Raw genomic sequence first — 57,671 nt, 5'->3', positions numbered from 1 at the left:
CCGACGTGGTCGTCGACGTGCAGAACGGAGTGCCGTTCCTGTCGACCGCGGCGCTACCGCACCACCCCGTGGTGAATCTGGTGCACCACGTCCACCGCGAGCAGTGGCCGGTCGCGTTCAACCCGACGGTCGCGAAGATCGGCTGGCAGCTGGAATCGGCGCTCGCGCCCTTTGCCTACCGACGGGCGCAGTACGTCGCGGTGTCCGAGACGACCCGCCGGGAGTTGGTGGCGCTGGGCGTCGACGGCGACCGCGTCGCGATCATTCCCAACGGCACCGACCTGACGAATCAGGATGCTCGGCCGGCCGACCATCCCGTGGTGACCGTGCTGGGCCGGTTGGTGCCGCACAAGCGCGTCGAGATCGCGATTCGAGCGGTGGCCGCGTTACGGAACAAGATCCCGGGAATCGAACTGCGGGTCGTCGGCTCCGGATACTGGCTCGGTGAACTGCGCGATCTGAGCCGCGACTTGGGCATCGCCGACCAGGTCGTGTTCACCGGCCACGTCTCGGAGTGGGAGAAGCGGCGGATCCTCAGCGAGAGTTGGGTGCTCGCCCTGCCGAGCATCAAGGAGGGGTGGGGACTGGTGGTCGTCGAGGCCGCGACGCACCACACCCCGAGCATCGCCTACCGATCGGCGGGCGGTGTCGCAGATTCGATCCAGGAGGGCCGCACCGGCCTGCTCGTCGACGACGGACAGGAACCCTTCACCGGGGCGCTCGAGGCGCTCCTGGCCGACGAGAAGCTGCGTCACACTCTGGGCGACGAAGCCGCCCGGTTCGCGGCGCAGTTCACCTGGCCGCAGGCCGTGCAGAAGTGGGAGAACCTGCTGCAGGAGGTCATCGACTGCTACCACTCGTGACCCCCGGTTGCGCGGGTCGCATCGGACAACGCGAAGCAGCGCCACCCGCGGGGTGGCGCTGCTTCGAACGAAAGTTCGGTCGGTCAGTTACCGTCGTAGACCGCGACGGACTGGCTCTGCTTCGCCTTGGGCACCTCGGCGGACGTGGCGCTGTTCACTCCGGCGAACACAGCGAGTCCGGCCAGAGCCGCACCGACAACGAAGGTGGCGATGGTTTCGATCATGCGCCCAACCCTACCGCAGCGTAACTTTCTTGTCACAACCCCGGCTCGGGCGTTTCGCGCCGCGAGCGGTCCCGCCGGCCGACGACGGCGGCGACGCCCGCACCGACGAAACCGGCCAGGCTGACCAGCCACCCGAACCGGTGCGCCCACGGTGACGGCGGCGCGGCCGGCGGCTGTGTCGAGACCTCGACCACGGTGATGTTCGGACCGTCCACCAGCACCCGACCTGCCGCTTTGCCGGGCTCGGTCGCCGCGCCACCCGACCGATGTTCCACCGCGATGTAGCGCACACCGGCGGCCCGCAATGCGTCCTGCGGGGTGCGGCCGGCCGCGATGGCTCGGGAGACCTGGGCGGCGGTGGGGTCTTCGCCCGGGATGACCTGATCGCGCAGCGGCAGGGCGTCGTTGAAGATCACGGGTTGATCGACCATGCGCGCAAGCACCGCGAGCGAGACCCGGCCGTCGTTCCACGAGTACCGCCGGTACTGGCTCCACGGCAACAGGCCGACGGCGCCCGCGGGCGCATCGGACAGCAGTGTCGCGGCGGCACGGACGTCGTCCGGCACCTGCGAGGTGCGGATCGCTCCCTGTTGGCCCCACGCGGTCGACGGGATCAGCAACACCGGAAGAACAAGGAGCGCGGCCACCGGTCGGCGCACCGACCGCACCTGACGCAGTCGCTCGAGCAGGACACCGAGACCCACCGCCGCGACGACGACCCAGGCCGCGAGCAACTTCTGCGAGTCGCGCAGCAGTCCGCCGCCGGGAGCCGTGGTGACGACGAACTCCCAGATCGCGCCCACCCCGGGTATCGCCGGCGCGAACGCGACCAGCAGCGCCACCACAGCCGAGGCGAGCAGGGCGTCGGGCACCCGGTCAGGTGTGGCGCTCCCCCACCCGGGTCGGAGCACGAACGGCACGGCGGCAATGCCGGCGAGCAGGAACGCTGCAGCCAAGAGCGCCAGCACGAGCGAACTGCGCTCGGGCGGCAGCACCGCCTGGTTCCAGATGCCACCACCACCGAGCAGCGAGCCGAACACCCCGAGAGGAGAGTCGGACCGGGCGGCGAACGCACGCGCGCCCTCCGCGGACGAGATCGGCTTCGCGAACACCGAAGGCAGCCACCAGGCCGCACCGAGCACCACGGTGCCGACCGCCCCCGCGACCAGAGCACGCCATGCCGGGCGCGGCCACAGCAGCACGGGAACCATCGCGGCCAGCACCATGATCAGCGAGTTCGAACCGCCGATCGCACACCACCCGCAGACGACGAAGACCGACCGCGCTCCCCCGCTACGGCGCGCCCGAACCGCAGCACGCAACGCCCACGGGACGGCGGCGTACCCCAACAGCACCGTCCACTGACCGAGCGCGAACCGCTCCGCGACGAACGGATTCCATTGGGCCGCAAGCACCGACAGGCAGACGGCGGGGAGGCCGACGGTGGGGCGCAGTTCGCGCAGGAGCGCAGCGCACCCCAGCGCCGGTAGGAACAGGACGGCGAAAAGCACGACCTTCTGGGCGCTGCCGGCTCCGAGAACATGACCGAGCATGACTATGAAGGCATCGCTGGGCACCACCCTGGGTGCCGGTGCGAACCACCCGAGCACCGTGGGGGTGAACCGCGGATCTGGCGACCAGCCCAGGTCGTACCGCTGCACCAGGCCCGGCGCCAGGGCCGAACCGAGCAGGACGACGGTCGACACGACCGCGACAACGACGGTGATCGCGTGGGCGCGCAGGCCGCGTCGGCTCGCCGGATCCCGCTGGGCGTTCCGCCCGATCCCGGCAGGGCGGTTCACCTTGTCACTCCTGTGCCGCGACGACACCGGCCGACACGTCGGTGACACAGGCCGACGTTCCTTGCGGCAGCCGCACCGTCACCCGGGTGGGTGCGGGAGAGGCGAGCACCACCACCCCGAGACCGTTGACGGTGGTGGTCGTCGATGCGGGCGGCGCGCCGTCGACCTCGACGGTCACCGGCTGCGGTTGGCCCGACATCAGCCCGACCCGCACCGACACCGGTGTACCGACTGCCGGGATTTGCACCGTCACCGGCTGTTGCGGCGTGAGCAGCCAACCGCAGTCGGGTCGGTCTCCCTTCGCCACCCACGACCCTGTGGGCACCCCGACCGGTCGCAGCTGTCCGATGGGATCGACCATCCGCAGGTTCGCGCCAGACCGCACCCAGCGGGCCTTGATGCCCATCGCCTCCGCGACGTCCTGGGTGCTCCCGAGCATCACCGCCACCGGCGGCGCGGGAGTCACGAGCAGCGGTTCGGTCTCGGCGGCGAGCGACGTCCGCAGACCGTTGACGTAGTTGCGGCTGTAGCGGTTGTCCAGCCGGTCGGTCATCGTCGAGACGGTCACCCAACTGCTGGCGACGATTCCGGCGAGCAGCACGAGCACCAGTGGTGCCTGCCACGCCGGAGTCACCGCACCGACCGGCGCCGCGTCGTCGGCCCCCTTGAGCACCGAGGCCTCGGGGCGTTGCTCTCCGCCGAGACGCAACGGCAGATAGGCCCACGCGACGGCAACGGCCGCCATTGGCACGAGGTCGGCGAGATACCGCGAGTCGCGCACGGTCAGACCACCGAAACCGCGGAACGCCGCGACCATCGCCAAGGCGATCGCGAGCACGACCGCCAGCCAGATCCATGCGGCGCCGGCGCGACGTCCGCGCTGGAGGAAGGAGCAACCAATGATGCCGACCCACATGACGGCGCAGACGGCCAGCGCGACATTGCTCGGGTTGGCGTTGAGGGTGGTCACCGCACCCGTCGCCGTCCAGGGTCCACCGAGTAGCCCCGGCAGGAAAAGTCGCAGGACGCTGTGTTGAACGGCGTCGGTCACTCCGGCCGACTGATCGGCAAGGTCGGCGCTGACCTTGCTGTCGTTGGTCAGCACCAGGTAGAGGGCGAGGTAGGCGAACGACAACACGACCGGAGCGGCGAACCAGCGCCACTGTGCGATCACGGCGCGCAGTCGCTCGATGGGTCCGCCGGACGCCGCCAGCAAGGCGAACAGCACGACCGCGGGTCCGACCAGGAGCGCCTTCTCCCAGAAGAACAGGCCGAACAGCAGCGCGACGGCTCCCATGACGCACCACAGGGTGCGGCCGCTGCGGCGCCACATGGCGTAGCTGCAGAGCGCGGCGAGCAGGCTGATCTGCTGCGGCCAGAGCTGCAATCCGTAGGCGAACCAGGTGTATCCGACGAGGGTCAAGGGCGTGAACAACGCCGCCGCCAGCACGACGAGAGTCGCGATGTGGGCACCGAACAGCAGGCGGAGGGTGATCGCCAGCAGCGCGGCCGCGACCAGACTCATGAACACCACGATCGACGCAGCCAGCACGTGCGAACTACCGGTGGCCGCGACGACCCACGACATCAGGAACGATCCGGGCATCACGTGGCCGTTGTAGCTCTGGAACAGCATGTCGGCCGACAGGCCGTGCTGCATGTCGGCCAGGTAGCGGAAGTCGTCCTGCCAGAAGTAGGCGTCGTACGCCGCCCACCCACGCCACAGCGTCTGGACACAGATGAGCACGATCGCCACCTGGGTCCAGCCGTCCGGTCGGATCTGCCGAACTCGGGTCATCGCTGCGCACCTGTTTCTGGATCGTCGGGGAGCTCGGGTTCTGGTTCGGGTTGCTGTTCCTGCCGCTTGCGCGCCCGTGACCCAGACCACGACCATCGCGCGCCAGGCCCTTGCACTCGCGACCAGTGCGGACGGCGCAACGTGCCGGTTGCGGAGGCCGATCGCAGCACCAGCCCGACCAACAGCCCGAGTACGAGGGCGGTCGCCCCGTCGGCGATTTCGGCGGCAGACGCGAAGTCGGCGGACGCGGCGAGGATCGCGGCGAGCACGGTCACCGCGACGGCGGCCGTCCGAGCGATCGACCGCCATCGCCAGGGCGTCACCAGTGCGACCACAACGCCGACGGCGGTGAAGGCCCCGCCGAACAGCGCGGCGAGAACGACCACGACGGCGACCCACCAGATCGCCGGGGCGCCGACCGGCTCCTCGGACGCGGACGCGTGATCGGGCGCTGAACCCGAACCCGCGCCGGAGAGTCCGGCGAGCAGACCGCGGACACCGACTCGTTCACGCACCATCGCCACCAGCAGCACCATCGCCGCGACCAGCACGGCGAGCGCCGCGAGTGCGCCGACCAGCAGGCTCGCCTGGTAGGGCTTCGCGGGTGTGAACGACATGGTGATCTGCCGTGCCGCGCTCCCCGCGGGGACGACCCACCCTTGCTGCCAGCCGTTGACCAGCACCGACGTGAGGGTGCGACCACCCATCGTCGCGGTCCAGCCGGCGTTGAAGTTCTCCGGCACCGCGAGCACGGTCACCGGTCCACCGGCCACGGTGACGCTGCGGTCCTGCTCGGTCCAGCGGTTCTCGGTGACGGTCAGCCGTTGCTGGGCGGTCTGCCGGTCGCCGGGTGCCGACACCTGCAGGCTCACCGGGGTGAACCCGTCGATCCGATCGATCGAGATCGTCTGGCGTCCGCTCTTGAGGTCGGGCACGAGCCCGCAGCTACGCACCTGCATCGGCGCACCGGAGCGCAGTTGACCGATGGTTCCGACGATCTCGGTCTCCACCGCTGCCGAGCCGAGGTGGATCGGCGGGCCGAGACCGCACAGCAGACCGGTCGTGGTGGAGTCGGCCGGGCGGTAGTAGAGGTCGCGCAGAGCATCGACCTGCACCTCCGCGATCTGCGGCAACGCCACACCCTTGGTGAAGTAGACCCGCAGGCTGGTGCCCTTGGGACTGCCGGTCAGCCGGTAGGTGCCGTCGGCCGACACCGTGAACGCGGCCGGGCGGCCGTCGACCGTCACGCCGGCCACGGGTGCCGGTGTCGCGCCCGGACCGACGCCGACCTTGAACGTGCTGAGGGTGCGCGAAGGACCCCACGAAAGGTCGAGCCACGGCTCGACGGTGCCGTTCTGCGGCGGGATCCAAGTCGTTGCGGTCGACCCGTCCGCCGCCTGGGTCGGGCTGTTGCGGACGTCGGTCACGTAGCTCCCGCTGGCCCGCACCGCCACGGCGTCCTTCAACGGCAGCAACAGGTTGTCGACCGCCTCTCCCCCGGTCGGCACGACCTGCGCGTCGACCGTGACGGGTCGACCACGCACCACCTCGACATCACGCGAGATGCCGGTGCTCTCGTCCGGACCGACGTACGTCAGCGGGTTGCACCCGACGCCGAGCGCACCCACGGTGCACACCGTGCGGCCCGGGTTGTCGGTGAACACCAGGCTGTCGCCGGCGTCAACGAGGGTCGGCACCTGGATGCTGCGTTGCGGCGACAGGCCGGCGATGCGCAGGTCGGACAGACCGACCTGACCTGCACCCGAGGCCGTGACCACTTCCACCTTCACTTGCTTCGTCGGGCGTTGGAGCACCGTGGAGCCCGCGCCGGTGGCATCGAGTCGGACGGTCTTGGTCTCGGAGTCGGCGACGAGCCGCACCACCTTGACGTCGGCGACCGACTCGCGGAACTTCAGGTCGACCTTGCCGGGCGTGCGCGCGGCGTCGAGATCGACCGCTATCCACTGCTGTCGCGGGTCGGTGCCGCCCGCCGAGACCCAGGCGGTGTCGGGGCGTCCGTCGACCGCGGCCCACGCGCCGAGGTCGGGCCGTACGGGGCCGAGCGACCCGGCGGAGTCGGCGGTCGAGCTGACCCGCACCGAACTCACCCCGGAGTAGACCGCCGTCGCCTGCTGCGTGCCGCTCATCGGTCCGTAGTCGTGTTGTGCTCGGGTAGAACCGAATTCGTCGTCCTCGGTCATCACCGACGACCGCGATTCGTGCACCCGCGCGAACGAACGTTCCTGGCGCGACCACCCCTCGGTCACCAATCGGGCCGGCGCGGTATCGGTCACGTGCGCACGGGTGTCACCCGGCGCGTTCGACACCGTCACCTCGTCACCACGGATCGCGCCGCTCTCGTAGGCCCGCACCAGGTTGTCCGCTTCGCCGTAGAACACACGGGTCTGCGACATCGGTACGGCCAGTGGCGAACCGCTCGCTCCGCGCAGGCTGTACAACTCCACCATCGGGTAGCCACCCTGGCCGACCCCGAAGGCTTTGACCTTGCTCAGACCGGGCATCCCGGCGATGGCCTGATGCACCCGGTCAGGGTCGGGCACGTTGTTCTCCGCGGCGATGTCGTTGCGCACGAGGATGTTGGTGAAGCCGGCGGAAGCGAGCGCTTGGACGAGCCCGGTCGACCCACGCCCGGCCCAGAAGGCGTTCTCGACCTCGTCGAGGAACCGGATGCCGCCGTTGGACACCAGCGGCACCTTCGAGCGCGAAGCCCAGTTCACACCGGGGAAGGTCTGGATGAGTTCGTCGACCGTTCGGCCCCACGTCTGGTCGCCGATGTCGGCACCGGGCACGACAAGCGTGCGGGCGCCCGCGGGAAGCTTCTGGAGGGTCTCGGACATCTGCAGCCACGGCTGCGGGATGTCCTTCCACCCCTTCGCGCTGCGCATCTGCCCCGCCGCGGCCGGCACCAACGAGCTCGCCACCAGCACGAACGCCACAGCGGCAGGGATGCCGGACGCGAGGTGACGCAGATCGGGGTGCTGATCCCACCCCAACAACCGTCGGACGCGGGGTGCGGCCACCGTGATCGTGCTCGTCAGACCCACGGCCACCGCGAATCTGACGAGCGGGTCGACCTTGTGGATGTTGCGGAACGGCGCGCCGCCGCCGTCGAGGAAGGACAGGAACGTCGACTGCAACGGCGACCCCGACACACCGCCGTGACCGAGGGTGAGGAACGCGAGCGCCCCGAACGCGGCGACGGCCAACGGCAGCCGCAGCGGCGTGCGGCGCAAGGTAAGACCGACGAGGCCGCAGATGCCGACGGCCGCGCTCGCGACGAGGAAGACCGGTTCGTGGCTGAGCCGGAAGGCGGTGTACCAGTCGGAGTCGACCGGATCGAGGTAACTCAGCCAGTGGGTGGTGCCCTGCACCGATTGGAGGAAGCCGACCGGTGCCGTGGTGTTGCGCGCCGACTCCACATAGTCGAGGAAGGGTGGCGCGTAGGTGCCGAGCACCAGCAGCGGACCGATCCACCAGATGCAGACGAGGATGATCAGTCCCGACCAGGCGGCCGTGCGGCGCCACCTGCTGCGCCACGACCCACCGGACATCAGCACCAGCAGGCCCGGCAGGAGCAGCACGAGCATGACCTCGGTCGCGTTGACGCCGCCCATGAACGGCACGGTCGCTGCCGAGAGCACGACGGCCCGCCGCCACCCGAGCCGTCCCTGGTGGGCCAACACCAGCGGCAGCACCGTCCAGGGCAGCACCGCCCCCGGGAGTGTCTGCCCACTCAGCACACCGACGGTGCCCAGCACCCGGGGCGCGAAGGCGTACGACGACGCCGCGACGATGGCCACCACCGGGGTGGAGCCGCCGAGCGCGCGCAAGACCAAGCGCATTCCTTCGAACGCGATCACGAGGATCAACAGCGACCACAGTCGCTGCCACAGCCACATCGGCGCACCGATCAGATCGCCGAGCAGGTAATACGGCCCGGTCGGGAACAGATAGCCGTAGGCCTGGTTCTGCAGCGACCCCATGTTGATGTCGGGCGTCCAGACGGTCAGCGTCTGCCGCATGAACGAGCCGGGGTCCTGTGTGAGGTCGAGCTTCGTGTCGAACGTGGTGACGCCGGGCGACTGGGCGAGGCAGATGAAGGTGATGGCCACCAGCACCAGTGCATGCAACCAACGGCCGAGGTGCGGGTAAGAGTCGCTGCTGTCGTCGGTGGTGCGGGAAACGTCAGGAGAGCCGATACTTGCCGATCGTGGCAAAACGCTCTCCTTCGGTGACGACGGGGGTGAGCTCCTGTGGCTCCGGACGAAGGCTCAGGCTATCCGTTCACGAAGGCCGCGGCGGGAACCTGGTCCCGGAAGCTACTGGCAGGTAATATTGCCTGGGACGTTCCCGAGCGAGCAAGAGAAGAGCATGACCGACTCGACCACCAAGACATTCGAAGACGCGTGGCAGCTCGCGGAAGGCATCAAGGGTTGGATGACCCGCGGCCAGGCGGAGATGCTCTGGAATGCGGCTTCCGCACTCGGCCCCGGCCAGTCGATTCTCGAGATCGGCAGCCACTGCGGCCGCTCGACCGTGATCCTCGGTACGGCCGCGCAGAACGTCGGCGCGACGGTCACCGCCGTCGACCCCTTCGTGGAGGGCCGCCTGTTCGGTGGTCCCTCGACCCGTTCCATCTTCGAGGGCAACATCGAGCGCGCCGGACTGAACGACGTCGTCACGCTGCGCGCCGAGTACTCCACTCAGCTGCGCCCGCAGTGGGACGAGCAGATCGACCTGCTCTACATCGACGGCAAGCACGACTACTGGACGGTGACCGACGACCTGCGGTGGGCCGAGCATGTGCCCACCGGCGGGAACGTGCTCATCCACGACTGCTTCTCCTCGATCGGCGTGACCAGCGCGATCCTCGCGCACGTCGCGCCGGGGCATTCGCTGCGTTACCTCGACCGCAGCACCTCACTCGCGCGATTCGAGGTCGGCACACCCGACGCCGCCGACCGACGACGCATCCTGGCGCAGCTGCCGTGGTGGGCGCGCAACGTCGGCATCAAGGTGCTGCTACGTGCCCGGCTGAACGGCGTCGCCGAGAAGTTCGGTCACACGGGCACCGCGGACCCGTTCTGAGTCGGTTGCTCAGTCGGTTGCTCAGCCGGTTGCTCAGTCGGTTGCTCAGTCGGTTGCTCAGCCAGTTGCTCGGTCGGTCAGCGGGCTCGTTGCTGAGCGGACACCGACTCGATCGCCTGCACGAAGGTCTCGGTCAGCCGCTCGGCGGCGGCCGAGCTGAAGTCACGGCGAGCCACCCGGACGGTGAGCGTGGCCTTGCCGTCGACCGTCAACGATCCGACCGCCACACCACACGGTCCATTGACTGCCGGGTAGAGCCAGAGCCGCTCGATCCGCTGCGAACCTTCGATGATGCCGAGGTTCGACACCAACACGGTGCTTCCGAGCCGTCCGGCGAGCGCCTTCGCGACCAGCGGGCCGATGCCCCCGGCGCTCGTCGTCGGGGAGTCGGGTTCCGGTGTGGCAGCACGCAATTGGTTCCGTACCGTGACCGGGTCGGTGAAGTCCGATCCGACCAGGCGCAGCAATACGGTGTCGCGGTCGGGCGCCGGAGCGTCACCCGACCGACGCGATGCGCCGACAGCGACCGCCACTGGGTTGCGCCGTCCACCGGTCGCCCCCCACTGCTCCAACGCACGGCACGACGCCGCGATGAGCCGCGAACTGTCGATACCCTTGGGCAGGTTCCGCGCGACCAACCATTCACCCGCGCGACTCTTGTCCGGGTCGACGGCGCGGAAGCGTCTGGGCGGGCGCACCAACGCCGACCCGACGTGCTTGACGGCGTTGCCCAGGAACGACGAGCGGTCGGCCGACGAGGGGTCGACGCCCCGAACGCCCGATCGCAGGTCTTCACCGGTCAGTGCGCCCATGAGGGCGAGCAGCCCGAGCCCGTCGACCACCCCGTGATGAGCCGCGACCGCCACGAACCGTCCGTCAGCCGTCGACGCCCCTCGCACCAGCGGTTCGGTCTCGACGTACAGCCGCGTGCCCATGGTGTGCAGTTGCGCCTGCCATGCGTCTTCGTCGACGACGTCCCAGCTCGGCGGCGGGCCGCAGTCGGGCGACTTCGCGACCAGGGCGGCGAGCCCGGCACGATAGTCGTCCGGGGAGCCGGGTGCGTGCAACTCGGCGACCAACATGATGCTCCACGCCACGCTCGGGTCGCCGTACAAACCGACAACGTCGAAGGCCTTGCGGTGCGCCTCGCTGCGCGCTGTGCTTGGGCTGGACTGCATCCTGGAATTGTAGGGACCGATGAAACCCGCCAGTAACCCCGCCGCAGACACGTCGACCAGCGCGCAGACCACGACCACAGGAGGCTCCGCCGCCGTCGTGGCGCTCGCGATGACGCTCGGCAATGTGTGCGCGTACGGCTTCGTGGTGCTCGCCGCCCGATCGATGATTCCGGCGTCCTACGGGCAGGTCGGGGCGTTGCTCGGCCTGCTGCTGGTCGTCGACGTGGTCGCGGTCGGTCTCCAGGCCAACGCGGCGCGCGAGGCGGCGACCCACACCGGACGCGGTCAGACCCGCCGGTCGCTGCGCCGGGGACTCATTGCGCTGGCCGCTCTGGTCGTGCTCGGCACGGCCATCAGCCCGGTCGTCGCCCGGGTGCTCGATCTCGACGGACCGCTGCCGGTCGTGCTGACGACGTTGGCAGCCGGCTTCCTGGCGGTGAGCGGCTCGGCCGTCGGCATCCTGCAGGGCCGCGAGCGCTGGACCTCGTTCGCCGCCGTCCAGTTGAGCTCCGGGATCAGCCGGTTGGTGGTGGGCGGCGGCGCCATCCTGATCTGGCCGACCCCGACCGGCGCCCTGTTCGGAGTGGCCGCCGGCGCGGCGGTGCCGATGACGATCGCCTGGCTGACGGTGACCAACAGGGTGCTCGCCGACGACCGGGAGGCCCCCGCGCCGTCCGAGGAGCCGAGCACCAGATCGTCGGCCCTGCACGACAGCCACATGCTGCTGGCGCTGCTCGTGCTGTCGAACTGCGACGTGCTGCTCGTGCGCCACGTGCTCGAAGGGCACGACAGCGGCCTGTACGCAGCCGGACTGATCGTCACCAAGGCCGTGCTGTTCCTGCCGCAATTCGTCATCGCGGTCGCGTTCCCGTCGATGGTGCGCAGCGATTCGGCACAGGTCGTGCTGAAGGCAGCCGGAGTCGTCGTCGGCCTGGGACTCCTGATCGCCGGTGGTGTGCTGTTGCTGCCCGGGCTGGCGTTGACGGTCGTCGGCGGGCCGAAGTACGAGGAGGTCGCCGGCTCGCTCTGGGCGTTCAGCCTGCTCGGCACCGTGCTGTCGTTGATCAACGTCATGGTGTTCCGGCTGATCGCGCACCGCCGCTACGCCGCCGTTGCGCCCCTCTGGGTGGGCGCGGCCTGCCTCGCCGCCGCAGTGCTCACGACCTCGTCGGTGTCGCAGGTGCTGACGGTCACGATCGCCACCGACACCGCCGTGCTGCTCGTGCTCGGCTGGTTGACCCTGCGCTCCCGGGCGACCACCTGAGTCGGACGGCGCGTCAGTGCGCCGCCTCGTGCCACGACCGTCCGACCCCGATGCTCACATCGAGCGGCACGTCCATCGCGACCGCCGAGCCCATCTGGTCGCGCACCAACGCCTCAACCTGGTCACGCTCCCCCGGTGCGATCTCGAGCACGAGTTCGTCGTGCACCTGCAGCAGCATCCGTGACTTCAACCCGGCGTCGTCGAGCGCGCGCTGCACACCCAGCATCGCCATCTTCATCACGTCGGCGGCAGACCCCTGGATCGGCGCGTTGAGCGCCATCCGCTCGGCCATCTCGCGGCGCTGACGGTTGTCGGATGTCAGGTCGGGCAGGTAGCGGCGGCGACCGAGCATGGTCTCGGTGTAGCCGACGAGCCGCGCATCCTCGACGACCGACCGCAGGTAGTCGCGCACTCCGCCGAACCGCTTGAAGTACTCGTCCATCAGCTCCTTCGCCTCGCCGGTGCTGATCGTCAACTGCTTCGACAGACCGAACGCCGACAGGCCGTAAGCGAGTCCGTAGCTCATCGCCTTGACCTTCGACCTCATCTCGAGGGTGACGTCTTCGGGTTGCACGCCGAAGACCCGCGCGCCGACGAACCGGTGCAGGTCTTCGCCGGTGCGGAACGCCTCGATCAACCCGTTGTCGCCGGACAGGTGCGCCATGATCCGCATCTCGATCTGGGAGTAGTCGGCCGACATCAGCGACTCGTAGCCGTCGCCCACCACGAACACCTCGCGGACGCGGCGTCCGGCCTCGGTGCGGATCGGGATGTTCTGCAGGTTGGGGTCGACCGATGACAACCGCCCGGTGGCGGCGACCGTCTGCTGGTAGGTCGTGTGGATGCGTCCGTCGTCGGCCACCGACTTCATCAGCCCCTCGACGGTGGCCCGCAGCCGTGACCAGTCGCGGTGGCGAAGGAGCGCCTCGAGGAAGGGGTGCTCGGTCTTGGCGTAGAGGTCGTTGAGTGCGTCGGCGTCGGTGGTGTAGCCGGTCTTGGTCTTCTTCGTCTTCGGCATGTCGAGCTGGTCGAACAGCACCACCTGCAACTGCTTGGGCGAGCCGAGGTTGATCTGCTCGCCACCGATCGCGTCGTAGGCGTCCTGCTGCGCGGCCCGCACCCCGTCGGCGTACTCCGACTCCAGGCCCTCCATGGCGTCGGTGTCGACGGCGATGCCGACCCGCTCCATCTGGGCGAGCACCCCGGTGAGCGGTAGTTCGAGGTCGCGCATCAGCTCGGCGCCGCCGGTGGCCTGCAGCTGGGTGTCGAGTGCACCGGCCAGCTCGGCGACTGCCGCGGCGCGCACCATCGCCTCCTGCGCCTCGGTGTCGGTGCCGCCGAAGTCGAGCATCCCCTGCGCGGCCGGCTCGGAGTCGGCCCGCAGCTCGCGCTTGAGGTAGCGCAGCACCAGGTCGGCGAGGTCGTAGGAGCGCTGGTCGGGACGCACCAGGTAGGCGGCCAGCGCGGTGTCGGACACGATGCCCTCGATCGGCAGCCCACTGGTAGCCAGGGCCTGCGCCTGCGGCTTCGCGTCGTGCAGCACCTTGGGTCGGGAGGCGTCGGCGAGCCAGTCGCGCAGCGCCCGTTCGCCGGGCTCGTCGAGGCTCGACAGTTCGACGTAGGCAGCGCGGTGCTCGGCACTGATCGCGACCGCTTCGGCCTCGCCGCGTCCGCGGGCCCAGCGCCCGATCACCTCCACCCCGACCGGAGCCGTGCCGGCGAGGTGCTCGCCGACCCACGCAGCGACGTCCGCAGGTTTGAGCACTTCCCCGTCGACCTCGACGCCTTCGTCGGCCTCCTCGGTGACGGCCTCGAGCGTCGCGAAGAGCCGGTCGCGCAGCACCTTGAACTCCAGACCGTCGAAGACGGTGTGCACCTCCTGGCGGTCCCACACCTGCCGCTCGAGATCGTCGGGGGTCTTCGGCAGCGCGAGGTCGCGAATCAGCTGGTTGAGCCGCCGGTTGCGCAACACACCGTCGAGGTGGGCCCGGAACGACTCCCCCGCCTTGCCCTTGATCTGGTCGGCGTTGGCGACGACACCGGTGAGGTCGCCGTAGAGGCCGATCCACTTCGCGGCCGTCTTGGGGCCGACGCCCGGCACGCCGGGCAGGTTGTCGGACGACTCGCCGACGAGCGCCGCGAGGTCGCTGTAGCGCTCGGGCGGCACGCCGTACTTCTCCTCGACGGCCGTCGGCGTCATACGGGCCAGCTCGGACACCCCGCGCACCGGGTAGAGCACGGTGACCTTGTCGGAGACCAGCTGCAGGGCGTCGCGGTCGCCGGAGCAGATGAGCACCTCGTCGAATCCGCCGTCGACGGCCTGTGTGGTGAGGGTCGCGATCACGTCGTCGGCCTCGTAGCCCTCGACCTCGACGTAGGTGATGCGCAACGCGTCGAGCACCTCGCGCAGCAACGACACCTGCCCCTTGAACTCGTCGGGCGTGGCCGAGCGTCCGGCCTTGTACTCGGCGTACTCCTGGGTGCGGAAGGTCTGCCGCGACACGTCGAACGCGACGCCGACGTGGGTGGGTTCCTCGTCGCGCAGCACGTTGATGAGCATCGAGGTGAAGCCGTAGACGGCGTTCGTGTGCTGCCCGGTGGTGGTCGAGAAGTTCTCAGCGGGCAGCGCGAAGAACGCGCGGTAGGCCATGGAATGTCCGTCGAGGAGGAGCAGTCGCTTCACGCATGGCAGCCTATGCCCCATGACCGACAACACCACTTCGCCCAGCGACCGCCCGACCGACAGCTCCGCCTCGGCCACCGATCCCGCCATGCTCGAGACGTTCAACCGGATGAACCGCGGGACGTTGGGCGACCGGATGGGTATCGAGTTCCTGGAGGTGTCGGCCGAACGGGTCGTCGCCCGGATGCCCGTCGAGGGCAACACGCAGCCGTACGGTCTGCTGCACGGCGGGGCGAGCGTGGTGCTTGCCGAGACCGTGGGTTCGGTGGGTGCGGCCCTCGTCGCCGGCGAAGGACGCGCGGCCATGGGCCTCGACATCAACGCCACCCACCACCGCGGTGTGCGCAGCGGGTTCGTCACCGCCACCGCGACCGTGCTGTCGGCCGGACGCTCGGTCGCCTCCTACGACGTCGCGATCGTCGACGACGAAGGCAGGCGCGTGTGCACGAGCCGCATCACCTGCGTGCTGCGGGACGCCCCGACGAAGGCGAAGTAGGACGTCCGGGCCACGCGCGGGCGGGACGGGTCAGCCGGCCTCGCCCGCCGCGGCGTGCCTGGTGCGGGCGCGGCCACGGATCGAACGGCGCAACCGCACGACGGACTGACCGCCGGCCCGTTCGGCCGCGAGTTCGGGTTCGAGGTGGCGGCGCAGGGTGGCCACCGACGTCGACCGCAGCGTGGTGGTGCTCGCGAAGCCGAGCCGGGCGAAGAACCGGTTTAGTTCGCGTTGCGGGGCCGGCACCGCGGCGGTGATCACGCCGACGCCGATGCTCTCGGCGGTCAGCGGCACGACGGCCAGCAGCGCCCGGGCGACGCCGCGGCGCCGCAGGTCGGGCTGAACGTACATCTGGTCGATCAACACCGACGGCTCGTCGGTCATCGCACCCAACGGGCTGCGCGCCAGCACCAAGAAGCCGGCCGGCTCAGTTCCGTTGAACGCCAGGAAGATTCGCACGTCAGGGTGCTCGACCGCGCTGCGCACCCGACCGTCGCGCACCATCCGACCGGCCCAGTCACGGGTCTGACCCGTCGCGATCCGCGACTCCACCCACAGCTGTTCGAGCGTTCCGAGGTCGTCGGAATCCGCCCGCACAACACGCACTGTCGTCCGCGCCATCAGGGTCCTGTTCGGTCAGTGAGGGTTGAAGTACGAGCCGAAGCGTACGCCTGTTCAACTCCGTGCGGAATGGGGATGCGCAGGAAAGCAGAATCCGCGTGAGTTTGTGGCCTTCGCCGCGCGGACGAAGACCACAAACTCACGCGGATTCCGAGGGGGCTTGTCGGCTAATCGGCTCCGAGGTAGGCCGCCTTCACCGCGGGGTCGGCGGCCAGTTCGGCACCGGTGCCTTCGCGGGTGATGTTGCCGGTCTCCAGCACGTAGGCGCGGTGTGCGATGCGCAGCGCCTGGTTGGCGTTCTGCTCGACGACCAGCACCGTGGTGCCCTGGCTGTTGACCTGCTTGATGATGTTGAAGATCTGCTTGATGTACTGCGGGGCGAGACCCATCGAGGGCTCGTCGAGCAGCAGCAGCTTCGGACGAGCCATGAGCGCGCGGCCGATCGCGAGCATCTGCTGCTCGCCACCGGACATCGTGCCACCGGCCTGCTTCTCCCGCTCTTTGAGCCGGGGGAACAGCGAGAACACCCGGTCGAGGTCCTCGTCGTACTCCGCTTGGTTCTTCTTGCGGGCGAACGCACCCATGTCGAGGTTCTCCAGCACGGTCATCGCCGGGAAGATGCCTCGCCCCTCGGGCGTCAGCGACACCCCGAGGCCGACCCGATTATGCCCGGGGACCTTCGTAACGTCCTTGCCGTCGAAGGTAATCGAGCCGCCCGATGAGTGCAGCAGGCCGGCGATGGCCCGCATGGTGGTGGTCTTGCCGGCGCCATTGGCACCGATCAACGAGACGATCTCCCCTTCCTCCACTGAGATCGAGATGCCGTGCAGCGCCTGGATCCGGCCGTAATGCACCTTGACATCGTTGAGCTCAAGCAACGCCATCTTCGTCGTCCTCCACTCCCAGGTACGCCGCGATGACGGCCGGGTTGGCCTGGATCGCCTTCGGCACGTCGTCGGCGATCTTCTTGCCGAACTCCAACACCACGATGCGGTCACAGACTCCCATGACCAGCTTCATGTCGTGCTCGATCAGCAACACGGTGTAACCCTCATCGCGGATGGTCCGAATCAGGCCCATCAGCTCTTGCTTCTCCGCTGGGTTGAAGCCAGCCGCCGGTTCATCCAGGCAGAGCAGCTTCGGCTCGGTAGCCAGTGCGCGGGCGATCTCCAAACGACGCTGGTAGCCGTACGGGAGGTTGCGGCTCAACTCCCCCGCCTTGTCGGCAATGCCGACAAACTCCAGCAACGCCATGCCGTGTTCGATCGCGCTCCTCTCCTCACGGATGTGTCGCGGCGAACGGACGAGCGCACCGAACACACTGGTGGTGTGCCGGGCGTCGAGACCGACGACCACGTTCTCCAGGGCGGTCATCTCACCGAAGAGGCGGATGTTCTGGAAGGTGCGGGCGAAACCGGCGCGGGTGATGGCGTTCTTCTTCAATCCCAGCAGCGACTTGCCCTCGAGGGTGACCGATCCGGCGGTCGGTTTGTAGACACCCGTCATCGCGTTGAAGCAGGTGGTCTTGCCGGCCCCATTGGGACCGATCAGGCCGAGAATCTCACCGCGCTTGATGTCGAAGCTGACATCATCCAACGCGGTCAGCCCGCCGAAGGTGACCGTGAGGTTGTTGATCTCGACCAACTTGTCGCCGACTGCGACGGAGATATCGCGGTCGAGTTCGACAATCTGGGCTGCTTGGGAGTCCGACGGAGGTGGCGCATCGGGCACCTCTTCAAACGGCACCGCCGGGCCGGCGGCGTTGTCGTTCTTGTCCGTGACTGAGTTGATGCTGTCATCACTCATGACGTGACTCCTTTCGCTGTGTCGTCGCCGGACCGGTCGCGGCGCAGTCGAGCCGCTACCCGCTGCACCTTCCTGCCATACGCCAGCAGGTGGTTGCGGGAACCGAACAGACCCTGCGGGCGGAAGATCATCAGCACGACCAGGACCACTCCGAAGACGAGATACTTCTCGGCAGCCAGCGAGGCGAACCGGTATGGCACGTACGCCACGATTGCGCCACCGAGCACGGCACCGAACTTATTGCCGGAGCCACCCATCACAACGGCGGCGATGAACAACATCGAGGTGGCGACGTCGAACTTTTGGTTGTTCACGAAGCCCACCTGTCCGGCGAACAACGCCCCGGACAGACCACCGATTGCGGCACCGATGCAGAACGCCCAGAGCTTGAACTTAAAGGTCGGTACACCCATCACCTCAGCGGCGTCCTCATCTTCGCGAATCGCGATCCACGCCCGACCGACGCGCGAACGCTCGAGGTTTCCCAGCAGCAGCATGAGCAGGATGATCACGGTCAGGAACAGCCAATACCACGGTTTGCCGTTGAAGTTGGTGAACAGGTCGAGACCGTTTGCGTCCTTTCCGGGAGGTGCACCAATGTTCTGGAAACCGGAGTTGCCGTTCAGCGCAGGCACGATGTCGGCGAGCAGTCGAATGATCTCGCCGAACCCCAGGGTGACAATCGCGAGGTAGTCGCCGCGCAACCGCAGGGTCGGGATACCAAGGATGACGCCGAAGAAGGCGGTCACCATCATCGCCAGCGGGAGCGTGGCGAGGTAGGGGATGTGCACCATCGACGAGTCGGTGCTCGTCCACAACGCGGCCACGTAGGAACCGATCGCGAAGAAGCCGACGTAGCCGAGGTCGAGCAGACCGGCTTGACCCACGACGACATTCAAGCCGAGCGCGACGAGCGCGAAACGGGCCATGTCGCACAACGCGAGGGGGAAGTTGAATCCTGGCTCGGTCGTGATGATCGGCGGATTAATGACCGGCAGTGCATACAGCAACACCACGAGGACGCCCAGAATCAGCCACTGCTGCCAGCGCGCCAACGAGTTCCAGCGCTTGCTGATCCCGGCAAGTCGGCCGGTGCGTGTCCCGTCGGCTTGTTCATCGGCGATCGCCTGGCTGGCGGCCGCGTCTTGCATCGGAGTGGTCATCGGGGTCCTCGCACAGTCTCGGAGGGACAAAGGAGCACACTTGCGAAGGGCTGCGAGAGCGTAGGGCGGCAGCGGGTGCTCATGCTCTCACCTTCGCCAGGTTCGATCCGAGGATGCCGTCAGGACGGACCATCAACACGGCGACCAGGATGACGAAGCAGACGATGTCGATCCACTGCGAGCTGCCCAGCAGGTAGGACCCGTAGTTTCCGATGACACCCAGCAGCAGACCACCCAATAGCGCTCCGCGCACGTTACCGATGCCACCGAGCACCGCGGCGGTGAAAGCCTTGATGCCAAGGATGAATCCGCCGTTATAGACCGCGCCGGAAGGCACCTTCATGATGTAGAAGAACGCCGCGACGCCTGCCAGGCAACCCCCAAGCACAAAGGTGACCATGATGATCCGCTCGCGGTTGACGCCCATCAGGGTGGCGGTGTCTGGGTCTTGGGCGACGGCGCGGATGCCGCGCCCGATGCGGGTACGGCGGATCAGGGCATCGATGCCCACCATCATCAGTACCGCGGCGATCACGATGATCAACTGGCTGGGGTACACGGTCAGCCGGCCGACCGTGAACAGCGCCTTGTCGTTGAACATCGTGACCCGCGGCTCAGCGACGGCGCCGCGCCACCAGAAGATGGCGTACTGAATGACGAACGACATGCCGATCGCGGTGATCAGGAAGACCAACCGGGGTGCGTTGCGCGCCCGCAACGGCTTGTAGGCCAGGCGTTCGACACCGAGCGCAATCACACCGGAGGTGAGCGCGGCCGCGACCATCGCCACGAGGAGCGCGCCGATCACGGCCACGATGTTCATCGTCGGTGCACTAGGCCCGAAGCCGAAGGCCACGAGGGTGAACACCGCGGCGTACGCACCGGAGATGAACACCTCCGAGTGCGCGAAGTTGATGAGGTTGAGCACGCCGTAAACGAGGGTGTAGCCAAGGGCAACAAGTGCGTAGATCGCACCGTAAGTCAGCCCGTCGACGGTGAGCGGAAGGATGTTGCGGATCAGGTCGCCGAGGTGGAAACCGATCCAGCCGGAGTTGTCGGCTGCTGCCAGGGCAAGTGTGTGGATCACGAGACCTCACTCAAGACGGCCCGGGCGGTTCCCTGCCGATGGTGCGACGGGGAAACGCCCGGGCGATGGTCGATGGGTCGGACGCTCAGAGCTTGCCGATTGAGACAATCTGGCCGTTGTCGACCTTGTAGCCGTAGACCGCAGCGTCGGTTAGTTCGCCCTTGTCGTTCCACTTGTACTGCTTGGCCAGGCCCTTGAAGTCCGCGCCCTTGACGTAGGACAGCAGCTTCGAGCGGCTGGTGTTGCCCTTGCTGACACCGTCGAGCAGCACGTTCGTGGCGTCGTACGCCTCAACGGAGTAGGTGCCCGGGGCCGAATTGGCGACCGTCTTGTACGCGGTCGCGAAGTCCTTGAGGGTGTCGCCCGGGATGCACGGGCAGGTGAAGTAGGCGTTGGTGGAAGCGCTACCGGCTTGCTTGATGAACTCCGGGTCCTTGACACCGTCGGGGCCGATGAACGCGCCCTTGTAGCCCTTGGCGACCAGCTGCGAGTCGAAGGGAGCACCCTCGGCGTAGTAGCCGGAGTAGAAGACGGCATCGGCCTTCGAGTCGAGCACCTTCTGGACCGTTGCGGAGAAGTCCTTCTGGTTGGTGGTGACCTTGTCGCTGCCGGTCACCATGCCGCCGAGCGCCTTGGTCGCCGTTGCCGCGAGGCCGACGCCGTAGTCGGAGTCATCCTGCACGACGAAGACCTTCTTGAAGCCCTGCTTGTCGGCGAGCGCCTTGACCGCCGGGCCCTGCACGTTGTCGTTGCCCAAGCCGCGGAAGAACGTCTTCCATCCATTGGTGGTCAGGCTCGGGTTCGTGGCCGACGCGGTGATGTGCACCAGACCGGCCTGCTCGAAGATCTTACCGGTTGCCTTCGACTCACCGGAGAACGGCAGACCGAGAACACCGATGATGTTCTGGTCGTTCACCAACTGGGTCACGACACCGGGCGCCTTGTTCGGGTCACCTTCGGTGTCGAACTTCTTGAACTGGACCTTGCAGTCGGAGTGTTTCTCGTTGTACTGGTTCACCGCGAGCTGGCCACCGTTGTACTCGTTGATACCCAACTGTGCGTTCGGGCCGCTCATGGCACCTGCGTACGCGATCACCTTGTTGCAGCCGCCACCGCTGCCACCTTCGTCGCTCTTGTTGGCGCAACCTGCAACGGTCAGGGAAAGCGCGGCGAGAACAGCCGCAGTCTTCAGAGTCCGGGACACTGTGAAGTCCTCCATCAGTCTACGCGAGGGCCACTGCGGCACTTCGCTTTCAGCGCCCCGGCGACCGGTCGGACGGGTCTGTTGGGGCGGTCGGAACACTAGGTGAAGTTGTTCGCTTGACCTACTGCGTTCCCCGGATCGAGGCCTGTTCGTTACCTAGCGTCCGAACTTGGTTTGTTTCGTGGAGGTTTCGTTCAGCGTTTGCTGGCCGGTCCGCCGCCGGCGACGACGGCCTCGGCGACCTCGCGCATCCCCAGGCGCCGGTCCATCGCGGCCTTCTGGATCCAGCGGAACGCGGCCGCTTCGTCGAGCCCGAGCGTCTTCATCAGGATGCCCTTGGCCTTGTCGACGGCCTTGCGGGTCTCGAGCCGCTGGGACAGGTCGGCGACCTCGGATTCGAGTGCCTTGCGCTCGGCCCACCGACTCGTCGCGATCGTCACCGCCGGACGCAGGTCGTCGGCCGTGAACGGCTTGAGCACGTACGCCATGACACCGGCGTCGGTGGCTCGTTCGACCAGTTCCTTGTCGCTGAACGCGGTGAGCATCACGACGGGCGCCAGCCCCGCGCCGCCGATCTCCTGTGCAGCGCTGATGCCGTCGAGGCGGGGCATCTTGACGTCCATCACCACGAGGTCGGGACGCAGTTGCTCGACCAACTCGACCGCGCGGCGGCCGTCGCCGGCCTCCCCCACGACGTCGTGCCCGGCCTCCCGCAGCATCTCGATGAGGTCGAGACGGATGATCGCTTCGTCCTCGGCGACGACGATGCGCAACGGGCCGGCGGTGGAGTCAGACATACCGTCCAGAATATCGGCGGGTCAGCGCCCGGCCGAGGGCCGCACGGCCCGCGCGGGTGTGACATTCCCCGCCTCAGCTTGCGAAAGCTTGCACGACGATGCGCCTGGCGCGCGTGTCGCGCAAACTTTCGCAGGGTGTTTCGGGGCCGCTCAGCCGCGCAGGTGGGCCACCCGCGACCACCCCGGGTCGCGTTCGACCTGGGTGTCGACCTTGCCCGACCAGGCACGAGCCGCAGCGGTCAGCTGGGCCGCACCCGTGCGGGTCGAGTCGACGTAGAAGTCGAGTTCGCAGCGTCCGCCTGTCATGACCACTGCGACGAGCTCGCCCTGTTCCTCGAGCCGCTCCACGAGGTGAGCCCGGAAGCCCTCCAGCGCCTGCTCGGCGTCGTCGGTCGGCAAGCCGTCGGCTCCGGCCTCGTAGGCGACCGTGACGACGACCGCCTCGTCGAGCGTGGGCGCACTCGCCGCCGCGAGCGGCACGCGCGCCAGCACCCGCACGGGTCCGAGCTGGCTGGTGCCCTCGAGCACCACCCAGCGGGCGTCGCCGTCGAACTCCTGGGCGAGATCCCGCACCACGGCGCGCAGGCCGCTCAACCCGAATCCGTCGATCGGGGCGACCAACGCCGGCTGCAACTCCCCGATCCACGTCTCGGTCATCGTCTCGCCGACGGCGGCGTCGATCGCGAGGAAGCAGAAGGTGGTCTGGGCGCCCGGGTTCAGCTCGGTGATGCGCGGGTGGTGCACCTGCACGTCGACCCGGGTGCCCGAGCGCCGTACGCCGACCCGGGTTTGTGCGAGCGGCAACCTGACGGAGTCGAGTTCGAGCACGGCCTCGTCGATGTCAATCATCGGCGGCCGCGCGTCGGCGTACGACCAGAACACGTCGGCCTCGGGTGCGGCGTCGAGCCAGCGGCGCGCGGTGGCCCGCAGCGCCGGATCACCGTCGGCGGTGACGACCAGCCGGTGCATCGAGGTGTCGCCCTTGGCGAACTCCCACGCGAGGTCGTGCGCGATCGCCTCGACCTGCGCGCTGACCTCGGCCACGATCCTGGACGGCTCGGCGTCGGCGAGCGCACTGCTGCTGCGCGCCATGCCCTCGTCGCTCCACCACTGCCAGAAGCGGGTGATCGCCTCCGCCTGGCGTGTGCCGTCGTCGCGGCTCTTGCCGCGTCCGTTGAACAGTCCCACCGTGCGCCGTCCTTCCCTGTGGTCCGCGGACAACGCTAGTCCCACCCACTGCGCCGCTGCGCGCCCGCGCCGACGGAACGCGAAAGCCCCGAGGGGACTCCGTGTGCGGAGTGCCCTCGGGGCCCTCGGATTGTCTCGACGTGCGTAGGGACGGCGTCAGGCCGGCTGGTTGGCCGGAGCGTCGGCCATCGCGGTCAGGGCGATGCGCAGCGCGTCGTCGTTCTCCTCGGAGACGGTCATCTCGCCCGCCGGGTCGAGGTCGGTGTTGAAGACCAGGTTGATCTGGTCGACGACGTTCGCCTTCACGTGGCCGAACACGCCGGCCAGGCCCTCGGTGGCGTCAGTGCCGCCGGTCCAGCCGTAACCGACCAGGGCGACCGGCTTGTCGTTCCACTCGGCGAACAGGAAGTCGATCGCGTTCTTGATGGTGGCCGGGAAGCTCTTGTTGTACTGCGGGGTCACGACGGCGACGGCGTCGACGCCGGCGACCTTCGCGGCCCACTCCTTGGTGTGCGGCTGGGTGTAGTTGCCCTGCATCGGCACGTCGGCCTCGTCCAGGAAGGGCAGACCGATCTCGGCGAGGTCGAACAACTCCACCTCCCAGCCCTGGTTCGCGGCGACGGACTTGACCCACTCGGCGGCCTTCGGGCCGATGCGGGACGGACGGGTGCTGGAGACGATGAGACCAAGCTTCTTCATTGACGCGTCAACTAGCTGCTGTCCCCGTTGCATTCCGGGTTGCTCACGTGACGCTCCTCACGCGGATGCCCTAAGCCGACGAGTGGCTGCGGGATGCCGGTGGTCGACGGGCGATTCGTGACCGGTGGTGGCCCTGTCATACACTTGCGCGGCGGTCCACTGCCGGGGTGGTGGAATGGCAGACACGGAGCACTCAAAATGCTTTGCTCGAAAGGGCGTGCGGGTTCAAGTCCCGCTCCCGGCACCACGTCACAGTGCTGACGAACCGATTGCTGATCGGGGCGAATTCCCTTGGGGTTCGCCCCGATTCGCAATCCAGCTGGAAACTCCGTTGTGGTCGACCACTCGGTTTCCCTACCGTCGTGTTGGGCACGAAGGTGGCGTGGGGCGGTCCCCCGGTCGCGCCACGCACCGTGCCGAACCGGCAACGCTTCGAACTCGTCGTCGACCACGCGGAGGTTGACGACGAGATCGCCCGGCTGCAGGCGCTCGGCGCCGAAGCACTCGCGGCGCACCCGAACGGCGTGTTCGAGTTCGCCGACCCCGACGGCAACGAGTTCCACCTCGTGGTCGCGGGGCACCCCGGGACTTGACCCCGGAGCGCCTCGCAAGCCGCGGGTCAACCCTGGTGGAAGCCGTACGCCGGTGCGACGCCGTTCTGCGCGTCACCGACCCTGTGCACCCGCAGCGCGTTCGTCGAACCGGGAATCCCGGGCGGGGAGCCGGCGATGATGATGACGAGCTCGCCCTCGTGACAGTGACCGTCGGCGAGCAGGGTCTCGTCGACCTGCATCGCCATCTGGTCGGTGTGCACCACCTCGTCGACCAGGAAGGTCTCGACACCCCACGTCAGGGCCAGCTGCGAGCGCACCAACTGGTTCGGGGTGAACGCGAGGCTCGGGATCTTCGAGCGCAGGCGCGCCATGCGCTTGGTGGAACCGCCGGTCGTGGTGAAGGTGATGAGGAACTTCGCCCCGACGATCTCGCCGACCTCGGCACCTGCCTGGCAGACGGCGCCACCCATCGACTGCGGTGCGTCCGAGGACAGCGCCGGGATGCGGTCGAACCCGTTCTTCTCGGTGCTCTCGATGATGCGTGCCATCGTGCGGACGGCCTCGACCGGCCAGGCGCCCATCGAGGTCTCCCCCGACAACATGATCGCGTCGGCGCCGTCGAGCACCGCGTTGGCGCAGTCGCTGGCCTCGGCGCGGGTCGGACGGTGGTGCTCGATCATCGACTCCAGCACCTGGGTGGCGACGATCACCGGCTTGGAGGCGGCACGAGCAAGTTCGACCGCGCGCTTCTGCACGATCGGCACGTCCTCCAGCGGCAATTCGACACCGAGGTCGCCGCGAGCCACCATCAGCCCGTCGAACGCGTCGATGATCGCTTCGAGGTTCTCCACCGCCTGCGGCTTCTCGATCTTCGCGATCACCGGGCGCATCTCGCCCTCCTCGCGCATGATCTCGTGCACCCGGTCGATGTCCTTCGCATCGCGCACGAACGACAGCGCGATGAAGTCGCAGCCCTGCCGCAGCGCCCAGCGCAGGTCGTCCTCGTCCTTCTCCGACAGCGCCGGCACACTCACCGCGACGCCGGGCAGGTTGATGCCCTTGTTGTTGGAGATCTGGCCGCCCTCGACGACCTCGGTGACGACGTCGGTGTCGGTCACCGAGATGGCACGCAACTCGATCTTGCCGTCGTCGATGAGGATGCGGTCGCCGGGCTTCACGTCGCCGGGCAGCCCCTTGAAGGTGGTCGAGACGCGGTGCTGGTCGCCGTCGACCTCGTCGATCGTGATCGTGAAGGTGTCGCCCTTGGCCACCGCGATCGGGCCGCCGGAGAAGCGGCCGGTGCGGATCTTGGGGCCCTGCAGGTCGGCGAGGATGGCGACGGCGTGCCCCTCGGCGTCGCTGGCCTCACGCACCCACTGGTACATCTGGGCGTGGTCGTCGTGGCTGCCGTGCGACAGGTTGAGCCGGGCGACGTCGAGCCCGGCCTGGACGAGCTCGGTGAGCTTCTCGGGGGATGCCACAGCGGGCCCCATGGTTGCGACGATCTTGGCTCTACGCATACCTGGAACCCTAGCGAGTGTGTGCGAACAAACCGAACCGCTCCGCCGCTACCCACGCGTAGGTCCGCGGGGCGAGACGGAGCGGTTCGACGCTCGTTCGATCAGACCGTCAGGGGCCGATCGGTCGGACGGATCGGAGCCGGGAGTTCCGATGCGCCGGAAAGGAATTCGTCGACGCCACGGGCAGCCGACCGCCCCTCGGCGATCGCCCACACGATGAGCGACTGACCACGTCCGGCGTCACCGCAGACGAACACGCCGGGCACGCTCGTCTCGAAGCGGGAGTCGCGGGCGACATTGGAGCGCTCGTCCTTGGCGACGTCCAGCTGCTCGAGCAGACCCTCGGACTCAGGCCCGACGAAGCCCATCGCGAGGAGCACGAGGTCGGCCGGAATCTCCTTCTCCGACCCCGGCACCTCCTCGAAGCCCTTGTCGCCCTGACGCACCTCGACCAACCGCAGCGCCTTCACGTTGCCGAAGCCGTCGTCGACGAGCTCCTTGGTGGAGACGGCGTAGACGCGCTCGCCGCCCTCCTCGTGGGCGCTCGCGACGCGGTAGATCATCGGGTAGGTCGGCCACGGGTGGTTGTCGGAACGGTCCTCGCCCGGGCGCGGCATGATCTCCAGCGAGGTCACCGACTTCGCACCGTGACGGTGCGAGGTGCCGATGCAGTCGGCACCGGTGTCGCCGCCACCGATCACGATGACGTGCTTGCCCTCGGCGGTGATCTGGTTCTCGACGGTCTCCCCCAGCGCCTGCCGGTTGGCCTGCGGCAGGAAGTCCATGGCCTGGTGGATGCCGTTCAGTTCACGGCCCGGCACCGGCAGGTCACGCGGCACGGTCGAGCCGGTGGCCAGCACCACCGCGTCGTAACGCTGACGCAGCTGCTCACCGGTGATGTCCTTGCCGATCTCGACGCCACACCGGAAGCGGGTGCCCTCGGCCATCATCTGCTCGAGCCGGCGGTCGAGCACCGACTTCTCCATCTTGAACTCGGGGATGCCGTAGCGCAGCAGTCCACCGGGCTTGTCGGCGCGCTCGTAGACGGCCACCGTGTGACCGGCGCGGGTGAGCTGCTGGGCGGCGGCCAGACCGGCCGGACCCGAACCCACCACCGCGACCGTCTTGTTGGTCAACCGGTTCGGGATCTGCGGCTCGACGTCGCCGTTCGCGAACGCCTGATCGATGGTGGTGACCTCGATCTGCTTGATCGTCACCGCCGGCTGCGAGATGCCGAGCACGCACGCGGTCTCGCACGGCGCCGGGCACAGGCGTCCGGTGAACTCCGGGAAGTTGTTCGTGGCGTGCAGTCGCTCGATCGCGTCGTGCCACTCCCCCCGGTAGGCCAGGTCGTTCCACTCCGGGATGAGGTTGCCCAGCGGACAGCCGCTGTGACAGAACGGGATTCCGCAGTCCATGCAGCGGCTCGCCTGCCGCTGCAGCTGACCGAGTTCCTGCTCCTCGTAGACCTCTTTCCAGTCCTTGATGCGCACCGGCACCGGACGGCGAGCGGGCAGTTCGCGCTCGCGGTGCTTCAGAAATCCGCGCGGGTCAGCCACCGGACACCTCCATGATCCGACCCCACACCTCGACACCGTCGAGGTCGAGGCCTTCGGTCTCAGCTTGTTCACGCACGTCGAGGACGCGCTGGTAATCACGGGGCAGCACCAGCGAGAACCGCTGGAACGCCCCGTCGAGGTCGCCGAGCAGCTTGCTCGCGACGGTCGACTCGGTCCACTCGCAGTGGTCGCGCAGCAGCTTCTCCACGACGGACTTGTCGCGGTCGCGCAGCGGCGACACGTCGACGAGTTCGCGGTTGACCTGCTGCTCGTCGAGGTCGAGCACGTACGCCACGCCGCCCGACATACCGGCGCCGAAGTTGCGTCCGGTCGGGCCGAGCACGAGCACGGTGCCACCGGTCATGTACTCACAGCCGTGGTCGCCCACGCCCTCGACGACGGCGGTCGCGCCGGAGTTGCGCACGCAGAAGCGTTCGCCGACGACACCGCGCAGGAAGATCTCACCCGACGTCGCGCCGTAACCGATCACGTTGCCCGCGATGGCGTTCGCCTCCGCGACCAGTGAGGCCTCGGGTAGCGGCCGGACGACGACGCGTCCGCCGGACAGCCCCTTGCCGACGTAGTCGTTGGCCTCACCGAACATGCGCAGCGTGATGCCGGCCGGCAGGAACGCACCGAGCGACTGACCGGCCGAGCCGCGCAGCGACACGTCGATCGTGCCGTCGGGCAGACCGTCGGCGAAGCGCTTGGTGACCTCGTGGCCGAGCATTGTGCCGACGGTGCGGTTGACGTTGCTCACCGGCAGGTCGATGCGCACCGGCTCGGAGTGCTCGAGCGCGTCGGAACTCATCTCGATGAGCTTGTTGTCCAGGGCGCGGTCGAGACCGTGGTCCTGAGTGGTGACGCAGTGCCGCGGGGCGTCGTCGGGCACGTCGACCTGGGCCAGGATCGGCGACAGGTCGAGACCGGCGGCCTTCCAGTGGTTGATCGCCGCGACCGTGTCGATGAGGTCGGAGTGACCGATCGCCTCCTGCAGGGTGCGGAAGCCGAGCTGGGCGAGCAGCTCGCGCACCTCCTCGGCGATGTACTCGAAGAAGGTCTCCACGAACTCCGGCTTGCCGCTGAACCGCGCCCGCAGTTCGGGGTTCTGGGTGGCGACGCCGACCGGGCAGGTGTCGAGGTGGCAGACCCGCATCATGATGCAGCCGCTGACCACCAGCGGGGCGGTCGCGAAACCGAACTCCTCGGCGCCGAGCAGGGCCGCGATCATCACGTCGCGTCCGGTCTTCAGCTGGCCGTCGGCCTGCACGACGATGCGGTCGCGCAGGTTGTTGAGCAGCAGCGTCTGCTGGGTCTCGGCGAGGCCGAGCTCCCAGGGTCCACCGGCGTGCTTGAGCGAGGTGAGCGGGGCCGCACCGGTGCCGCCGTCGTGACCGGAGATCAGCACGACGTCGGCGTGCGCCTTCGACACACCCGCGGCAACCGTGCCGACACCGTTCTCGGCGACGAGCTTGACGTGCACGCGCGCCGACGGATTGGCGTTCTTCAGGTCGTGGATCAGCTGGGCGAGGTCCTCGATCGAGTAGATGTCGTGGTGCGGCGGCGGCGAGATGAGTCCGACACCCGGCGTCGAGTGACGGGTCTTCGCGACCCAGGGGTACACCTTGTTGCCGGGCAGCTGTCCGCCCTCGCCGGGCTTGGCGCCCTGCGCCATCTTGATCTGGATGTCGTCCGACTCGGTGAGGTAGAGCGAGGTGACACCGAACCGTCCGGAGGCCACCTGCTTGATCGACGAACGACGCTTCGGGTCCTTCAACCGCTCCGGGTCCTCGCCGCCCTCACCGGTGTTGGAGCGCGCGCCGAGGTTGTTCATCGCGATCGCGAGGGTCTCGTGGGCTTCCTTGCTGATCGAGCCGTAGCTCATCGCGCCGGTCGAGAACCGCTTGACGATCTCGCTGACCGGCTCGACCTCCCCGATCGGGATCGACGGACGGGTGTCCTTGAACTTGAACAGCCCGCGCAGGGTCATCAGCCGCTCGGCCTGGTCGTCGACCTTGCTCGTGTACTGCTTGAAGATGTCGTAGCGGCGCTGCCGGGTGGAGTGCTGCAACCGGAAGACCGTCTCGGGGTCGAACAGGTGCGGCGGCCCTTCCCGGCGCCACTGGTACTCGCCACCGACCTCGAGGGCGCGGTGCGGCTGGAGCTGACCGCTCGGCGGGTAGGCCACGGCGTGGCGCTCGGCCACCTCCTTGGCGATCGCGTCGAGCCCGATGCCACCCAGGCGCGAGGTGGTGCCGGTGAAGTGCTCGTCGATGAGTTCCTTCGACAGACCCACGGCCTCGAAGACCTGCGCGCCGCGGTAGGACGCGACGGTCGAGATGCCCATCTTCGACATCACCTTGAGCAGGCCCTTGCCGAGCGACTTGATGAGGTTCTTGACGGCCTGCTCGGCGGTGACGTCGGGGATGTCGCCGCGGCGGACGAGGTCTTCGACGGTCTCCATCGCCAGGTACGGGTTGACCGCGGCGGCGCCGTAACCAACGAGCAGCGCGATGTGGTGCACCTCGCGCACGTCGCCGGCCTCGACCACCAGACCGACCTGGGCGCGGGTGTGCTCCCGGATCAGGTGGTGGTGGACGGTCGAGGTGAGCAGCAGCGACGGGATCGGTGCGAAGTCGGCGTTGCTGTCACGGTCGGACAGGATGATGAAGCGGTAACCGTCGGCGATCGCCTCGCTGACCTCGGTGCAGATGCCGCGCAGCCGCGCGCGCAGCGCGGTCACGCCGCCCTGCACGTCGAAGGTGCCGCGCACGACATACGTCGCGAAGCCTGGGAACGCGCCCTCGGCGTTGATGTGGCGGATCTTCGCGAGCTGGTCGTTGTCGATCACCGGGAACGGCAGTTCGACCTGACGGGCGTGCTGCGGCAGCGCTTCGAGCAAGTTGCCCTCCGGGCCCATGAAGCCGCCGAGTGAGGTGACGAGCTCCTCGCGCATCGCGTCGAGCGGCGGGTTGGTCACCTGCGCGAACAGCTGCACGAAGTAGTCGAAGATCAACCGCGGACGGTCGGACAACACCGCGATCGGGGTGTCGGTGCCCATCGACCCGAGGGCCTCGCCCTTGCCGGCCGCCATCGGGCGCAGCAGGATGCGGATCTCCTCGTTGGTGTAGCCGAAGGTCTGCTGACGACGTAGCACCGATTTCGGTGAGTGCCAGACGTGTTCGCGCTCGGGAAGGTCGTCGAAGTGGATGAGGCCGCCGTGCAGCCACTCCTGATAGGGGTGCTCCTGGGCCAGTTGCTGCTTGACCTCTTCGTCGCCGACGAGGCGTCCGGCAGCGGTGTCGACCAGGAACATCTTGCCCGGCTGGAGGCGACCCTTGCGCACCACCTTGGCGGGGTCGAGGTCGAGCACGCCGGCCTCGGAAGCCAGCACGACGAGACCGTCGTCGGTGACCGAGTAGCGGCCCGGGCGCAGGCCGTTGCGGTCGAGCACCGCGCCGACGAGGGTGCCGTCGGTGAACGCGACGCACGCCGGGCCGTCCCACGGCTCCATGAGAGCCGAGTGGTACTCGTAGAACGCGCGGCGCTCGGGGTCCATCGTGGCGTGGTTCTCCCACGCCTCCGGAATCATCATCAGCACCGCGTGCGGCAGGCTGCGTCCGCCGAGGTGGAGCAGCTCGAGCACCTCGTCGAACGACGCGGAGTCGGACACCTCAGCTGCACAGATCGGGAACAGGCGCTTCATGTCGTCGCCGAAAAGCTCACTGCGCAGGGTGGATTCGCGCGCGTGCATCCAGTTGCGGTTGCCGCGGACGGTGTTGATCTCACCGTTGTGCGCGATGAGGCGGTACGGGTGCGCCAGCGGCCACGCCGGGAAGGTGTTGGTCGAGAAGCGCGAGTGCACCAGGGCCAGCTCGGAGGAGAACCGCTCGTCGGACAGGTCGGGGTAGAACTGCCCCAACTGCTCGGTGGTGAGCATGCCCTTGTACGTGATGGTGCGGCTCGACAGCGACGGGAAGTAGACCTCGGTTTCGCGCTCGATGCGCTTGCGCAGTGCGAACGCGCGGCGCTCCAGGTCGAGTCCGCTGACCTCGCCGTCGCCACCGGCCAACGCGACCTGGCGGAACACCGGCATCACATCGCGGGCGGCCTGACCGATCATCGAGTCGACGGTCGGCACGTCGCGCCAGCCGAGCACCCGCAGGTTCTCCTCGCCGGCGATCTCGGCGATGCGCTCACCGATGTGCCACTGGGCGTCGGGGTCCTGCGGCATGAACGCGATACCGATCGCGTATTCGCCCTTGCCGGGCAGTTCGAAATCACACACCGAACGCAGGAACTCGTCCGGGATCTGGGTGAGGATGCCGGCGCCGTCGCCGACGGTCGGGTCGGCACCGGTGGCTCCGCGGTGCTCGAGGTTCATCAGCGCGGTGAGTCCGAGCTGCACGATGTCGTGCCCTGCCCAGCCGCGCATGGTCGCAACCATCGCGACACCACACGCGTCCTTCTCGGCCACGGGGTTGTAGAGGCCCTGCGCCTTCGGAACCGCGGAGAACGAGGTCTGACCCATAGGTCCGATCACCATCCTGTCGTCCTGGTGGCCGCGACGAATCGAGCCACCGTTGTCTGCAAAGAGCATGGCGGACGACGTTGGCCGGACATGCGAGGAACAACACTACCGACAGGGCTTGACGTTCCATGCAATGGGACTCCCTTGTCCCACATTCTGGACGTCTCCAAGGGCCCACGGCGCGGCGATTCTGGGCGCCAGGCACCTGCGGAGTGCCTCGGGCCTGTCGGATCTGGTCAGCAGGATCCGGAGAGGCCGTACAGACCGTAGCGATCGGGCCCGAGTTTCAGCAGTGCCGCCATGGCGCAGCCGGAGGAGTTGGCGTAGACGTCGTGGCGCCCGATCGAACTGAACGGAATCGGCCCGACACTGCCGACCTTCACCAGCGCACCCGGTGCGATCTCGCCGACCTGGGCCGCTGTCATGATCGGCCCGGGCGGCACGGTGGTCGGACCGCCGGTCGACGGGTAGTAGGTGCGCCCGTGCACGGTCAGGCGGCCCGGGTAGTCGAACGGATTCCACGAGCCGTACTCGTGCCGGAACCAGACGACCCGACCCGCGACCAGAGCGAGCAGCAACAGTGCCGAGCCGAGTGCGAGGGCAAGTGCGAGCCGGCCGCGTGCGCGCCGAGACGCGGTGGGCGGCGCAGTGCTCAGCCTCGTGGCGCTCATGGATTCTCCGCCGATCGCCGCGCGGGGGCGGCGCCCCGATGACGCCGAAGTTAGCACCGCGCTCCTTCCGGCCGCGGCACTTCGGCCGAAGCCGCCGGCACCCCGCTGGTCGAGCCACTCCCACGGCCGCGCACTGAGCCTGCTTGCCGTGGGCACACCCCGCGAAGGTTTGCAGGACACGCGACGCAAGCGCGCGATTCTGCAAACCTTCGCCGGGGTTGCGATCGTGCCGGAGCGGTGGCGGAGGTCGAGTCGAGATCCGCGAAAACCCTTGAGAAATCAATCAAATTCGCCTGTTGAAACCCTGCCCAGCGAGTTCGAACACGTGTATGATAAGTGCATGGAGGGGACACCAGATTTCGAGGCTCGACCGGGCGGTATCGAACCGGCCGAGTTGCTTGAATCTGTGATCTTCGAAGACGGGTTGGACGCCGCGATCGAGTTGGCGTCCCACCCTCATTTGGTGCCGGGTGCGAACCCGGTGACGATCATGCTGATCATCTCCAAGATCCTCAGCGCGCACGCCTACGAGTTGCTCGGGCAGGACGACCCCTTCGCCGTCGACGAACCCGACGCGCTCCTCGGGTGGGACCTGTTCCCCGAAACGACGGCCCCGGCAGGAACACTTGGGGCAGTCGGATCAGCCGCGCCTGCTGTGGTGGCCGCCGAGGGGCCAGCCGGCCGGGCCGACGACGAAGCCTTCGCGGGTCTGGATGCGGGTCTGGATGAGGTGTTGGTGGCCGAGTCTCGGGTGTTCGATCGGATGACGCTGTTCGAGGACGCGACCCGGGCCGCGCATCAAGCAGCACAGTCGATGGAAGCGGTGCGGGCTCGCTCGATCGCGCAGTTCGCGCGGTGGGAGCACCCCGACGGGCCGCAGGGCACGAGGAAGACGCCATGGGTGCGGCACGACCAGGGGTTCACCAGCATGTACTCCGCCGACACCGTTGCTGCGGAGTTGGGGTTGGGGATCCAGGCCGGGATCGGGTTAGTGCAACGCTCCGCCCGGATGGTGACCCGCACCCCGAACCTGCTGCGGGAAGTCGCCGCGGGCCGCGCGAACCTCGACACAGCCGCGGATATTGCGACGGAGTTGCAGGACGCCTCCCCTGATGTGTGCGAAACCGTTGAAGCGGAGATCCTCGGCCGGGGAGTCCACCAGACAACCAGGGGTCAGGCACGCAAATCGTGCCGGACGTTGGTGGGGAAGCATCAACCCTCCGCCGCTCGAGAGACGGCACGGAAGACGAGGGCGCAGCAGTGCGGGGTGTTCCAGGATCCGCACCCGACACCGGGGTTGTCGATGCTGACGATCATTGGGGACAACGGGCAGATCACCGCGGTGAAGGACGCGATCGATCAGTTGGCGTTCGCGATGAAACACGGCGACGAGTCCGACAAATCCCTGGGCGAGTACCGGGTGGATGCGTTCTTCGACCTCGCGATGCGGAATGTGACCCTGAACCTCGACATCCAGGTGCTCACCCCGACCTTCGGCACGGCCGGGAAGACCTGGACAAAGCCGGCTAACCAGGCACCGACCGCTGCCGGGGCCACCGGGGCAACCGGGACTGCTGGCAAAGACAGCAACAACAGCAACGACGACGGCGATCGCGCTGATGAGAGTGACCGTGACGACGACAGTGGCCGTGCCGACGACACGAAGAGCACCGACGGCGGCGACCGTGCTGACGACGGTGGCCGTGGCGACGAAAGTGGTGAGGGTGACGCTTCTGGTGGCATGCCGGCGGGCGCCCCTGGTCCCGACACTGGGCCACCCACCTCGCCGCCGGCTGAGCCACCTGTTACCTCGCCGGTTGAGCCGCCCGGCGAAGGCGGACCAGTCGAAACCATCCCGGCCGAGACGGAACAACCGGACATTGGGTCGGACCTCGAGCCGATCAGCGAGCCCAAGTCACCGGCAGCCTTCGGTGGTGGCAAGACCAACGGTGGATGCAGCACCAGTGGTCGAGACAGTGCTGGTCGAGACAGTGCTGGTCGAGACAGTGACGGCCGGGTCTTCGTCTCCGGCATGCGTGAACGGGGCGCGACGAGCGTCCACGCCCGCGCCGGTGCGATCGACGCCGACAGCCTGACCGACCTCGCCCGGTTCGCCGACAAAATCACCGTCAGCAGCTTCGAGTTCGACCCCGTCACCGGCGAACCCACCGCCAACACGATGGCCAGCGACAGTTACCGGCCACCACCCACGATGGCCAGGTATGTGAAGTCGAGGGATCAACGGTGTCGGGCACCGGGCTGCGACCGGCCCGCGATCAAGAACGTCGACCTCGACCACGCCGTCGAATGGCCCCAGGGGCCCACCGCAACGGTCAACCTCGAATGCCTGTGCCGCAGACATCACCGGATGAAGCAAACCCAGTGGCGGATCCGGTTACACACCAACGGGATCGTCGAGTGGACCTCACCCACCGGCCACACCTACCGCACCACCCCAGGACTCACCGAAACCTGGCACGACCTCACCGACCCATAGGCGAAGAGGCGGCCCGGGCGACGGCGATCACCTAGCCGGCAACGCCAACGGTCAGTCGTTCGATTCGCTCGCCGAGCGGACGTCATCTTCCGCCGCCGACTCGGACTCCCCCGTCGACCCAGCCGACTCGGACTCGCCCATCGACGCAGCCGACCCCTCCGACCCCTCCGACTCGGCGTCCTCGACGTCGCTGCCGTCGGAAGCCTCGTCCGGGTCATCAGCCGAGGCGTCACCCGAGTCGCCGGCCTCTGACGACTCCGCCAACGTCACCGGGTTCGCACGGAACAACCACCACAGGACTGCACCGAGCACGAACACGACCAACGACGTCCACACGTTGAGCCGCAGGCCGAGGAAGTGGTTGGCCGGGTCGGTGCGCATCAACTCGAAGACGATGCGTCCGACCGGGTACAGCATCACGTAGAGCGCGAAGCTTCGACCGCGGCGCAGGTTGAACCGCCGGTCGACGTACACGATGATCGCGGCGACGAGCAGACACCAGATCGACTCGTAGAGGAACGTCGGGTGGTAATACCCGAGCACGACGGCATTGCCAGAGGCATCGCGCACGGCGTGGCCGGCCGATTCGTCCCACTGGTGGATCTGCAAAGCCCACGGCACGTCGGTCTTCTCGCCGTACAGCTCGTTGTTGAACCAGTTGCCCCAGCGCCCCATCGCCTGGGCCAGGATGATTCCGGGAGCGGCCGCGTCGGCGTAGTCGAGGAACCGAAGGCCGTGCTTGCGGCAGCCGATCCAGGCGCCGAGTGCACCGAGGGCGACCGCGCCCCAGATGCCGAGGCCGCCTTGCCAGATCTTGAAGGCGTCGAGCGGTCGGCCACCCTCGCCGAAGTACGCCTGCGGCGAACTGATGACGTGATACAACCGTCCGCCGACGATGCCGAACGGCACCGCCCACCAGGCGACGTTGAGCGCGTCCTCGGAGTCGTAGCCGCGATCGCGCAGTCGCCGCCCGCAGATCCAGATCGCCGCGACGATGCCGGCGAGGATGCACATCGCGTAGCCGCGGATCGGGATCGGGCCGAGCCACAGCACGCCCGTCGTGGGGCTGGGGATGTATGCCTGCATCAGTTGCGGTCCGCCCGGCCGGAGCGCACGCCCTCGGCCAGTGAGCGGGTGAGGCCGCGCAACTGCTCGAGCCGCACCGACTGGTCGTCGTTGTCGACCAGGGTGCGCACCAGCGCAGACCCGACGATCACCGCGTCGGCGAACCCGGCGACCTGGGCCGCCTGCTCGCCGGTGGAGACGCCGATGCCGACGCCCACCGGCAGATCGGTGAAGCTGCGGACGCGCTCCACCAGCGACTGTGCGTCGGCGCCGACGGCGCTGCGGGCACCGGTCACGCCCATGACTGCGGTGGCGTAGACGAAGCCGCTCGACTGCGAGGTGACGTACTCGATGCGGTCGAGCGTCGAACTCGGCGCGACGAGGAACACCTTGTCGAGGTCGTGCTTCGCCGCGGCTGCGATCCACTCGTCGGCTTCGTCGGGCACCAGGTCGGGCGTGACCAGACCGGACCCGCCGGCGGCAACCAGATCGCGGGCGAACTCGTCGACCCCGTAGCGCAGCACGAGGTTCCAATAGATCATCACGACGGCGGCGGCGCCGGCGTCAGTAACGGCCTTGACGGCCTTGAACACGTCGCCGATGTCCACGCCGTTCGCCAGTGCGCGCGTCGTCGCGGTCTGGATGACGGGTCCGTCCATCAGCGGGTCGGTGTAGGGAAAACCGATCTCGACGATGTCGACTCCGGCGTCGACCATCGCGACCATCGCCTCGATGGACTCATCGACGCTGGGGAACCCGACGGGCAGGTAGCCGACCAGTGCTGCACGGTCGTCCGCCTTGATCGCGGCGAGCCGCTGCGCGAGCGCGGTCATTCGGTGAGGTTCCCTTCGTCGTCCAACAGCCCGAACCAGCGTCCGGCGGTGTGCACGTCCTTGTCGCCGCGACCGGACAGGCTGACCAGCACCAGGCCGCCGGGGCCGACCTCGCGGCCGATCTTCATCGCACCGGCGAGCGCGTGTGCACTCTCGATCGCGGGCAGGATGCCTTCGGTCTGCGCGAGCAGCCGGAACGCCTCCATCGCCTCGTCGTCGGTGACCGGGTAGTACTCGGCGCGACCGCTGTCACGCAGGTAGGCGTGCTCCGGCCCGACACTCGGGTAGTCCAATCCGGCTGAGACCGAATGGGATTCGATGGTCTGCCCCTCGTCGTCCTGGAGCAGGTAGGTGTACGCGCCGTGCAGCACACCCGGGGTCGCCTGACCGGTGAACCGGGCCGCGTGGCGTCCGGAATCGGCGCCTTCTCCCCCGCCCTCGAAACCGACGAGGCGCACCCCGGCGTCGTCGATGAACCGGTGGAAGATGCCCATCGCGTTCGAGCCGCCGCCGACGCACGCGCAGACGGCGTCGGGCAGCCTGCCGAACTCGTCGAGCACCTGCTGGCGCGCCTCGACACCGATGATGCGGTGGAAGTCACGCACGAGCTCCGGGAACGGGTAGGGACCGGTGACGGTGCCCAGCACGTAGTGGGTGTGGTCGACATTGGTCACCCAGTCGCGGAACGCCTCGTTGACGGCGTCCTTGAGCGTGCGCGATCCGTGATCGACCGGGATCACCTCGGCGCCGAGCAGCTTCATCCGGGCGACGTTCAGCGCCTGGCGCTCGGTGTCGACGCGGCCCATGTAGACCGTGCACTCCAAACCCATCAGCGCGGCAGCCGTCGCGGTGGCGACGCCGTGCTGACCGGCGCCGGTCTCGGCGATGACCCGCCGCTTGCCCATCCGCTTGGTCAGCAGCGTCTGGCCGAGCACGTTGTTGATCTTGTGCGACCCGGTGTGGTTGAGGTCTTCGCGCTTCAGCACGACCTGCGCGCCGCCGCAGTGCTCGGCGAACCGCGGCACCTCGGTGATGATGCTCGGGCGACCCGTGTAGCTCTTGTGCAACTGCGCCAGTTCGCCGATGAACTCCGGATCGTGCGCGGCCTTGAGCCGGTGCTCGTCGAGCTCCTCCAGGGCGGCGACGAGCGCCTCGGGCACATAGCGTCCGCCGAACGCTCCGAACCGGCCGATGCCGGGTCGACCTGCCGAGTGGTGGGACTGCTGGGACTGCTGGTTCACGCGGCTCCTCCGCGGACGCGCGCGCCCGCCTCGATCATCGCCGCAACGGCGGCGGACGGGTCACCACCGGTGACCAGTGCTTCACCCACGAGCGCCGCGTCGGCGCCTTGGGCGACATAGTCGGCAATGTCCTGAGGCCCGCGGATGCCCGACTCGGCCACTTTCACGCGGTCGTCGGGGATGAGGTGGGCGAGCCGGCCGAACATCTCGCGGTGCACCTCGAGGGTCTTCAGGTTGCGGGCGTTGACCCCGATCAGCCGGGCGCCGAGGTCGACGGCGCGCTCGGTCTCGCTCTCGTCGTGCACCTCGACCAGCGCCGTCATGCCGAGGTCGCCGGCCAACTGGTAGAGATCACGCAACTGCCGGTTGTCGAGCGCTGCCACGATGAGCAGGATGATGTCGGCGCCGTGCGCACGAGCCTCGAACAACTGGTACTCGCTGACCATGAAGTCCTTGCGCAGCACCGGAATTCGCACCTGCGAACGGACGGCGTCGAGGTCGGCGAGCGACCCGCCGAAACGGCGCTGCTCGGTGAGCACCGAGATCGCGGTCGCCCCGCCGGTCTCATAGGCGCCGGCGAGCTCGGCCGGGTCGGGGATGTCGGCGAGCGCGCCCTTGCTCGGGCTCTTGCGCTTCACCTCGCTGATGATCTTCACCGGGCCGGGCGCGGCGAACATCGCCATCGCGTCGAGTGCGGCGGGCGCTGCGGCGGCGCGTTCGATGACGCCGACGGTGTCGACCTGCCGCATCCGGGTCTCGAGGTCCGCGCGGACCCCGACCATGATGTCGTCGAGAACTGTTGCCACTGCTTCGGACTCAGCGCTCCAGCTGCGAGTCGACCGGCTCGAGCGCCTCGGGTGCCTTTTGCGGCTCGGAACCGAAACCGGCGGCGGTCAGACCGTAACCGGCGATCATGCCGACGACGACGAGCACGGCACCGATCCAGGCGAGAACGTGCGTGTTGAACATGATTCCAGCACCGATGAGCACGGCGGCAAGCATCTCGATGGCGACCGCGGTCCAGGACGCGACGCTCTTGCCTTCGGGGTTGTGGTGTTCCGCAGCCATGGGTCCAACTCCTTGTTCGTGCCGCCGGGATGGGCGGGTGCCGTCGCGGCAGTTTCTCGCTCGTGTCGACGCTGCATCATCGGGTGGCTGCCCGGTGACCGGCGTTCGCCGTCCATTCTGTCAGTCTCGGGCGCCGTCTGCTGCAGTCGGGTCTTTACCGGCCGACAACTGGTCCCAATCCGACTCCTTGGGGGCCGTGGGCGCGTCGTACTTCTCCCCCAGGCCGCTCCAGCGGCGACCTTCGATCAGCGCGATGACGCCGAGCAGCACCAGCAGAATTCCGCACGCCAGCGTGGGCCACACCCAGCCGGTCGCGGCCGACGCGGTGACTTTCGCGTCGGCGTGTCCGCTCGACCCGTCGACCCAGTTCTCCAGCACGCTCTTCGCGCTGAACGCCGACCGGGCCGCGCCGTACGCGGTGAGGGCGCCGGCCAACGCGAGCGCGACCCCTGCGATCGAGCGCCCGACCCGACGCGCACTGAGCAGCGCGATCACCGCGGCGAGCGCCACGAGCGCCCCGGCGAACGCCGTCGGTGCGGCGGTGCTGCCCTTCACGGTGGCCTTCGTGGTGCCGGTGATGGTGTCGACGACGGTGCCGCTCACCCACGGGCGGGTCGTCAGCCCCAGGGCGACGACCGCGAGGACGAACGCGCTGGTGAGAACGTTGCGTTTGGTCATCGACCCACCTCCGGGGCGCGCATGCCGGCCGCCACGGCGACCGCGCGCAATGCGGCGGCCGCCTTGTTGATCGTCTCCTGGTATTCGCTCTCGGCCACCGAGTCGGCGACGATGCCCGCGCCCGCCTGCACATGGGCGCGTCCGTCGCGCAGCACCGCGGTGCGGATCGCGATCGCCATGTCGAGGTCGCCGGCGAAGTCGAGATACCCGACGACTCCCCCGTAGACGCCGCGGCGCAGGCCTTCGAGTTCGTCGATGATCGCCATCGCCCGCGGCTTGGGCGCGCCCGACAGCGTGCCGGCCGGGAAGGTGGCCACGAGCGCGTCGTACGCCGTGAAGTCGTCCTTCAGCCGGCCGACGACCGTCGACTCCAGGTGCATGATGTGGCTGTACCGGCGCACGTTCATGAATTCCACCGTGTCGACCGTGCCGGCCACGCACACGCGCTGCAGGTCGTTACGCGACAGGTCGACCAGCATGAGGTGCTCGGCCCGCTCCTTCGGATCGGCCAGGAGTTCCTCCCGCAGCGCCTCGTCGTGCTCGGGCGTCTTGCCGCGCGGACGCGATCCGGCGATCGGGTGGGTGATCACCTCGCCGTCGGTCACCTTCACCAACGCCTCGGGGCTCGACCCGACGATCTCGTAGGAGCCGCCGTCCGGCAACGGGACGCGCAGCAGGTACATGTACGGGCTGGGGTTGCTGGCCCGCAGCGCCCGGTAGACGTCGAGGGCGTCGGCTTCGCACGGCACGCTGAACCGCTGCGACACCACGATCTGGAACGCCTCGCCGGCCCGGATCGCCTCCTTGCAGGCGTCGACCATGTCGTGGAACTGCTGCTGGTCGTGGCTGCTGTCGGGTTCGAGCCGCGCCGGACGCGGCACCGACACGGTGCTCGCGGCGGGCTGCATCAGCGCCTGCGTCATGACGTCGAGGCGGCGCACCGCGTCGGTGTACGCGTCGTCGACCCGCTCCGGGGTGTTGTCGTGGTTGATTGCGTTCGCGACCAACAGCAGCGAGTTGTCGGCGTGGTCGAACACCGCCAGGTCGGTGGTGAGCATCATCGAGATCTCGGGCAGGCCGAGTTCGTCGGTGCCGTTCTGCGGCAACCGTTCCCAGCGACGGACGGCGTCGTAGGTGATCGCGCCGACCATGCCTCCGGTGAGCGGCGGCAGACCCGGAATGTCCGGAGTGCGCAACACCTGCATCGTCTCGCGCAGGGCCGCGGTGGGGTCGCCCCCGGTGGGCAGGCCGACCGGCGGCTCGCCGATCCAGACCGCCTCGCCGTCGCGCTCGGTGAGCGTCGCGTGGCTGGCCGCGCCGATGATCGAGTAGCGCGACCACACGCCGCCGTGCTCGGCCGATTCGAGCAGGAAGGTGCCCGGGGCGTCGCCGGCCAGCTTGCGGTAGACCCCGAGCGGGGTCTCGGCGTCGGCGAGCACCCGGCGCACCACCGGGATCACCCGGCGGTCGGTCGCAAGTTCCTCGAAGACGTTCGCCGACGGCCAGGTGGCGCCGAAGCTCAGGTCGGCACTGACGTCCGTGGTGGGGCCGGTGCTCATCGGGTCACCTCCAGGTCGGTGAAGAAGCAGGTGCGTTCGCCGGTGTGGCAGGCGGCGCCGACCTGGTCGACGCGCACCAGCAGGGCATCGCCGTCGCAATCGATCGCCACCGACTTCACGTGCTGCACGTGGCCGCTGGTGTCGCCCTTGCGCCAGTACTCACCGCGGCTGCGCGACCAGAACGTCACGCGTCCGGTGGTGAGCGTGCGGTGCAACGCCTCGTCGTCCATCCAACCGAGCATCAACACCTCGCCGGTGTCGTGCTGCTGGATCACCGCGGCGACCAGCCCGTGGTCGTCACGTTTGAGTCCGGCGGCGAGTTCGGGTGGCAACGGACTGGTTTCGGGCATGTCGGCCATTGTCCCGCACTCGACCGCGCGGCCGTGTCCGGGGATCAGCGCTCGAACGTCGCCGGGAACTCGCGGGACATTCGCGGGACACTCGCCGGGCCCGCTCACACCTCAGTCGAGCGACTGTTGGGCCGCCCAGCTGGCGTGCAGCCGTCCGTAGACCGAGTCGGGGTCGCGCACCAGGTCGCGGTGCGGGCCGACGGCGACGATGCGGCCGGCGTCGACGACCACCACGAGGTCGGCCGACTCGGCGGTGGAGAGCCGGTGCGCGATCGCGATCGAGGTGCGACCGGACGTCACCTGGTCGAGTGCGCGTTGGATGCGCACCTCGGTGCCGGGGTCGACGGCCGAGGTCGCCTCGTCGAGCAGCAGCAGCTCGGGATCGGCAAGGTAGGCCCGCGCGAGTGCGACCAACTGGCGTTCGCCGGCCGACAACGACTCACCGCGCTGCCCCACCTGGCTGTCGAGACCGCGCGGCAGGCTCGCGAGCCAGTCGAGCAGGTTCATCCGCTCGAAGGCCTGCTCCACCTCGGCGCGGGTGGCCGTCGGCACCCCGAAGCGCACGTTGTCGAGCAGCGTCGCGTCGAAAAGGAAACCCTCCTGCGGCACGAGCACGACATGGTCGCGCAGCGACTCGAACCCGACCTCCCGCAGGTCGATGCCGCCGACCAGCACGCGTCCGGCGGTCGGGTCCATCAGTCGGGTGACGAGCTTGGCGATCGTCGTCTTGCCCGATCCGGTCTCGCCGACGACCGCGACGCGGGTGCCGGCCGGGATGTGCAGGTCGACGTCGTGCAGCACCGGACGTCCGCCCGGGTAGGCGAAGCCGACGCCCTCCAGGTCGACGGTGAGCGAGCCGGACGGCAGGGCGCGGCCCGGCTGGGGGTCGGCGACCGAGACGGGCGTGTCGATGAGGCCGATGACCCGCCGCCAACCAGCCACCGCGTTCTGCAGGTCGTTCAGGTTCTCGGTGGCCATCTGCACCGGCTGGGTGAACAGGTTGACGATGAACAGGAACGCCACGAGTTCACCGAGCGTGAGGTCGCCGGCGGCGGCCTGCCGGGCACCGATCACCAGCACCACGATCGTGGTCACACCGGCGACGAACTGACCGGTGGTGAACGCCCCGACGGCCTTGATCTGAGCGCGGATGCTCGCCTTGCGATGCGCCTCGACGGTGCGGTCGATGCGTTCGGCGGTGCGGTCGCCCACGGCGTAGGCCCGGATGGTGGCGGCGCCCACGACCGACTCCGAGATCGCGGCGAGCATGTCGCCGACGCGCTCACGCACCAGCGTGTAGGCGCGCCCGACGACGCCTTGGAAGTAGCGCAACACCACGAACAGCGGGATGAAACAGATCCACACCACCACGGCGAGCAGCGGGCTGTAGACGAACATCAGCACGGTCGCGATGAGCAACTGCCCCATCGCCATCAGCAGCATCAGACCGCTGAACTGGACGAACTGACTGATCTGGTCGACGTCGCTGGTCACCCGTGACACCAGGGCGCCGCGGCGCTCGCCGTTCTGGGTGAGCATCGACAAGTCGTGGATGTGCCGGAAACCCTTGACCCGCAACGTCGCCAGCCCGCTCTCGCTGCTGCGGAACAACCGCAGGTTCACCGCGTAGGACGCCACACCGGTCACCACGACGCCGGCCGCGGTGAGCAGGATCAGCTGCGTCACCGTGTCGACCTGCGGCCCGCCCTCGGCGAGGATGCCGCGGTCGAGGGTCTGCTGCACGGCGATCGGCACCAGCACCCGACCGAGGGTGGAGAAGATCGCCAACGCGATCGTGACGAACAACCCGCGGCGCAACTCCGGCGACAGCGCGAAACCACGCTGCAGCGTCTGCCAGGTGGTGAGTCCCTGTGCGCTGCCGACGTGTTCGCCCGCTGTGGTTGCTTCGGTGCTGCGCGAGTTCGTGGTCTGCGTGCTCATCGGCTCTGCCCCAGCACCTCGTCGGAACGGTCGGCGTACGCGGTGACGAGCGTGCGATAGCCGGCGCTGCGCTCCATCAACTCCTCGTGCGTGCCCCGGTCGGTGATCCGTCCGTCGTCGACGAACACCACCTGGTCGGCGAGCGCGATGCTCGACATCCGGTAGGCGACCATCACCACGGTCGTGCCCTCCCGGTTGCTGCGCAGGCCCTGCAGGATCGACTGCTCCACCGCCGGGTCGACGGCGCTCGTCGCGTCGTCGAGCAGCAAGGCACGCGGACGGCGAATCACCGCACGCGCCAACGCGATCCGTTGGCGCTGTCCACCGCTGAGGCTGGCACCGCGTTCACCCACACGGGTGTCCGCGCCATCCGGGAGGTCGTCGACGAAGCCGGTGGCCTGGGCGATCTCCAGGGCGCGTCGGGTCTCCTGCTGCGTGTAGTCGTCGCCGAGGGTGACATTGCCCGCGACGGTGTCGTCGAACACGAACGTCTGCTGAGTGACCAGTGCGGCGGCACGGCTGATCTGGCCGCGTGCCAGGTCGGGTTCGGCGACGCCGTCGAGCAGCACGCGTCCGTCGGTGGGGTCCATCAGGCGCACCAGCAGGTGCATCAGGGTCGATTTGCCCGAACCGGTGGGTCCGACGATCGCGGTGAGCGACCCCGGGCGCAGATCGAGGTCGACGTCGTCGAGCGCACGCCAGCGCTCCTCGCCACCGGCCTGGTTGCGGGCGCTGAGGTCGACCGATCCGGACAGGTCGTACTCGTAGCCGACCGACTCGGTCGCCAGCGCGGCCGCTCCCGTGCCGTCCACCGTCCGTGTGCCGTAGGCGGTGTGCCCGGTGGCCGACAGCACGTTGTTGACGCGCAGCCAACCGGCCACCGACCGGGGCATCTCGGCGAGCACCCAGCCGAACGAGCGCACCGGGAAGGCCAGCACCGAGAAGAGGTAGGCGATCTGCACGACCTCGGCCGGGGTCGTCGCGCCGGCCGACACCTGGGCGGTGCCGACGCCGAGCACGGCGAGCGTGCCGATGGTCGGGATCGCCTCGACGAGCGGGTCGAAGATGCCACGCACCCTGCCGACCTCGACCGCGGCGTCACGCAGGCGCAGCGTCTCGGCCTCGAACCGGTCGGTCTCCTGCTGCTCGCGGCCCATCACCTTGACCAGCAGCGCGGCCTCGATCGACTCATGCGCCACCTCGCTGACGTGTGACCGCATCTGTTGGGCGCGGGTGACCCGCGGCGACATGTGCCGCTGGAAGACGAGGTTGGTGACGAACAGCAGTGGGAACACCACGAGCCCGACGAGCGCGAGCCAGATGTCGACGCTGAACATCTCGACCAGACCCACCGTGAGCATCACGATCACCCCGATCGCCATCGGCAACGGCTGGAAGATGTTCCAGGTGGCCTCGACGTCGGCGTTCGCGTTCGACAACAACTGACCCGACGGGTGCCGGTGGTGCCACGACAGCGGCAGGTCGAGGTACTGCCGGGTGACACGACGGCGGTACTCCGCGTTGAGGTTGAAGTAGGCGATTCCGGCGGCGACGCGTCGCGCGATCACTCCGATCACGTTGAGCAGCACCACGATTCCCAGCTGCCAGACGATCGTCCACACCTGCGCACCGGTGAGTTCGCGGGCCTGCACCGCCGGCTGCACCACGGTGTCGACAAGGCGACCGATGACCCGCGCGGTCATCACGGTCATCACGCCGTACAGGGCCGATCCGACGACTGCGACCAACAGGGTGCGGGGCTGCGAGCGGAAACCCCGGCCGAGCACCCCGAACCCCTCGCGCAACGTCGACGAGGCGAACTCGGTGCCGTCCGGTTGCTCGGTCTTGTCGGGCGCAACGGCGGACGTGGAAGGCATGTGCGCCATGATTCCCTGCATGACCTCATTTGCCCAAAGTGAGCGGGCCGGGCTGTGCGACACCTTCCTGGAGGTGGGCCCCGACGCCCCGACCCTGTGCAGCGACTGGCGCGCCCGCGATCTGGCCGCCCACCTGATCCTGCGCGAACGCCGTCCGGACGCCGCGATCGGGATGTTCCTCGCGCCGCTCGCCGGGCGCACCGACCGCATCCAGGCGTCGCTCGCCCAGCGGCCGTTCGAGGAACTGGTCGACACGATCCGCAGCGGTCCGCCGAAGTGGAGCCCGATGGCGCTCGGCAGTATCGACGAGGCGGCCAACTTCGCGGAGTTCTTCGTGCACCACGAAGACGTGCTGCGCGGGGTCGACCCGTCGGCCCGTCGCCAACTCGACGCCGCCGAGCAGAAGGCGATCTTCGCGGCCCTTCCGCGGATCGGCATGCTGTCGCTGCGCTCGTGCCGCGTCGGCGTGGTCGCCGATGCCGGCAGCTACGGCCGACGCTCACTGCGCAGTCCGAAGGACGACCACGGCAATGTCGTGCTCACCGGCGAGCCGGGCGAGATCCTGCTGCACATCTTCGGGCGCACCGCGGTCACCGACGTCGAACTCGACGGCGCCGACCACGACGTGGAGTCGTTCCGCAAGACCGACCTCGGCACCTGAGGGTCTGCGCCGACCCCGTCCGAAGCGTCAGCGGACGGGGTGACCGGCGGCCCGCAGCGCGTCCTTCACCTCGCCGATCGTGAGCTGACCGAAGTGGAAGACCGACGCCGCCAGCACCGCGTCGGCGCCGGCCCCGACCGCCTCGACGAAGTGCTCGACCTTGCCCGCGCCCCCGCTGGCGATCAGCGGCACGTCGACCTCCGCACGCACCGCGCGGATGAGTTCGAGATCGAAACCGTCCTTGGTGCCGTCGGCGTCCATCGAGTTGAGCAGGATCTCCCCCGCGCCGAGCTCGCACGCCCGCACACACCATGCGATCGCTTCCAGCCCGGCCGACCTGCGTCCGCCGTGGGTGGTCACCTCGAACGAACCGTCGGCGGCCCGGCGCACGTCGGCCGACAACACGAGCACCTGCGCACCGAAGCGGTCGGCGATCTCGCGGATGACCTCGGGGCGTGCGATGGCGCCGGTGTTGATGCCGACCTTGTCGGCGCCGGCGCGCAGCAACCGGTCGACATCGGCCACCTCGCGCACACCGCCGCCGACGGTCAGGGGGATGAAGACCTCCTCGGCGGTGCGGCTGACGACCTCGTACGTCGTGTCGCGCCCGGCGGAGCTGGCGGTGACGTCGAGGAAGGTGAGTTCGTCGGCGCCCTGGGTGTCGTAGCGGTGGGCGAGCTCGACCGGATCGCCCGCGTCACGCAGGTCGGCGAAGTTCACGCCCTTGACGACGCGCCCGGCGTCGACGTCCAGACAAGGAATGACACGCACCGCAACCGACATGGCAGCAGCGTAATGTTCGGCCGGTGACCGACCTGCCGACCGCCCAGCCCGCGGATGCCTCCGACGACGTCCGCACGCTCGCCCAGATCACCGACACCGTCGTCGCGGCCGCGCGCGCGGCGGGCGACGAGGTGACCGACCGCACCGTGATCGTCGCGATCGACGGTCGCTCGGGCGCAGGCAAGACGAGTCTGGCGGAGCTGGTGGCCGAACGGCTGGCTGCCCCGGTCGTGCACATGGACGACATCTACCCCGGCTGGGACGGACTCGCCGCCGCGCTGCCGGTGCTCGCCGACGAGGTGCTGATCCCGCTGCGCTCGGGTGAACCCGGGGTGTTCCGTCGCTGGGACTGGGCCGCGGGCGAGCACGGCGGCGAACTGGAGGTGCCGGTGGCGCCGTTCGTCGTGGTCGAAGGGTGCGGCAGCAGCGTCGGCCCGGCCGGGCAACTCGCCGACCTGCGGGTCTGGCTCGACGCCGACGCCGAGCAGCGGCGCGCCCGCGGGCTGACTCGCGATGCCGGCAGCTTCGACGAGCAGTGGGACTCCTGGGCGCAGCAGGAGGACGAGTTGTTCGAGGCGGACGGGACCCGCGAGCACGCCGATCTGGTCTTCGACACGACCGACATCGCGGCCACCGACTGAGGTCGGTCGCTCAGCCGGCCGAGGGGTCGTCGAGCGCGTGCGCCTGCACGAGCGCGGCCAGCCGTTCGGCTTCCTGCCGCGCGAACGCGCCGTCGGCGCGCTGCACCGCCATCACCGCGAGCTGTTCGGTATCGGCGAGGTCTAGGATCAGCCACGGCGATCCGCCGCCGAACTGCACGCCGAGGATCTCCGCCCAGGACAGCTTGCGGGTCAGGAACAGGTTGCGCACCAGGAGACCTTCGTCGCTGGGCACCGCCTTGATCGCGGTGTAACGCCACAGGAACGCCGCCATCGCGGCCCCGAACAGAAACAACGCGGCCGCATCGACGCCCGTCCAGCCGGTCACGCCGCCCTTGGGCAGCGTGAGCGCCACGAACCCGAACACCGCGATCGTGACCACGCCGGCGGCCAACGGCACCCACCGTCCGCTGCGGGGGCGGAAGGGTGCGTACGGGTCTCGGGTGCCTGCGTCCGGCTCGCTCATCGACGCCTCACAACCGGCAGGCGGCGATCTCGGTGACGAGGATCGCGCGAGCGCCGAGGTCGTACAGCTCGTCCATGAGGGCGTTCGTGCGCCGGCGGGGCACCATGGCGCGCACGGCGACGTAGTCGGGGTCGTGCAGCGGCGAGATCGTCGGCGACTCCAGACCCGGGGTCACGGCCGATGCCTTCTCGACGAGGTCCTTGCGGATGTCGTAGTCGAGCATCACGTAGTCGCGGGCGGTGAGCACGCCCTGCAGGCGGCGCACGAGCACGTCGACGGCGGGGTCGCCGTTGGCGCGCTCCGGACGGATGAGCACTGCTTCGCTGTTCAGGATCGGTTCGCCGAACACCTCGAGTCCGGCGTTGCGCAAGGTGGTTCCGGTCTCGACCACATCGGCGATCACATCGGCGACGCCGAGGGTCACCGCGGTCTCGACCGCTCCGTCGAGCCGCACGACGCTCGCCTCGACGCCCGCCTTGGCGAGGTCGGCCTGCACGAGCCCGGGGAAGCTGGTGGCGATCCGCTTGCCGGCGAGGTCTTTCACCGACGACGCGAAACCCGGCCGCGCGGCGTACCGGAAGGTCGATGCGCCGAAGCCCAGCTGCATCCGCTCGGTGGCGGGGGCGCCGGAGTCGAGCAGCAGGTCACGGCCGGTGATGCCGACGTCAAGGGTGCCGCGTCCGACGTACACCGCGATGTCGCGCGGACGCAGGAAGAACAGTTCGACGTCGTTGTCGGCGTCGAAGACCACGAGTTCCTTCGACTCGCGACGGCCGCGATAACCCGCTTCGCGCAGGATCTCGGCGGCCGGTTCGGACAGGCTGCCCTTGTTGGGCATGGCAACTCGCAACATCTGGAACTCCTTGGGGCTGTCTGGTGTCTGTGGTCGAAACGGGCTCGATCACAGATGTCGGTAGACGTCCTCCAACGAGATGCCGCGTTCGAGCATCAGCACCTGCAGGTGGTAGAGCAGCTGGCTGATTTCCTCGGCTGCCTTGTCGTTGCCCTCGAACTCGGCGGCCATCCACACCTCGGCCGCCTCTTCGACGATCTTCTTGCCGATGAAGTGGACTCCGGCGTCGATCTCGGCGACGGTTCCGGACCCTTCGGGGCGGTCGGTCGCCTTCTGCTGCAACTCGGCCCACAGCGCTTCGAAGGTCTTCACGTGGCACAAGGGTACGCAGGGGCGTGCTGTGACGTGGCCCGCGTACCCCTGATGAGACTCGGCAGCGGACTCGGCAGCGGACTGGCGATGAACGCGGCACCGCACAAACGCGCGGGGTATCGAGATCCGCGCCGGTCATGACGCGAGCAGATCTCGATACCCCGCGCATTCGGCTCAGCCGGGGACCGGTTCGCCGGCTCGTTCGCGCCTGGTGACCTTCACCCACTGGCTGAAGCCGTAGAGCACGAACAGGCCGTAGAAGATGTACATCACCGCGGTCGGCACGTAGTCGGTGGCGAATCCGAACGGCACGCCGACGAGGTCGACGACGATCCACGCCAGCCAGAACTCGTTCCAGGCCCGCGCCATCGCGTAGGTGGCGACGATCGACCCGACGAACACCCAGGCGTCGCACCACGCGAACCACCACTGCGGCGTCCAGTAGGGGCTGGGATTGCCGTCGAGGATCGCCTGGAACACGAAGCGGGCGATGATCGTGCCGACCAACCAGAAGGCGACCATCGCGAGCCGCTCGTTGGTGGTTGCCCACCGCGGGGTCACGGCCGGTTGGTCGGTCTCGGCGTGCTTGCGGGCGCGATGCTGCTGCCAGCGCCACCAGCCGTAGGCGCTGGTGACGATGAAGAACACCTGACGGCCGGCCTGACCGAACAGCGGCACGCGGGTGTCGGTGCCGAACGCCGCGCCGGTGTAGACGAAGAACAGCATGATGTTGGCGACGATGCCGACCGGCCACGCCCACACCAGGCGCTTCATGCCGAGGTAGGCGGAGCCGACGCCGATGAGCACACCGATCAGCTCGAGCCAGTGCAACTGGTACTTGCCGATGTCGAGGTGCCACTCGAGCAGTCGCTGGAACAGGTTCGGGTCGCCGGTCGAACCGGCAGCAAGCACAAGGGTTCTCATCGTTCTCCTGCGGTAGTCGCCCAATCGCGCAGCGTACGCGCGGTCGCGACGGCGGCAGTAGCCGCCTCGTGTCCCTTGTCCTCCGTCGAGTCGGCCAGACCCGCCCGATCGAGCGCCTGCGCGTCGTTGTCGCAGGTGAGCAGGCCGAACCCGATGGGTGTGCCGGTGTCGATCGCGACCTCGTTGAGACCGTTGGTCGCTGCTTGGCAGACGTAGTCGAAGTGCGGCGTGCCGCCACGGATCACCACACCGAGGGCCACCAACGCGTCGTAGTGCGGGGCGAGCCGGGCCGCGGCGACCGGCAGCTCGAACGATCCGGGCACCCGGATCACGTCGACCCAGCCGACACCGCTGTCGGCGAGCCCGCGGGCGGCCCCGTCGAGCAGGCCGTCCATGACGGTCTCGTGCCAACTGGCCGCGATGACGGCGACCCGCAGGCCGCTGCCGTCGGGGGTGATCGTGGGGGCTCCGTGCCCGCTCATGCGGTGACTCCTTCTCGTCCGAGCACCGGAATGGTGTGTCCCAACCGGTCGCGTTTGGTCTGCAGGTACTTCAGGTTGTGCGGGGTGACACCGGTGACCAGCGGGAGCTGTCCGACGACCTCGATGCCGGCCGCCCCCAGTTGTTCGGCCTTCGCCGGGTTGTTGCTGAGCAGCCGCACCCGGGTCATGCCGAGCTTGTGCAGGATGGCGGCCGCCGCGCCGTACTCGCGGGCGTCGACCGGCAGGCCGAGCCGGTGCTGGGCCTCGACGGTGTCGGCGCCGGCGTCCTGTTCGGCGTACGCGGCGAGCTTGGCGAGCAGCCCGGTGCCGCGGCCCTCGTGGCCACGCAGGTAGACCACGGCCCCGCCGGTCTCAGCGACGTCGGCCATCGACTGCTGCAACTGCGGCCCGCAGTCGCAGCGCTGCGACCCGAACGCGTCACCGGTGAGGCACTCGCTGTGCACCCGCACCAGCGGCACATCGGTGCTGCGCCTGCTCGACACGAGCGCGACGTGCTCGGCACCCGTGGCGAGGTCACGGAATCCGTGCATTCGCCAGCGTCCGTGCTCGGTCGGCAGGTCGGACTGCCGGTCGGCGAGCACCCGGTCGTAACGGGTGCGCCACTGCACGAGGTCGTCGATGGTGAGCACCGGCAGGTCGAACTCGTGGCCGAGCTCCAGCACCGACGGACGGCGCATCATCGTGCCGTCGTCGTGCACGAGTTCGCCGATGACACCGACCGGGGCGAGACCGGCCAGCCGGCAGAGGTCGACCGCGGCCTCGGTGTGCCCGCGGCGCACGAACACCCCGCCGTCGCGGGCGCGCAACGGCAGCACATGGCCCGGTCGCACCAGGTCGGTCGGCGTGCTCGCCGGGTCGGCCAGCACGCGGACGGTGTGCAACCGGTCGGCCGCGCTGATGCCGGTGGTCACGCCTTCGGCGGCGTCGACCGCCACGGTGTACGCGGTGCGCAGCGGGTCGGCGTTGTCACCCACCATCAGCGGCAGGTCGAGGCGGTCGGCGAGCTGGCCGGGCAGCGGCGCACACAGGTAGCCGGAGCTGTGCCGAATGGTCCAGGCCATCCACTCGGTGGTGGCGGTCTGCGCCGAGAGGATGACGTCGCCCTCGTTCTCGCGCGACTCGTCGTCGGTCACGAGCACGGGCTTGCCGGCGGCCAAGACCTCGAAGGCCTTCGTCAGATCCTTCATGCCAGGCTTCCTTCCGGGTGCAGCGTCGGGGTTTGCGTCGCGAGGTCGTCGGTCGGGGCGGCGCGGTCGAGCCCGCCCAGCAGGCGGGCGGCGTACTTCGCCAGCACATCGGCCTCCAGGTTCACCGGGTCGCCGATCCACCTGTCCCCCAACGTGGTCAGCGCCAAGGTGGTCGGGATGAGCGAGACGGTCAGTCGGCCCTCTTCGCAGGAGGCAACCGTGAGTGAGACACCGTCGATGGTGATCGATCCCTTCGGCACGACGTATTGACCGACCTGTGCGGGCACGGCGATCGTGAGGTTCGTCCAGTGTTCGCTGGGCTCGATCTCGAGCACCTGGCCGGTGCCGTCGACGTGACCTTGCACGATGTGTCCGTCAAACCGTCCGTCGGCGCGCATGGCGCGTTCGAGGTTGACCTTCCCGCCGACGACGAGGTCGCCGAGGTGGGTGCACCGCAGGGTCTCGGCCATCACGTCGACGGTGAACCGCTGCGTGTCGAACTCGGTGACCGTGAGGCACACCCCGTCGACCGCGATCGAGGCGCCGTGTTTGGCGTCGCTGAGCACCTCGTCGGCCCGGATCGTGAGCCGGGCGCAGTCGCCGACTCGGTCGATCTGCTCGACGGTGCCGACCTCCTCGATGATTCCGGTGAACATCGTTCAGTCCTCTCGTGCGGGACGGTTGGGTGAAGTGCGGGACATGATCAGGCGGACGTCGTCGCCGAACCTGGCGACGTCGTCGAGGTGCCAGCGCTGGCCGTCGGCGATGGTGCCGATGCCGAGGTCGCCGAGCAGGTGCGCGCCGGCGCCGAGCAGCACCGGCGCGAGGTAGGCGTGGATCTCGTCGACCAGACCGGCCGCGAGGAAGGCCGCCGCGAGGGTCGGGCCGCCCTCGAGCAGCACGTGGCGGATACCGCGTTCGTGCAGTTGCTCCAGCGCCTTCGCCGGGTCGTGGGTGGGGATCACGAGCGTTTCGGCAGCGTCGTCGAAGATCTTCGCGCTGCTCGGAATATCGCTGCGTCCCAGCACGACCCGCAGCGGCTGCCCGTCGTGGGGCACGTCGCGGACGGTGAGTGCGGGGTCGTCGGCGCGCACGGTGCCGGTGCCGACGACGACCGCCCCGACCCGGGCCCGCAGCCGGTGCACTTCCTGTCGCGATGCCGGGCCGGTGATCCACCGACTGGTGCCGTCGGCCGCGGCGACCCGTCCGTCGAGGGTCGACGCCGACTTCCAGGTGACCAGGGGGCGTCCGTGTCGGGCGGCGAAGGTCCATCCCGGGTTGAGAGCTTCGGCGCGTGCGGCGTGGTCGGTGATGTCGTCGGTGGCCTGCTCGACGGCGATGCCGGCGGCGCGCAGCCGCTGCGCTCCCCCGGCCGCCGCGTGCGACGGGTCGGCGGCCGCGTAGACCACGCGCACGACCCCCGCGTCGATGAGCGCAGCGGCGCACGGAGGGGTGCGGCCGTGGTGGTTGCAGGGTTCGAGGGTGACGAAAGCCGTTGCGCCACGGGTCTTCTCACCGGCGTCCGCCAAGGCTGCGGCCTCCGCATGCGGGGTGCCGGCGCCCCGGTGGAAACCGCGTCCGACCACTGCGCCGTCGTTGACCAGCACGCACCCGACCCGCGGGTTGGGGTCGACGACGGGGCCCCGGGCCGCCAGTTCGAGGGCAGCCTCGAGGAAGGCAGCGTCTGCGGTGGTGATCGCCATCGCCTCTCCCGGTCGTCCGTCGTCGGACGTGACCCGGGGAGTTGGCGTACGTCAGGACACCCCGCGCGGATCGCAGTCGATCCGCAGGGGTACCTGCGTGCTCGAGGTCTGCCGAAGCAAACCTCGAACGTGCGCCTCCCATCCGGACTTTCACCGTCGGTCCTGGAATTCCACCAGGTCAACCGCTCACCTCTTGCGAGGATCGCGGGTCGCGGACTGTCACCGCCGGCTCAGAGTTTCACTGACCCCGGAGCACGTTTCTTCGGTCAGTATGCACCGACGTCCCGACACCCGCCACCGGGGGTGTCGCGCTTCGGGACGGGTGCGGTGCGCCGCTTCGTCAGCCGTGGTCTGATGTGAGCCATGCCGTACCTGCCTGCCCACGACACCCTCACCGACGTCGACGTGATGCGCGATTTCGTTGTCGCACAACCACTTGCGTCCGTTGTGACCCATGACGGCTCGGCGCCCGATCTCGACCTCGTCGACATGCTCGACAAGATCGTCGGCATCACCATCGAGGTGGCGTCGCTGATCGGCAAGTTCAAGGTGAGCGCCCACCGCACCGAGGCCGACCGCCTGGGTGCTCGTGACGGCATCGCCGCCGGGTCCGATTCCTCGGTCACACCGCTGGTCGATGCAATGGGCCGGCCGCCGCAGGGCACCTTCTGACCCTTGTGAGCCGATGTGCACAGGGGCCCGGCTGGCCATCGCTCCCCTGTGGACAAACCCGCCTTCTTGCGGGGGCTGTGGATACCGGAGAGTATCGAATTCTTGTGTGCATCAGCAGAATTCGCTGTGCAAAGCCTTCCCACTAGGTTCGAACAGGCGTACGATTGAGGTAGTCCGAAAGCACCTGGGGAGGAGGCGCCGGCATGACCACCAACGAATCGCTTGAGCCGTTCTACGACTCGTATCCGGGTGAAGCCGCTTCCTGCGCCGCGGTGGTCTCGGACGCGCTGGCTGCGGTGACCCGGCTGGCTCAGTTGACCGGCAACCTCACGGACGCCGAACTCACTTCCCTGGCCCGGTCCCTCGCCCTGGTGCACCAGCAGACCGAGGCGACACTTGTCGCGGTCACGACTGACGCGGTCGAGCGGGGTGCGGTGTACCGGTCCACCGCTGCTGACGCGACCCAGTGGGTGCGACGGCTGTCGACCGGCGAGTCCACCACCGCACTGCTCGGTGCCGACACCGTCAGTGCTGCGGGGCCACTCGTGCCGCTCGACCAACCTCAAGGTTCGGTGGACGCGTGGGGCGACGAACTGGTGTCGCGGTGCGGTCTCGAACCCTTGCGCGCGTCGCGGATCGCGAAGATCGCCGACGCGGTCCGCTCACCCCTCAACGCGCCGTTGGCGGAGGCGTTGCAGTCCGGTCGGATCAACACCACCATCGCCAAAACCTGTCTCGACAACATCGACAAGATCAAGGCGGTTCTGCCGGACGCGACCCGGGAGGAGATCTACGGCTGGTTACTCACCCTCGACGTCGGCGCCGGCGCCAAAACTATCCGGGAACTCACCAAACGGATCCTCGCTCAGTACGGCGAGGAGGTGCTCGACCAGGCCGAAGACGCACACCAGAAGGTTGAGTCCTTGTCCTGGTCGGATGAACCGAACGGGATGGTCAGGTTCACCGCCGACCTCTCACCCGATCACGCCGAACAGGTGAAGCAGGCCGTCGACTCGCTCGCCGGACCATCACCGAAATCAGCGTGTTGCGGTGATCCGCACCACCGGCACACCCCGGGCCCCGACGGCACGTCACAGAAGACGGGTGAGCCCGACCCCAGGAGCGCCGGGAAGCGTCGCGCCGACGCCCTGGTGTTGCTGCTGGGTCTCGGCGCCGAAGCCGTCGACGCAGACCGGGAGATCAAACACCGCGGATCCGCCACGTTGGTCGTCACGATCGACTTCCTCGTCCTCGCCGGGATCCTCGCCGGGCTCGGCATCACCGACACCGGCACCGGCGTCTCCCCCGACACCGTGCGACAACTCGCCTGCGACGCGAAAATCCTGCCGATGGTCCTCGGATCCAAGAACCAACCACTCAACCTCGGCCGAAAACGACGCTTGGTGGAAGACGAGCTGCGAAGAGCCGTGATCCACCGCGACAAACACTGCACCTACGCAGGCTGCGACAGACCACCCGTCATGTGCGAGTGTTTTTGGGGTCCCCGCGAAGTATCGGAGCGAGGAACGAGCGGAGAACTTCGTGGGGTGAAGGTTCTCCATGTCGAGTCGTGGTGGGCAGGCGGCGAAACCTCACTCGAGAACAGTGCACTGTTGTGCAGCACCCACCACCGCATCGTCCACCGCGACCACCTCACCGCCACCGTCACCGACACCGGCGTCACCTGGCACTACCAAGGTGCCGCTACTGCATCAGCCTGACGCATTCTGGCTGGGCCTGTCGGTGGTCAGGGCCAAGGTGGTCGACATGTTGATCTACGTCGCTGCACCCTTGGAAGCAGCAGACCTCGTGCGCGAGGCGAACGCCCTCATCCACGAAGCTGGGCACGAACTCGCCCTCGACTGGACGCGCGACATGTCGTTCGTCGCGAAGTTCTCTTCTCAGCCGGAGCGTTCGGCCGCGATGGCGGCGGGGATGATTGATGCGGTCCTGCGCGCCGATGCCGTGGCGGTGCTCGCGACGCACCACGAGGGCCGTGGCATGTTCGTCGAGTTGGGCGCGGCGCTGGCCCGAGCCACCCAGGGCTCGCTCGCCCATCTTGCAACAATCGGCGACATCACGGCTCGGGAGAGCGTGTTCCACCAGCACCCGTCCGTCGAGCACTTCCCGACGATGACCGACTGGCTCGGCTCCCTCTGACAGGCCCGTCGAGTCAGTGCGCGCAGGCCGTTGCGAGAGAACGCAGTTCGTCGACGGCCGCGGCCGCGTCGTCGGCGCCGTAGACCGCCGAACCGGCCACGAAGATGTCGGCGCCGGCTTCGGCGCACTGCTCGATCGTCTTGGCCGACACTCCCCCGTCGACCTGCACCCAGATCTCTCCGCCGTGCTTGCGGACGGCGTCACGCACCTGCCGCACCTTCGGCATCTGGTCGGCCATGAACGACTGGCCGCCGAAACCGGGTTCGACGGTCATCACGAGCACCATGTCGAGCTCGGGCAACAACTCCTCGTACGGCGCGAAATCGGTGCCCGGTTTGATCGCCATCGACGCGCGGGCGCCCGCGGCGCGCAGCGCTCGGGCCAACTTCACCGGGTCGTGCGCGGCCTCGATGTGGAAGGTCACGCTCTGGGCTCCGGCCTCGGCGTACTGCGGCGCCCACCGGTCGGGGTCCTCGATCATCAGGTGGCAGTCGAGCGGGATCGGCGACACCTTCAGCAGCGCCTCGACGATCGGCAGACCGAGGGTGAGGTTGGGCACGAAGTGGGCGTCCATGACGTCGACGTGGGCCCAGTCGGCGTTGCCGATCCGCTTCAGCTCGGCTTCGAGGTTGGCGAAGTCGGCGGACAGGATGCTCGGGGCAATCTGGATGTGCGGCAATGGTTTTCGGTGTCCTCGGGTCTCGAATGGCTCGGGTCAGTTGTCGGTCTTGCGCAGCAAGGCGAAGAACATCGCGTCGGTGTCGTGCAGGTGCGGCCACAGCTGCACCGCCGGCCCGTCGCCCAGATCGGCGATCTGTTTGCCGGAGGCGTCCTTGAAGTACGGACGGGCGTCCTCCTGCAC

Annotated in this window: 51 protein-coding genes, 1 tRNA gene and 1 riboswitch (2 of these 53 cut by a window edge); of the genes, 12 read left to right on the top strand and 40 right to left on the bottom strand. The window is 68.6% G+C overall.

All coding sequences use genetic code 11. The annotated features are described in order from the left end of the window. Positions 1-863: the 3' portion of a glycosyltransferase family 4 protein gene (locus DFJ65_RS10260; protein ID WP_115922941.1), read on the top strand. It extends 250 nt beyond the left edge of the window; only the last 863 of its 1,113 coding nucleotides appear in the window; the start codon falls outside the window, past its left edge; the stop codon is at positions 861-863. 83 nt (positions 864-946) lie between these two features. On the opposite strand, the gene DFJ65_RS17485 is transcribed toward DFJ65_RS10260, so the two are convergent. The 4 genes from DFJ65_RS17485 to DFJ65_RS10245 are packed head-to-tail and all read right to left on the bottom strand — an operon-like array spanning position 947 to position 8,820. After that, positions 947-1,087, bottom strand: a complete 141-nt coding sequence (locus tag DFJ65_RS17485) for a hypothetical protein (RefSeq protein WP_170144060.1) — start codon at positions 1,085-1,087, stop codon at positions 947-949. Between the two features lie 32 nt (positions 1,088-1,119). Further along, positions 1,120-2,889, bottom strand: coding sequence for an MmpA family trehalose lipid delivery protein (locus tag DFJ65_RS10255; protein WP_147301371.1), 1,770 nt, complete (start codon positions 2,887-2,889; stop codon positions 1,120-1,122). Positions 2,890-2,893: 4 nt separating this feature from the next. Then, positions 2,894-4,687: a hypothetical protein gene (locus DFJ65_RS10250; RefSeq protein WP_115922939.1), complete on the bottom strand. Its 1,794-nt coding sequence runs from the start codon at positions 4,685-4,687 to the stop codon at positions 2,894-2,896. Then, a complete protein-coding gene (locus DFJ65_RS10245) occupies positions 4,684-8,820 on the bottom strand; it encodes an alpha-(1->3)-arabinofuranosyltransferase domain-containing protein (RefSeq protein ID WP_170144059.1) in 4,137 nt (1,378 codons plus the stop codon). The genes DFJ65_RS10250 and DFJ65_RS10245 overlap by 4 nt, the downstream gene beginning before the upstream one ends. Positions 8,821-9,079: 259 nt before the next feature. On the opposite strand from DFJ65_RS10245, the gene DFJ65_RS10240 reads away from it, so the two are divergent. Continuing rightward, positions 9,080-9,796 carry a class I SAM-dependent methyltransferase gene (locus tag DFJ65_RS10240; RefSeq protein WP_115922937.1) on the top strand — a complete coding sequence of 239 codons (717 nt, stop codon included), beginning with the start codon at positions 9,080-9,082 and terminating at the stop codon, positions 9,794-9,796. A 77-nt stretch (positions 9,797-9,873) separates the two neighbouring features. Here the strand turns inward: DFJ65_RS10240 and DFJ65_RS10230 are convergent, their stop codons facing one another. After that, the gene (locus tag DFJ65_RS10230; RefSeq protein ID WP_147301370.1) at positions 9,874-10,974 is read right to left on the bottom strand and encodes a hypothetical protein; all 1,101 of its coding nucleotides are present in this window, start codon (positions 10,972-10,974) and stop codon (positions 9,874-9,876) included. A 19-nt stretch (positions 10,975-10,993) separates the two neighbouring features. On the opposite strand from DFJ65_RS10230, the gene DFJ65_RS10225 reads away from it, so the two are divergent. Continuing rightward, positions 10,994-12,238 (top strand): lipopolysaccharide biosynthesis protein, encoded by a 1,245-nt coding sequence (locus DFJ65_RS10225; RefSeq protein ID WP_147301369.1) that lies wholly within the window; start codon positions 10,994-10,996, stop codon positions 12,236-12,238. A 13-nt stretch (positions 12,239-12,251) separates the two neighbouring features. Here DFJ65_RS10225 and polA read toward each other — a convergent pair whose 3' ends face one another. After that, the gene (gene polA, locus DFJ65_RS10220; protein ID WP_115922934.1) at positions 12,252-14,921 is read right to left on the bottom strand and encodes a DNA polymerase I; all 2,670 of its coding nucleotides are present in this window, start codon (positions 14,919-14,921) and stop codon (positions 12,252-12,254) included. Between the two features lie 19 nt (positions 14,922-14,940). Here polA and DFJ65_RS10215 point away from each other — a divergent pair, with 19 nt between their 5' ends. Continuing rightward, a complete protein-coding gene (locus DFJ65_RS10215) occupies positions 14,941-15,417 on the top strand; it encodes a PaaI family thioesterase (protein WP_425452979.1) in 477 nt (158 codons plus the stop codon). Positions 15,418-15,447: 30 nt separating this feature from the next. On the opposite strand, the gene DFJ65_RS10210 is transcribed toward DFJ65_RS10215, so the two are convergent. From DFJ65_RS10210 to DFJ65_RS10170, 9 genes are all read right to left on the bottom strand, one after another. Next, complete coding sequence (locus DFJ65_RS10210; protein WP_170144058.1) at positions 15,448-16,014, bottom strand: GNAT family N-acetyltransferase; 567 nt, start codon at positions 16,012-16,014, stop codon at positions 15,448-15,450. Between the two features lie 191 nt (positions 16,015-16,205). Then, entirely contained in the window at positions 16,206-16,922 is a 717-nt protein-coding gene (locus DFJ65_RS10205) for an ABC transporter ATP-binding protein (RefSeq protein WP_115922932.1), read from the bottom strand. Further along, positions 16,909-17,844, bottom strand: a complete 936-nt coding sequence (locus DFJ65_RS10200) for an ABC transporter ATP-binding protein (RefSeq protein WP_115922931.1) — start codon at positions 17,842-17,844, stop codon at positions 16,909-16,911. The genes DFJ65_RS10205 and DFJ65_RS10200 overlap by 14 nt, the downstream gene beginning before the upstream one ends. After that, positions 17,841-19,007, bottom strand: coding sequence for a branched-chain amino acid ABC transporter permease (locus DFJ65_RS10195; RefSeq protein WP_115922930.1), 1,167 nt, complete (start codon positions 19,005-19,007; stop codon positions 17,841-17,843). Before DFJ65_RS10195 ends, DFJ65_RS10200 begins: the two co-directional genes overlap by 4 nt. Before the next feature lie 79 nt (positions 19,008-19,086). Continuing rightward, the gene (locus tag DFJ65_RS10190; protein ID WP_115922929.1) at positions 19,087-20,094 is read right to left on the bottom strand and encodes a branched-chain amino acid ABC transporter permease; all 1,008 of its coding nucleotides are present in this window, start codon (positions 20,092-20,094) and stop codon (positions 19,087-19,089) included. Between the two features lie 85 nt (positions 20,095-20,179). Next, positions 20,180-21,298, bottom strand: a complete 1,119-nt coding sequence (locus tag DFJ65_RS10185; protein ID WP_245950165.1) for a branched-chain amino acid ABC transporter substrate-binding protein — start codon at positions 21,296-21,298, stop codon at positions 20,180-20,182. A gap of 194 nt (positions 21,299-21,492) precedes the next feature. After that, a complete protein-coding gene (locus tag DFJ65_RS10180; protein ID WP_115922927.1) occupies positions 21,493-22,095 on the bottom strand; it encodes an ANTAR domain-containing response regulator in 603 nt (200 codons plus the stop codon). Between the two features lie 150 nt (positions 22,096-22,245). After that, entirely contained in the window at positions 22,246-23,283 is a 1,038-nt protein-coding gene (locus DFJ65_RS10175; protein WP_115922926.1) for a DUF695 domain-containing protein, read from the bottom strand. A gap of 156 nt (positions 23,284-23,439) precedes the next feature. Continuing rightward, positions 23,440-23,982, bottom strand: coding sequence for an NADPH-dependent FMN reductase (locus tag DFJ65_RS10170; RefSeq protein ID WP_115922925.1), 543 nt, complete (start codon positions 23,980-23,982; stop codon positions 23,440-23,442). Positions 23,983-24,143: 161 nt separating this feature from the next. On the opposite strand from DFJ65_RS10170, the gene DFJ65_RS10165 reads away from it, so the two are divergent. Further along, positions 24,144-24,229 (top strand) — tRNA-Leu (locus DFJ65_RS10165). Positions 24,230-24,344: 115 nt separating this feature from the next. Then, entirely contained in the window at positions 24,345-24,575 is a 231-nt protein-coding gene (locus tag DFJ65_RS17805; protein WP_115922924.1) for a VOC family protein, read from the top strand. 26 nt (positions 24,576-24,601) lie between these two features. Here the strand turns inward: DFJ65_RS17805 and pyk are convergent, their stop codons facing one another. The 4 genes from pyk to DFJ65_RS10140 form a co-directional block, all read right to left on the bottom strand. Continuing rightward, positions 24,602-26,056, bottom strand: a complete 1,455-nt coding sequence (gene pyk, locus DFJ65_RS10155) for a pyruvate kinase (RefSeq protein ID WP_115922923.1) — start codon at positions 26,054-26,056, stop codon at positions 24,602-24,604. A 101-nt stretch (positions 26,057-26,157) separates the two neighbouring features. Continuing rightward, a complete protein-coding gene (locus DFJ65_RS10150; RefSeq protein ID WP_115922922.1) occupies positions 26,158-27,615 on the bottom strand; it encodes a glutamate synthase subunit beta in 1,458 nt (485 codons plus the stop codon). Then, entirely contained in the window at positions 27,608-32,146 is a 4,539-nt protein-coding gene (gene gltB / locus DFJ65_RS10145) for a glutamate synthase large subunit (protein ID WP_115922921.1), read from the bottom strand. The genes DFJ65_RS10150 and gltB overlap by 8 nt, the downstream gene beginning before the upstream one ends. A gap of 236 nt (positions 32,147-32,382) precedes the next feature. Next, complete coding sequence (locus DFJ65_RS10140; protein ID WP_115922920.1) at positions 32,383-32,817, bottom strand: hypothetical protein; 435 nt, start codon at positions 32,815-32,817, stop codon at positions 32,383-32,385. Positions 32,818-33,157: 340 nt separating this feature from the next. Between DFJ65_RS10140 and DFJ65_RS10135 the strand changes: the two genes are divergently transcribed. Further along, the gene (locus tag DFJ65_RS10135; protein ID WP_147301368.1) at positions 33,158-35,314 is read left to right on the top strand and encodes an HNH endonuclease signature motif containing protein; all 2,157 of its coding nucleotides are present in this window, start codon (positions 33,158-33,160) and stop codon (positions 35,312-35,314) included. Positions 35,315-35,365: 51 nt separating this feature from the next. Here DFJ65_RS10135 and lgt read toward each other — a convergent pair whose 3' ends face one another. The 10 genes from lgt to DFJ65_RS10085 form a co-directional block, all read right to left on the bottom strand. Continuing rightward, positions 35,366-36,400: a prolipoprotein diacylglyceryl transferase gene (lgt, locus tag DFJ65_RS10130; protein ID WP_115922918.1), complete on the bottom strand. Its 1,035-nt coding sequence runs from the start codon at positions 36,398-36,400 to the stop codon at positions 35,366-35,368. Further along, on the bottom strand, positions 36,400-37,212 hold the full coding sequence (gene trpA, locus DFJ65_RS10125) for a tryptophan synthase subunit alpha (protein ID WP_115922917.1): 813 nt from the start codon (positions 37,210-37,212) through the stop codon (positions 36,400-36,402). The genes lgt and trpA overlap by 1 nt, the downstream gene beginning before the upstream one ends. Further along, positions 37,209-38,453 carry a tryptophan synthase subunit beta gene (trpB, locus tag DFJ65_RS10120; protein WP_115922916.1) on the bottom strand — a complete coding sequence of 415 codons (1,245 nt, stop codon included), beginning with the start codon at positions 38,451-38,453 and terminating at the stop codon, positions 37,209-37,211. Before trpB ends, trpA begins: the two co-directional genes overlap by 4 nt. Then, entirely contained in the window at positions 38,450-39,259 is an 810-nt protein-coding gene (trpC, locus tag DFJ65_RS10115; protein WP_115922915.1) for an indole-3-glycerol phosphate synthase TrpC, read from the bottom strand. Before trpC ends, trpB begins: the two co-directional genes overlap by 4 nt. Before the next feature lie 10 nt (positions 39,260-39,269). After that, entirely contained in the window at positions 39,270-39,521 is a 252-nt protein-coding gene (locus tag DFJ65_RS10110; RefSeq protein ID WP_115922914.1) for an HGxxPAAW family protein, read from the bottom strand. A 120-nt stretch (positions 39,522-39,641) separates the two neighbouring features. Then, positions 39,642-40,199 (bottom strand): Trp biosynthesis-associated membrane protein, encoded by a 558-nt coding sequence (locus DFJ65_RS10105; protein WP_115922913.1) that lies wholly within the window; start codon positions 40,197-40,199, stop codon positions 39,642-39,644. Next, positions 40,196-41,758, bottom strand: a complete 1,563-nt coding sequence (locus tag DFJ65_RS10100; protein WP_115922912.1) for an anthranilate synthase component I — start codon at positions 41,756-41,758, stop codon at positions 40,196-40,198. The genes DFJ65_RS10105 and DFJ65_RS10100 overlap by 4 nt, the downstream gene beginning before the upstream one ends. Further along, positions 41,755-42,108 (bottom strand): phosphoribosyl-AMP cyclohydrolase, encoded by a 354-nt coding sequence (hisI, locus tag DFJ65_RS10095; RefSeq protein WP_115924238.1) that lies wholly within the window; start codon positions 42,106-42,108, stop codon positions 41,755-41,757. Before hisI ends, DFJ65_RS10100 begins: the two co-directional genes overlap by 4 nt. 111 nt (positions 42,109-42,219) lie before the next feature. Beyond that, positions 42,220-44,049 carry an ABC transporter ATP-binding protein gene (locus DFJ65_RS10090; RefSeq protein ID WP_115922911.1) on the bottom strand — a complete coding sequence of 610 codons (1,830 nt, stop codon included), beginning with the start codon at positions 44,047-44,049 and terminating at the stop codon, positions 42,220-42,222. Then, the gene (locus tag DFJ65_RS10085; RefSeq protein WP_115924237.1) at positions 44,046-45,926 is read right to left on the bottom strand and encodes an ABC transporter ATP-binding protein; all 1,881 of its coding nucleotides are present in this window, start codon (positions 45,924-45,926) and stop codon (positions 44,046-44,048) included. Before DFJ65_RS10085 ends, DFJ65_RS10090 begins: the two co-directional genes overlap by 4 nt. 19 nt (positions 45,927-45,945) lie before the next feature. Between DFJ65_RS10085 and DFJ65_RS10080 the strand changes: the two genes are divergently transcribed. Beyond that, the gene (locus DFJ65_RS10080; RefSeq protein ID WP_115922910.1) at positions 45,946-46,587 is read left to right on the top strand and encodes a TIGR03085 family metal-binding protein; all 642 of its coding nucleotides are present in this window, start codon (positions 45,946-45,948) and stop codon (positions 46,585-46,587) included. Between the two features lie 27 nt (positions 46,588-46,614). Here DFJ65_RS10080 and hisF read toward each other — a convergent pair whose 3' ends face one another. Next, positions 46,615-47,370: an imidazole glycerol phosphate synthase subunit HisF gene (gene hisF, locus DFJ65_RS10075; RefSeq protein WP_115922909.1), complete on the bottom strand. Its 756-nt coding sequence runs from the start codon at positions 47,368-47,370 to the stop codon at positions 46,615-46,617. 23 nt (positions 47,371-47,393) lie between these two features. Here hisF and DFJ65_RS10070 point away from each other — a divergent pair, with 23 nt between their 5' ends. Next, a complete protein-coding gene (locus DFJ65_RS10070; RefSeq protein WP_115922908.1) occupies positions 47,394-48,011 on the top strand; it encodes a nucleoside/nucleotide kinase family protein in 618 nt (205 codons plus the stop codon). Between the two features lie 10 nt (positions 48,012-48,021). Here DFJ65_RS10070 and DFJ65_RS10065 read toward each other — a convergent pair whose 3' ends face one another. The 8 genes from DFJ65_RS10065 to ribD form a co-directional block, all read right to left on the bottom strand. Continuing rightward, entirely contained in the window at positions 48,022-48,495 is a 474-nt protein-coding gene (locus tag DFJ65_RS10065) for a PH domain-containing protein (protein WP_115922907.1), read from the bottom strand. Positions 48,496-48,502: 7 nt separating this feature from the next. Next, entirely contained in the window at positions 48,503-49,348 is an 846-nt protein-coding gene (gene hisG / locus DFJ65_RS10060) for an ATP phosphoribosyltransferase (protein ID WP_115922906.1), read from the bottom strand. A gap of 48 nt (positions 49,349-49,396) precedes the next feature. Then, a complete protein-coding gene (locus tag DFJ65_RS10055) occupies positions 49,397-49,660 on the bottom strand; it encodes a phosphoribosyl-ATP diphosphatase (RefSeq protein WP_115922905.1) in 264 nt (87 codons plus the stop codon). Positions 49,661-49,834: 174 nt separating this feature from the next. Beyond that, positions 49,835-50,584 carry a nicotinamide riboside transporter PnuC gene (gene pnuC, locus DFJ65_RS10050; RefSeq protein ID WP_115922904.1) on the bottom strand — a complete coding sequence of 250 codons (750 nt, stop codon included), beginning with the start codon at positions 50,582-50,584 and terminating at the stop codon, positions 49,835-49,837. After that, complete coding sequence (gene ribH, locus DFJ65_RS10045; protein WP_115922903.1) at positions 50,581-51,066, bottom strand: 6,7-dimethyl-8-ribityllumazine synthase; 486 nt, start codon at positions 51,064-51,066, stop codon at positions 50,581-50,583. Before ribH ends, pnuC begins: the two co-directional genes overlap by 4 nt. Further along, a complete protein-coding gene (gene ribB / locus DFJ65_RS10040) occupies positions 51,063-52,274 on the bottom strand; it encodes a 3,4-dihydroxy-2-butanone-4-phosphate synthase (protein WP_115922902.1) in 1,212 nt (403 codons plus the stop codon). Before ribB ends, ribH begins: the two co-directional genes overlap by 4 nt. Further along, entirely contained in the window at positions 52,271-52,930 is a 660-nt protein-coding gene (locus DFJ65_RS10035; RefSeq protein WP_115922901.1) for a riboflavin synthase, read from the bottom strand. The genes ribB and DFJ65_RS10035 overlap by 4 nt, the downstream gene beginning before the upstream one ends. A 3-nt stretch (positions 52,931-52,933) precedes the next feature. Continuing rightward, positions 52,934-53,977, bottom strand: coding sequence for a bifunctional diaminohydroxyphosphoribosylaminopyrimidine deaminase/5-amino-6-(5-phosphoribosylamino)uracil reductase RibD (gene ribD / locus DFJ65_RS10030; RefSeq protein WP_115922900.1), 1,044 nt, complete (start codon positions 53,975-53,977; stop codon positions 52,934-52,936). A gap of 126 nt (positions 53,978-54,103) precedes the next feature. Next, positions 54,104-54,236: riboswitch (FMN riboswitch) on the bottom strand. 104 nt (positions 54,237-54,340) lie between these two features. On the opposite strand from ribD, the gene DFJ65_RS10025 reads away from it, so the two are divergent. The 3 genes from DFJ65_RS10025 to DFJ65_RS10015 all read left to right on the top strand — a co-directional run bounded on the left by DFJ65_RS10025 (position 54,341) and on the right by DFJ65_RS10015 (position 56,809). Continuing rightward, positions 54,341-54,649, top strand: coding sequence for a hypothetical protein (locus DFJ65_RS10025; protein WP_115922899.1), 309 nt, complete (start codon positions 54,341-54,343; stop codon positions 54,647-54,649). Positions 54,650-54,852: 203 nt separating this feature from the next. Next, positions 54,853-56,370: an HNH endonuclease signature motif containing protein gene (locus DFJ65_RS10020; protein ID WP_115922898.1), complete on the top strand. Its 1,518-nt coding sequence runs from the start codon at positions 54,853-54,855 to the stop codon at positions 56,368-56,370. Positions 56,371-56,416: 46 nt separating this feature from the next. Beyond that, complete coding sequence (locus DFJ65_RS10015; RefSeq protein WP_147301367.1) at positions 56,417-56,809, top strand: hypothetical protein; 393 nt, start codon at positions 56,417-56,419, stop codon at positions 56,807-56,809. Positions 56,810-56,822: 13 nt separating this feature from the next. On the opposite strand, the gene rpe is transcribed toward DFJ65_RS10015, so the two are convergent. Together rpe and DFJ65_RS10005 are read right to left on the bottom strand one after the other, a co-directional pair. Beyond that, positions 56,823-57,479 carry a ribulose-phosphate 3-epimerase gene (gene rpe, locus DFJ65_RS10010; protein ID WP_115924236.1) on the bottom strand — a complete coding sequence of 219 codons (657 nt, stop codon included), beginning with the start codon at positions 57,477-57,479 and terminating at the stop codon, positions 56,823-56,825. 45 nt (positions 57,480-57,524) lie between these two features. Then, on the bottom strand, positions 57,525-57,671 hold the 3' portion of the coding sequence (locus DFJ65_RS10005) for an RsmB/NOP family class I SAM-dependent RNA methyltransferase (protein WP_115922896.1). It continues 1,392 nt past the right edge of the window; the window shows 147 of its 1,539 coding nt (coding positions 1,393-1,539); its start codon lies off the right edge, out of view; it ends in the stop codon at positions 57,525-57,527.

The sequence above is a fragment of the Calidifontibacter indicus genome, assembly GCF_003386865.1.
Taxonomy (GTDB): domain Bacteria; phylum Actinomycetota; class Actinomycetes; order Actinomycetales; family Dermatophilaceae; genus Yimella; species Yimella indica.
This window is presented reverse-complemented; position numbering and strand designations above follow the sequence as displayed.

Coding starts and splice junctions, on each gene's coding strand:
- DFJ65_RS10205 (WP_115922932.1), bottom strand. CDS start 16,922: ATGGCGTTGCTTGAGCTCAACGATGTCAAGGTGCATTACGGCCGGATC.
- DFJ65_RS10020 (WP_115922898.1), top strand. CDS start 54,853: ATGACCACCAACGAATCGCTTGAGCCGTTCTACGACTCGTATCCGGGT.
- DFJ65_RS10230 (WP_147301370.1), bottom strand. CDS start 10,974: ATGCAGTCCAGCCCAAGCACAGCGCGCAGCGAGGCGCACCGCAAGGCC.
- trpA (WP_115922917.1), bottom strand. CDS start 37,212: ATGACCGCGCTCGCGCAGCGGCTCGCCGCGATCAAGGCGGACGACCGT.
- hisI (WP_115924238.1), bottom strand. CDS start 42,108: ATGCCCGAAACCAGTCCGTTGCCACCCGAACTCGCCGCCGGACTCAAA.
- DFJ65_RS10195 (WP_115922930.1), bottom strand. CDS start 19,007: ATGACCACTCCGATGCAAGACGCGGCCGCCAGCCAGGCGATCGCCGAT.
- DFJ65_RS10080 (WP_115922910.1), top strand. CDS start 45,946: ATGACCTCATTTGCCCAAAGTGAGCGGGCCGGGCTGTGCGACACCTTC.
- ribD (WP_115922900.1), bottom strand. CDS start 53,977: ATGGCGATCACCACCGCAGACGCTGCCTTCCTCGAGGCTGCCCTCGAA.
- DFJ65_RS10135 (WP_147301368.1), top strand. CDS start 33,158: ATGGAGGGGACACCAGATTTCGAGGCTCGACCGGGCGGTATCGAACCG.
- DFJ65_RS10250 (WP_115922939.1), bottom strand. CDS start 4,687: ATGACCCGAGTTCGGCAGATCCGACCGGACGGCTGGACCCAGGTGGCG.
- DFJ65_RS10090 (WP_115922911.1), bottom strand. CDS start 44,049: ATGAGCACGCAGACCACGAACTCGCGCAGCACCGAAGCAACCACAGCG.
- gltB (WP_115922921.1), bottom strand. CDS start 32,146: ATGGGTCAGACCTCGTTCTCCGCGGTTCCGAAGGCGCAGGGCCTCTAC.
- DFJ65_RS10015 (WP_147301367.1), top strand. CDS start 56,417: ATGTTGATCTACGTCGCTGCACCCTTGGAAGCAGCAGACCTCGTGCGC.
- DFJ65_RS10180 (WP_115922927.1), bottom strand. CDS start 22,095: ATGTCTGACTCCACCGCCGGCCCGTTGCGCATCGTCGTCGCCGAGGAC.
- DFJ65_RS10025 (WP_115922899.1), top strand. CDS start 54,341: ATGCCGTACCTGCCTGCCCACGACACCCTCACCGACGTCGACGTGATG.
- DFJ65_RS17485 (WP_170144060.1), bottom strand. CDS start 1,087: ATGATCGAAACCATCGCCACCTTCGTTGTCGGTGCGGCTCTGGCCGGA.
- pyk (WP_115922923.1), bottom strand. CDS start 26,056: ATGCGTAGAGCCAAGATCGTCGCAACCATGGGGCCCGCTGTGGCATCC.
- DFJ65_RS10170 (WP_115922925.1), bottom strand. CDS start 23,982: ATGAAGAAGCTTGGTCTCATCGTCTCCAGCACCCGTCCGTCCCGCATC.
- DFJ65_RS10100 (WP_115922912.1), bottom strand. CDS start 41,758: ATGAGCACCGGCCCCACCACGGACGTCAGTGCCGACCTGAGCTTCGGC.
- ribH (WP_115922903.1), bottom strand. CDS start 51,066: ATGAGCGGGCACGGAGCCCCCACGATCACCCCCGACGGCAGCGGCCTG.
- DFJ65_RS10215 (WP_425452979.1), top strand. CDS start 14,941: ATGACCGACAACACCACTTCGCCCAGCGACCGCCCGACCGACAGCTCC.
- lgt (WP_115922918.1), bottom strand. CDS start 36,400: ATGCAGGCATACATCCCCAGCCCCACGACGGGCGTGCTGTGGCTCGGC.
- pnuC (WP_115922904.1), bottom strand. CDS start 50,584: ATGAGAACCCTTGTGCTTGCTGCCGGTTCGACCGGCGACCCGAACCTG.
- DFJ65_RS10200 (WP_115922931.1), bottom strand. CDS start 17,844: ATGAGTGATGACAGCATCAACTCAGTCACGGACAAGAACGACAACGCC.
- DFJ65_RS10065 (WP_115922907.1), bottom strand. CDS start 48,495: ATGAGCGAGCCGGACGCAGGCACCCGAGACCCGTACGCACCCTTCCGC.
- DFJ65_RS10035 (WP_115922901.1), bottom strand. CDS start 52,930: ATGTTCACCGGAATCATCGAGGAGGTCGGCACCGTCGAGCAGATCGAC.
- DFJ65_RS10085 (WP_115924237.1), bottom strand. CDS start 45,926: ATGCCTTCCACGTCCGCCGTTGCGCCCGACAAGACCGAGCAACCGGAC.
- DFJ65_RS10240 (WP_115922937.1), top strand. CDS start 9,080: ATGACCGACTCGACCACCAAGACATTCGAAGACGCGTGGCAGCTCGCG.
- DFJ65_RS10140 (WP_115922920.1), bottom strand. CDS start 32,817: ATGAGCGCCACGAGGCTGAGCACTGCGCCGCCCACCGCGTCTCGGCGC.
- hisG (WP_115922906.1), bottom strand. CDS start 49,348: ATGTTGCGAGTTGCCATGCCCAACAAGGGCAGCCTGTCCGAACCGGCC.
- ribB (WP_115922902.1), bottom strand. CDS start 52,274: ATGAAGGATCTGACGAAGGCCTTCGAGGTCTTGGCCGCCGGCAAGCCC.
- hisF (WP_115922909.1), bottom strand. CDS start 47,370: ATGTCGGTTGCGGTGCGTGTCATTCCTTGTCTGGACGTCGACGCCGGG.
- DFJ65_RS10225 (WP_147301369.1), top strand. CDS start 10,994: ATGAAACCCGCCAGTAACCCCGCCGCAGACACGTCGACCAGCGCGCAG.
- DFJ65_RS10105 (WP_115922913.1), bottom strand. CDS start 40,199: ATGACCAAACGCAACGTTCTCACCAGCGCGTTCGTCCTCGCGGTCGTC.
- DFJ65_RS10110 (WP_115922914.1), bottom strand. CDS start 39,521: ATGGCTGCGGAACACCACAACCCCGAAGGCAAGAGCGTCGCGTCCTGG.